This window comes from Actinomycetes bacterium (assembly GCA_024222295.1).
Lineage (GTDB): Bacteria > Actinomycetota > Acidimicrobiia > Acidimicrobiales > Microtrichaceae > JAAEPF01.
Genome location: JAAEPF010000017.1, coordinates 461,374 through 518,330, shown reverse-complemented (window position 1 = coordinate 518,330; position 56,957 = coordinate 461,374). Strand labels below are relative to the sequence as shown.

General features: G+C 68.1%; 57 protein-coding genes (2 of these 57 only partly in view). 28 read left to right on the top strand and 29 right to left on the bottom strand.

Features of this window, described 5'->3' with window-relative positions; translation table 11 throughout:
- The 5 genes from GY812_05230 to GY812_05210 form a co-directional block, all read right to left on the bottom strand.
- A protein-coding gene (locus GY812_05230) for a hypothetical protein (protein MCP4434892.1) crosses the window boundary here: on the bottom strand, positions 1–959 show its 5' portion. Its footprint begins 379 nt before the window's first position; the window shows 959 of its 1,338 coding nt (coding positions 1–959); its start codon is at positions 957–959; the stop codon falls past the left edge of the window.
- A complete protein-coding gene (locus GY812_05225; GenBank protein MCP4434891.1) occupies positions 956–1,705 on the bottom strand; it encodes a DUF3097 family protein in 750 nt (249 codons plus the stop codon). The genes GY812_05230 and GY812_05225 overlap by 4 nt, the downstream gene beginning before the upstream one ends.
- Positions 1,706–1,829: 124 nt before the next feature.
- Entirely contained in the window at positions 1,830–2,687 is an 858-nt protein-coding gene (locus GY812_05220) for a TIGR03619 family F420-dependent LLM class oxidoreductase (protein ID MCP4434890.1), read from the bottom strand.
- On the bottom strand, positions 2,684–4,303 hold the full coding sequence (locus GY812_05215) for an AMP-binding protein (GenBank protein MCP4434889.1): 1,620 nt from the start codon (positions 4,301–4,303) through the stop codon (positions 2,684–2,686). The genes GY812_05220 and GY812_05215 overlap by 4 nt, the downstream gene beginning before the upstream one ends.
- Positions 4,304–4,354: 51 nt before the next feature.
- The gene (locus GY812_05210; GenBank protein MCP4434888.1) at positions 4,355–5,599 is read right to left on the bottom strand and encodes a CoA transferase; all 1,245 of its coding nucleotides are present in this window, start codon (positions 5,597–5,599) and stop codon (positions 4,355–4,357) included.
- A gap of 210 nt (positions 5,600–5,809) precedes the next feature.
- On the opposite strand from GY812_05210, the gene GY812_05205 reads away from it, so the two are divergent.
- From GY812_05205 to GY812_05195, 3 genes are all read left to right on the top strand, one after another.
- Positions 5,810–7,045 carry an NAD(P)/FAD-dependent oxidoreductase gene (locus tag GY812_05205; protein ID MCP4434887.1) on the top strand — a complete coding sequence of 412 codons (1,236 nt, stop codon included), beginning with the start codon at positions 5,810–5,812 and terminating at the stop codon, positions 7,043–7,045.
- A gap of 27 nt (positions 7,046–7,072) precedes the next feature.
- Positions 7,073–7,390: a TusE/DsrC/DsvC family sulfur relay protein gene (locus tag GY812_05200; GenBank protein ID MCP4434886.1), complete on the top strand. Its 318-nt coding sequence runs from the start codon at positions 7,073–7,075 to the stop codon at positions 7,388–7,390.
- A 110-nt stretch (positions 7,391–7,500) separates the two neighbouring features.
- Positions 7,501–7,977, top strand: coding sequence for a hypothetical protein (locus tag GY812_05195; protein ID MCP4434885.1), 477 nt, complete (start codon positions 7,501–7,503; stop codon positions 7,975–7,977).
- 64 nt (positions 7,978–8,041) lie between these two features.
- Here GY812_05195 and GY812_05190 read toward each other — a convergent pair whose 3' ends face one another.
- Both GY812_05190 and GY812_05185 read right to left on the bottom strand, forming a co-directional pair.
- Entirely contained in the window at positions 8,042–8,227 is a 186-nt protein-coding gene (locus GY812_05190) for a hypothetical protein (GenBank protein MCP4434884.1), read from the bottom strand.
- A 34-nt stretch (positions 8,228–8,261) separates the two neighbouring features.
- On the bottom strand, positions 8,262–10,574 hold the full coding sequence (locus tag GY812_05185) for an arylsulfatase (protein ID MCP4434883.1): 2,313 nt from the start codon (positions 10,572–10,574) through the stop codon (positions 8,262–8,264).
- 150 nt (positions 10,575–10,724) lie between these two features.
- Between GY812_05185 and GY812_05180 the strand changes: the two genes are divergently transcribed.
- The 6 genes from GY812_05180 (at position 10,725) to GY812_05155 (ending at position 15,926) form a co-directional block, all read left to right on the top strand.
- Positions 10,725–11,885: a thiolase family protein gene (locus GY812_05180; GenBank protein ID MCP4434882.1), complete on the top strand. Its 1,161-nt coding sequence runs from the start codon at positions 10,725–10,727 to the stop codon at positions 11,883–11,885.
- Positions 11,886–11,952: 67 nt separating this feature from the next.
- Complete coding sequence (locus GY812_05175; GenBank protein ID MCP4434881.1) at positions 11,953–12,864, top strand: hypothetical protein; 912 nt, start codon at positions 11,953–11,955, stop codon at positions 12,862–12,864.
- A gap of 22 nt (positions 12,865–12,886) precedes the next feature.
- On the top strand, positions 12,887–13,885 hold the full coding sequence (locus GY812_05170; GenBank protein MCP4434880.1) for an isopenicillin N synthase family oxygenase: 999 nt from the start codon (positions 12,887–12,889) through the stop codon (positions 13,883–13,885).
- 49 nt (positions 13,886–13,934) lie between these two features.
- On the top strand, positions 13,935–14,726 hold the full coding sequence (locus GY812_05165) for a crotonase/enoyl-CoA hydratase family protein (GenBank protein MCP4434879.1): 792 nt from the start codon (positions 13,935–13,937) through the stop codon (positions 14,724–14,726).
- Between the two features lie 64 nt (positions 14,727–14,790).
- A complete protein-coding gene (locus tag GY812_05160) occupies positions 14,791–15,306 on the top strand; it encodes a DUF4281 domain-containing protein (GenBank protein MCP4434878.1) in 516 nt (171 codons plus the stop codon).
- Entirely contained in the window at positions 15,306–15,926 is a 621-nt protein-coding gene (locus tag GY812_05155; GenBank protein ID MCP4434877.1) for a DNA-3-methyladenine glycosylase I, read from the top strand. The genes GY812_05160 and GY812_05155 overlap by 1 nt, the downstream gene beginning before the upstream one ends.
- A 33-nt stretch (positions 15,927–15,959) precedes the next feature.
- On the opposite strand, the gene GY812_05150 is transcribed toward GY812_05155, so the two are convergent.
- On the bottom strand, positions 15,960–16,562 hold the full coding sequence (locus GY812_05150) for a TetR family transcriptional regulator (protein MCP4434876.1): 603 nt from the start codon (positions 16,560–16,562) through the stop codon (positions 15,960–15,962).
- A 90-nt stretch (positions 16,563–16,652) separates the two neighbouring features.
- The gene (locus tag GY812_05145; protein ID MCP4434875.1) at positions 16,653–17,861 is read right to left on the bottom strand and encodes an LLM class flavin-dependent oxidoreductase; all 1,209 of its coding nucleotides are present in this window, start codon (positions 17,859–17,861) and stop codon (positions 16,653–16,655) included.
- A 178-nt stretch (positions 17,862–18,039) separates the two neighbouring features.
- On the opposite strand from GY812_05145, the gene GY812_05140 reads away from it, so the two are divergent.
- From GY812_05140 to GY812_05120, 5 genes are all read left to right on the top strand, one after another.
- The gene (locus GY812_05140) at positions 18,040–19,698 is read left to right on the top strand and encodes an amidohydrolase family protein (GenBank protein MCP4434874.1); all 1,659 of its coding nucleotides are present in this window, start codon (positions 18,040–18,042) and stop codon (positions 19,696–19,698) included.
- Positions 19,699–19,763: 65 nt separating this feature from the next.
- A complete protein-coding gene (locus tag GY812_05135) occupies positions 19,764–20,258 on the top strand; it encodes a hypothetical protein (protein ID MCP4434873.1) in 495 nt (164 codons plus the stop codon).
- Between the two features lie 52 nt (positions 20,259–20,310).
- Positions 20,311–21,363 (top strand): alpha/beta hydrolase, encoded by a 1,053-nt coding sequence (locus GY812_05130; GenBank protein ID MCP4434872.1) that lies wholly within the window; start codon positions 20,311–20,313, stop codon positions 21,361–21,363.
- Between the two features lie 209 nt (positions 21,364–21,572).
- Positions 21,573–21,914, top strand: coding sequence for a hypothetical protein (locus tag GY812_05125; protein MCP4434871.1), 342 nt, complete (start codon positions 21,573–21,575; stop codon positions 21,912–21,914).
- Between the two features lie 66 nt (positions 21,915–21,980).
- Positions 21,981–22,994: an ATP-dependent DNA ligase gene (locus GY812_05120; GenBank protein ID MCP4434870.1), complete on the top strand. Its 1,014-nt coding sequence runs from the start codon at positions 21,981–21,983 to the stop codon at positions 22,992–22,994.
- A 39-nt stretch (positions 22,995–23,033) separates the two neighbouring features.
- Here GY812_05120 and GY812_05115 read toward each other — a convergent pair whose 3' ends face one another.
- From GY812_05115 to GY812_05105, 3 genes are all read right to left on the bottom strand, one after another.
- Positions 23,034–25,253, bottom strand: coding sequence for a hypothetical protein (locus tag GY812_05115; GenBank protein ID MCP4434869.1), 2,220 nt, complete (start codon positions 25,251–25,253; stop codon positions 23,034–23,036).
- Between the two features lie 44 nt (positions 25,254–25,297).
- Positions 25,298–26,533, bottom strand: a complete 1,236-nt coding sequence (locus tag GY812_05110; protein MCP4434868.1) for an acyl-CoA dehydrogenase — start codon at positions 26,531–26,533, stop codon at positions 25,298–25,300.
- Between the two features lie 62 nt (positions 26,534–26,595).
- Entirely contained in the window at positions 26,596–27,918 is a 1,323-nt protein-coding gene (locus GY812_05105; GenBank protein MCP4434867.1) for a hypothetical protein, read from the bottom strand.
- 208 nt (positions 27,919–28,126) lie between these two features.
- On the opposite strand from GY812_05105, the gene GY812_05100 reads away from it, so the two are divergent.
- Complete coding sequence (locus GY812_05100; protein ID MCP4434866.1) at positions 28,127–28,939, top strand: TIGR03084 family protein; 813 nt, start codon at positions 28,127–28,129, stop codon at positions 28,937–28,939.
- 18 nt (positions 28,940–28,957) lie between these two features.
- Here GY812_05100 and GY812_05095 read toward each other — a convergent pair whose 3' ends face one another.
- Positions 28,958–30,409, bottom strand: a complete 1,452-nt coding sequence (locus GY812_05095) for an NAD(P)/FAD-dependent oxidoreductase (protein MCP4434865.1) — start codon at positions 30,407–30,409, stop codon at positions 28,958–28,960.
- A gap of 37 nt (positions 30,410–30,446) precedes the next feature.
- Positions 30,447–31,283, bottom strand: a complete 837-nt coding sequence (locus GY812_05090) for an LLM class F420-dependent oxidoreductase (protein ID MCP4434864.1) — start codon at positions 31,281–31,283, stop codon at positions 30,447–30,449.
- A 129-nt stretch (positions 31,284–31,412) separates the two neighbouring features.
- On the opposite strand from GY812_05090, the gene GY812_05085 reads away from it, so the two are divergent.
- The 3 genes from GY812_05085 to GY812_05075 all read left to right on the top strand — a co-directional run bounded on the left by GY812_05085 (position 31,413) and on the right by GY812_05075 (position 34,655).
- Positions 31,413–32,108 (top strand): zinc-dependent peptidase, encoded by a 696-nt coding sequence (locus GY812_05085; protein MCP4434863.1) that lies wholly within the window; start codon positions 31,413–31,415, stop codon positions 32,106–32,108.
- Positions 32,109–32,199: 91 nt separating this feature from the next.
- Entirely contained in the window at positions 32,200–33,441 is a 1,242-nt protein-coding gene (locus tag GY812_05080) for a beta-lactamase family protein (GenBank protein ID MCP4434862.1), read from the top strand.
- Between the two features lie 287 nt (positions 33,442–33,728).
- Positions 33,729–34,655, top strand: coding sequence for a LysR family transcriptional regulator (locus GY812_05075; protein MCP4434861.1), 927 nt, complete (start codon positions 33,729–33,731; stop codon positions 34,653–34,655).
- Between the two features lie 9 nt (positions 34,656–34,664).
- Here the strand turns inward: GY812_05075 and GY812_05070 are convergent, their stop codons facing one another.
- Positions 34,665–35,654, bottom strand: a complete 990-nt coding sequence (locus GY812_05070) for an SDR family NAD(P)-dependent oxidoreductase (GenBank protein ID MCP4434860.1) — start codon at positions 35,652–35,654, stop codon at positions 34,665–34,667.
- A gap of 47 nt (positions 35,655–35,701) precedes the next feature.
- Positions 35,702–37,438, bottom strand: a complete 1,737-nt coding sequence (locus tag GY812_05065) for an NAD(P)/FAD-dependent oxidoreductase (protein MCP4434859.1) — start codon at positions 37,436–37,438, stop codon at positions 35,702–35,704.
- Between the two features lie 34 nt (positions 37,439–37,472).
- Between GY812_05065 and GY812_05060 the strand changes: the two genes are divergently transcribed.
- Entirely contained in the window at positions 37,473–38,324 is an 852-nt protein-coding gene (locus tag GY812_05060) for a phytanoyl-CoA dioxygenase family protein (protein ID MCP4434858.1), read from the top strand.
- 9 nt (positions 38,325–38,333) lie between these two features.
- Here the strand turns inward: GY812_05060 and GY812_05055 are convergent, their stop codons facing one another.
- A complete protein-coding gene (locus GY812_05055; GenBank protein MCP4434857.1) occupies positions 38,334–38,894 on the bottom strand; it encodes an MOSC domain-containing protein in 561 nt (186 codons plus the stop codon).
- A gap of 75 nt (positions 38,895–38,969) precedes the next feature.
- On the opposite strand from GY812_05055, the gene GY812_05050 reads away from it, so the two are divergent.
- Positions 38,970–40,007, top strand: a complete 1,038-nt coding sequence (locus tag GY812_05050) for an alpha/beta hydrolase (GenBank protein MCP4434856.1) — start codon at positions 38,970–38,972, stop codon at positions 40,005–40,007.
- Positions 40,008–40,050: 43 nt separating this feature from the next.
- Here the strand turns inward: GY812_05050 and GY812_05045 are convergent, their stop codons facing one another.
- Positions 40,051–41,562 (bottom strand): AarF/ABC1/UbiB kinase family protein, encoded by a 1,512-nt coding sequence (locus tag GY812_05045; GenBank protein ID MCP4434855.1) that lies wholly within the window; start codon positions 41,560–41,562, stop codon positions 40,051–40,053.
- A 162-nt stretch (positions 41,563–41,724) separates the two neighbouring features.
- Here GY812_05045 and GY812_05040 point away from each other — a divergent pair, with 162 nt between their 5' ends.
- Together GY812_05040 and GY812_05035 are read left to right on the top strand one after the other, a co-directional pair.
- Positions 41,725–42,177 carry a flavodoxin family protein gene (locus GY812_05040; GenBank protein ID MCP4434854.1) on the top strand — a complete coding sequence of 151 codons (453 nt, stop codon included), beginning with the start codon at positions 41,725–41,727 and terminating at the stop codon, positions 42,175–42,177.
- Positions 42,178–42,344: 167 nt separating this feature from the next.
- Positions 42,345–42,692, top strand: a complete 348-nt coding sequence (locus GY812_05035) for an SHOCT domain-containing protein (protein MCP4434853.1) — start codon at positions 42,345–42,347, stop codon at positions 42,690–42,692.
- A gap of 140 nt (positions 42,693–42,832) precedes the next feature.
- On the opposite strand, the gene GY812_05030 is transcribed toward GY812_05035, so the two are convergent.
- From GY812_05030 to GY812_05020, 3 genes are all read right to left on the bottom strand, one after another.
- The gene (locus GY812_05030; GenBank protein MCP4434852.1) at positions 42,833–44,863 is read right to left on the bottom strand and encodes an ATP-grasp domain-containing protein; all 2,031 of its coding nucleotides are present in this window, start codon (positions 44,861–44,863) and stop codon (positions 42,833–42,835) included.
- Between the two features lie 87 nt (positions 44,864–44,950).
- Positions 44,951–46,570 carry an acyl-CoA carboxylase subunit beta gene (locus GY812_05025; GenBank protein MCP4434851.1) on the bottom strand — a complete coding sequence of 540 codons (1,620 nt, stop codon included), beginning with the start codon at positions 46,568–46,570 and terminating at the stop codon, positions 44,951–44,953.
- Between the two features lie 19 nt (positions 46,571–46,589).
- Positions 46,590–47,030: a glyoxalase/bleomycin resistance/extradiol dioxygenase family protein gene (locus GY812_05020; GenBank protein MCP4434850.1), complete on the bottom strand. Its 441-nt coding sequence runs from the start codon at positions 47,028–47,030 to the stop codon at positions 46,590–46,592.
- Positions 47,031–47,162: 132 nt separating this feature from the next.
- Here GY812_05020 and GY812_05015 point away from each other — a divergent pair, with 132 nt between their 5' ends.
- The 3 genes from GY812_05015 to GY812_05005 are packed head-to-tail and all read left to right on the top strand — an operon-like array spanning position 47,163 to position 49,322.
- Positions 47,163–47,537, top strand: coding sequence for a helix-turn-helix transcriptional regulator (locus tag GY812_05015; GenBank protein ID MCP4434849.1), 375 nt, complete (start codon positions 47,163–47,165; stop codon positions 47,535–47,537).
- 11 nt (positions 47,538–47,548) lie between these two features.
- A complete protein-coding gene (locus GY812_05010) occupies positions 47,549–48,652 on the top strand; it encodes an ABC transporter permease (GenBank protein MCP4434848.1) in 1,104 nt (367 codons plus the stop codon).
- Between the two features lies 1 nt (position 48,653).
- Positions 48,654–49,322: an ABC transporter ATP-binding protein gene (locus GY812_05005; protein ID MCP4434847.1), complete on the top strand. Its 669-nt coding sequence runs from the start codon at positions 48,654–48,656 to the stop codon at positions 49,320–49,322.
- 31 nt (positions 49,323–49,353) lie between these two features.
- On the opposite strand, the gene GY812_05000 is transcribed toward GY812_05005, so the two are convergent.
- From GY812_05000 to GY812_04970, 7 genes are all read right to left on the bottom strand, one after another.
- Positions 49,354–50,442, bottom strand: coding sequence for an ABC transporter ATP-binding protein (locus GY812_05000; GenBank protein MCP4434846.1), 1,089 nt, complete (start codon positions 50,440–50,442; stop codon positions 49,354–49,356).
- On the bottom strand, positions 50,439–51,179 hold the full coding sequence (gene modB, locus GY812_04995) for a molybdate ABC transporter permease subunit (GenBank protein MCP4434845.1): 741 nt from the start codon (positions 51,177–51,179) through the stop codon (positions 50,439–50,441). The genes GY812_05000 and modB overlap by 4 nt, the downstream gene beginning before the upstream one ends.
- A gap of 59 nt (positions 51,180–51,238) precedes the next feature.
- On the bottom strand, positions 51,239–52,027 hold the full coding sequence (modA, locus tag GY812_04990) for a molybdate ABC transporter substrate-binding protein (protein ID MCP4434844.1): 789 nt from the start codon (positions 52,025–52,027) through the stop codon (positions 51,239–51,241).
- Positions 52,024–52,422 carry an excisionase family DNA-binding protein gene (locus tag GY812_04985; GenBank protein MCP4434843.1) on the bottom strand — a complete coding sequence of 133 codons (399 nt, stop codon included), beginning with the start codon at positions 52,420–52,422 and terminating at the stop codon, positions 52,024–52,026. The genes modA and GY812_04985 overlap by 4 nt, the downstream gene beginning before the upstream one ends.
- Positions 52,423–52,553: 131 nt before the next feature.
- Positions 52,554–53,744, bottom strand: coding sequence for an acyl-CoA desaturase (locus GY812_04980; protein ID MCP4434842.1), 1,191 nt, complete (start codon positions 53,742–53,744; stop codon positions 52,554–52,556).
- A gap of 37 nt (positions 53,745–53,781) precedes the next feature.
- Positions 53,782–54,414, bottom strand: a complete 633-nt coding sequence (locus tag GY812_04975) for an iron-sulfur cluster-binding domain-containing protein (protein ID MCP4434841.1) — start codon at positions 54,412–54,414, stop codon at positions 53,782–53,784.
- Complete coding sequence (locus tag GY812_04970) at positions 54,362–54,856, bottom strand: hypothetical protein (protein ID MCP4434840.1); 495 nt, start codon at positions 54,854–54,856, stop codon at positions 54,362–54,364. Before GY812_04970 ends, GY812_04975 begins: the two co-directional genes overlap by 53 nt.
- Positions 54,857–54,948: 92 nt before the next feature.
- On the opposite strand from GY812_04970, the gene GY812_04965 reads away from it, so the two are divergent.
- Positions 54,949–55,737, top strand: coding sequence for a MerR family transcriptional regulator (locus tag GY812_04965; protein ID MCP4434839.1), 789 nt, complete (start codon positions 54,949–54,951; stop codon positions 55,735–55,737).
- A gap of 61 nt (positions 55,738–55,798) precedes the next feature.
- Here GY812_04965 and GY812_04960 read toward each other — a convergent pair whose 3' ends face one another.
- A complete protein-coding gene (locus GY812_04960) occupies positions 55,799–56,329 on the bottom strand; it encodes a cyclase (protein MCP4434838.1) in 531 nt (176 codons plus the stop codon).
- Between GY812_04960 and GY812_04955 the strand changes: the two genes are divergently transcribed.
- Both GY812_04955 and GY812_04950 read left to right on the top strand, forming a co-directional pair.
- A complete protein-coding gene (locus GY812_04955) occupies positions 56,310–56,750 on the top strand; it encodes a hypothetical protein (protein ID MCP4434837.1) in 441 nt (146 codons plus the stop codon). The two genes, GY812_04960 and GY812_04955, sit on opposite strands and share 20 nt — an antisense overlap.
- A gap of 10 nt (positions 56,751–56,760) precedes the next feature.
- Positions 56,761–56,957, top strand: the 5' end (the start) of a protein-coding gene (locus GY812_04950) for a pirin family protein (GenBank protein ID MCP4434836.1). 868 nt of this gene lie beyond the right edge of the window; only the first 197 of its 1,065 coding nucleotides appear in the window; the start codon lies at positions 56,761–56,763; the stop codon falls past the right edge of the window.

Here is a 56,957-nt window from a genome sequence, read left to right as displayed (position 1 = left end):
ACCCAGAGCCCGGCGGCGCCCGCATCGGCCACCGCCATTGCCCGCTCGGGCAGGGCACCCGACAGGTGAAGCGCCGCACGGGCCGGGCTGAGTGGGGCACCGTCGTCCTCGTACAGGGGCGTGATCACCTCGGCAAGCGCCCCATACAGCGGCGGGCGTTGCGCAGGCGCGTCACCGCCGGTCTCCCAGCGGGCACACAAGGCGCCCAGTTGGCCGGGATGCACGTCCTGCACGACCTTGCCGGCCAAGACACCGGCGCCGAGCTCGTTGTCATCGAGACCGGAGGTGACCACGACGTCGACATCGTCGAGTCCCGCGAGTTCCAGGTCCCGCTGCTGCAGGCCGACGGTGCCGAAGTGCCACGGCGAGTCCCAACGCTCGATTCCCTTGGCACCCCAGGTGTTGAGCACTCCCGCGCCGAGCGACCGGCTGGCGCTTCGAACGCCGTCGAACGCGCCGGTGCGCACCACACCCGTTCCGGCCACCACCATGAAGCGCATCCCTGCCATGGATGGATCGAGGGTGAGCACCGGCTGACGGTCCGCAACGGCGGACGCCGAAGTGTCGACCGGGACTTCAGCGGACAGCTCCAGATCGAGGTGCAGAGCCGTGGTACCCGGCAACACGAGCCCCGCCGGATCCACCAGCGCATCGAGCATCTCCTCGGGCGAACCAACTGTCTGCAGTGGCGCCATGCCACCTGGTTCGCTGGAGAGGTGCAGGATCGGGCCGGGTAGCAGGGCAGCACCGAAGCGCGCCCTGCCGTCGACCTCACCGATGCGACCGTCGGCGTCGGCGAGAAGCACGGCGAGGTCTGCGGAGGACACGGGTACGTGTGCGGGCAGGGCCGGTCCGTGGAATCCGTCAGTGGCATCGGGGCCGACCGGGATACGCTCACCCCAGCAGCGCCTCACACCCAGCTCGGCCAGGCGGCGCGCAAGCAGGTCGGCGACGTTCATTGGTCGCTCCCCGCGGTGTGTTCACCTGCGAAGTGGTCCAGGGCCAGCTCGATCGCGTTGACCAGCGACGTGTCGAGGTCCGCGAACGTGTCGACGGCACCCAGCACGCGTTGCCAGCCCTCAGCAGGGCTCCCCCATCCGAGCGCGTCGCAGATGCCGGTCTTCCAGTCGGTGCCCGGCGGGATGTCAGGCCATGCCGCGATGCCCACCGATCGGGGTCGCACACACTGCCAGATGTCCACGTAGGGGTGACCCACGACGATCACATGCTCCGAGTCGACCGTCGCGGCGATCCGGCTCTCCTTGCTGCCCTCGACCAGGTGGTCGGCCAGCACGACCAGCGATCTGCCGGGCGCCGGGCCGAACCGGGCGACCTCGGCCGCGAGGTCGTCGAGTCCACCGAGGGGCTCCACCACCACCGCCATCTCGCGCAGCTCGTCACCCCATACCCGTTCGATGAGCTTGGCGTCGTGGTCGCCCTCCACCCAGAGCCGCGAGGCCCGGGCGATCTGCGCACGTTGCTGTGCGTCCACAACCGCGCCCGCCGCACTGGTGCGTGTGTCGGCGCTGCCGACAACCTCGGGAGCGACCAGGGTGACCGTCTCGCCGTCGACCGCGAACGCGCCCGGGCGGTTGCGGAAGCTGTGGCAGGCACCGTTGGCGTCGCGCAACTCCACCACGTCGCCCGCGAACCTGCTCAGCTTTCCCCGTTTGCCGCTGGGACGGTGCAGCACACCGAGGTCCATCGCCGCCGCCACGGCCGGATAGCTCTGTGACGGCCTGCTGGCGCCCGCCGTGATCTCGTCGAGGATGTCACCGGTCACCGAAGCGACGGTAGTGCGGCGCCGGCCCCGCCAGGTGCAGCTCGACTCAGGTGAAGTAGCGGTCCGCGTAGCCGCGGAGCATTTCCTCTGCTTCGTCGCCGCTCGGCTTGTCCGACCCGACGGCCCGCCAGGCGGAGGTGAGGATCGTGCCGACGCCTGCACCCTCGAGGTCCTCGAGCAGGCCCGGGCTCGGGGGTGCCAACGGCGAGGCGATGATTTCGAAGGGGCGATCGGCCGTGCCTGCGTCCTGGCGCCGCTGGTCGAGTGTGCGGCAGTGCTCGACCAGCTCCTCGGGCGGGTAGTACATCCCGAGCCATCCGTCGTTTCGGGCGGCCCGGTCGAACGCGATGTCGGAGTGCCCGCCAACGTAGACGGGCACCGGGTCCTCAGGGGCGGGCTTCATCTCCACCGGATCGAAGTCGTAGAACTCGCCGTGGTACTCGGCCATCCCGCCTGCCCAGAGCGCGTGCATCGCCTCGATCATCTCGTCCATGCGCTTGCCGCGACGCTTGAAGGACTGCTCCAGCAGTTCGAATTCCTCGGCCATCCACCCGGCTCCGATGCCGAGGGCCACTCGGCCACCGCTGAGGTAGGCGGCCGTGCCGACCGCCTTGGCGACCACGAAGGGGTTGCGCAGCGGCAGCACGTAGACGTTGGTCATGAACCGCAGCTCGGTCGTGACCGCTGCCATCGATGCAATGGCAATCCATACGTCGGGCCAGTGTTCGTCGGGGGAGAACTGCGGCACACCATCGGGCGTGTACGGGTACTTCGACTCGAGGTAGCTCGGATAGACGACGTGGTCGGACACCGCCACCGAGTCGAAACCGACTTCCTCGGCCACCGCGGCCAGTCGGTTCCAGTCCCGGGGATCGGCCCCGATCATCGCATTGCAGAACTTCACGACTGTGCCCTTTCACGGAGTTCGTATCGCAGCACCTTGCCGCTGGCGTTGAGGGGCAGCTCGGTGAGCACCTCGACGGTCCTCGGCGCCTTGTAGTTGGCCATGTTGTCCTTGGCCCAGGCCACCACGTCGGCGCCGTCGAGCAACACGCCGGCCGCGGGGACCACGAACGCGTGGGCCACTTCGCCCATGCGCTCGTCGGGCACGCCCACGACCGCAGCCTGGGCGATACCGGGGTGGGCGCCGAGCAGCGCCTCGATCTCGGCCGGATAGGCGTTGAATCCGCCGACGATGAACATGTCCTTGAGGCGGTCGGTGATGTCGAGGTAGCCGCGCTCGTCCATCACCCCCACGTCGCCGGTGTGGAGCCAGCCTTCGGCGTCGATGGCCTCGGCGGTCTGCTCGGGGTCCTCGAAATAGCCCTGCATCACGTTGTAGCCGCGCACGACGACCTCACCCGCCTCGCCTGCGGGCTTCTCGTTGCCGTCGCCGTCGACGACCCGCACCTCGATGCCGGGGATCGCCCGGCCCGAGGAGTGCGAGATGGTCTCGTCCGCGTCGTCGGAACGGCAGACCGTCACGACACCGCAGGCTTCAGTGAGGCCGTAGGCGGTGAGGACCGTCTCGAAACCGAGCGTGGCGCGCATGGCCTCCACGAGTGACACCGGCACCGGAGCGGCGCCGGTCACCGCCAGCCTCAGCGTGTCGACCTGTTCCGGAAAGAAGTCAGGGTGGTTGAGCAGGGTCTGGTACAGCGTGGGTGGCCCGGGGATCATCGAGATCCGCTCGAGGTCGATCACCTCCGCCGCGCGGTCGATGTCGAAGCTCGGCAGGGGCACCAGCGTGCAGCCGGTCATGAGCGAGGCGAGGATGCCGGCCTTGTACCCGAACGTGTGGAAGAACGGGTTGATGACCAGGTACCGGTCATCGGCGCGCAGGCCCACGATGTCGGCCCAGTCGGCGAACGCACGCAGGCTGGCGGCGTGGGTCTGGACAACACCCTTCGGCGCACCCGTGGTGCCCGAGGTGAACATCATGTCGCTCATCGACTGCGGCGTCACCGCAGCGGCCCGGGCATCAGCCACGACGGGATCGATCGATTCGCCGGCGGCGATGAACTGCTCGAACTCGACCGTGCCGTCGGGCACTGTGCCCTCGTGGCGCATCACGACCACCTGGTCGAGTGACTGGCGCATCCCCGGAGCCGCTTCGTCGAGCATCCGGACGTACTCGTTGCCGAGGAACCCGGCGACGGTGAACAGCACCCTTGCACCGGAGCGGCGGATGATGTCGGCCGCCTCGACGCCCTTGTAGCGGGTGTTGAGCGGCACCAGGGCGGCGCCTGCCTTGTGCAGGCCCAGCAACGCGACGACCCACTCCCAGGTGTTGGGTGCCCAGATGGCCACCCGGTCGCCCGGCTCGACACCCGCTGCGATCAGCGCGCGGGCCGCGGCGCCGGCCTGGCCGGCGAGCTGGTCATAGCTGATCCGCACCTCCGGTACGACCGACAGGTCGACGATCGCCTCGGCGTCGCCGCGCCGTGCGGCGGCGTCGTCCAGCAGCTCGCCGATGGTTCCCCAGCGCAGGTCGCCGCGAGTGCCCTCGTCTTCACTCAACTTGTCCCCCTTGCCCGGTCGGGTCCGTGTCTGCGCCGGTCGCAGCTCGACTCAGTTGCCCTCACCGAACGCCCCAGCCTCGCGCAACTCCGCGAGGCGGTCTTCGCCGTAGCCGAGCACCTCGCGCACGACCTCGTCGTTGTGCTGGCCCGCGGTCGGAGCAGGAGTCGGGTCGACCGCCTCCTCACCGACGAACTTCACCGGATGGGGAAGCATGTCGGCCCCGTGGGTGTCGTATGGCAGGAAGTCCAGGCGGTCCTTGAACTGCGGGTCGTCGGCGAGGGTCTGAGGAGTGTTGACCGGCGCGATGGTTGTGTTGACCTCGCCGGACCAGACGATCCACTCTGCTGTCGTCCTGGTCTTGAAGATCTCGACAAGTTCGCGACGCATCTCGGTGTTGCCCTTGGCATGGTCCGCGAACTTCGACCCGGGCCAGCGTTCGAACATGTCCATCCGGCCGACTCCTTCGCAGAAGTTCTTCCAGAACTCCTGCTCCGAGGCCATGAACAGGACGTGCCCGTCGGCCGACTCGTAGATCTGGTAGCGAACGCCGTCGCGCATACCGGCCGTGCCAGGGGCGCGGCGCTCGTAGTTGTCGGCCGCGTTGCCGGTGACCTCGTCCTCGGGCCGTTCGTACGCCTTCCAGGTCTCGCTGCGGTACCAGTCCATGTAGGCCGCCGAGTCGGACTGGGCGATCTCGAGGAACGAGCCCTCGCCTGTCTCCCTGGCTCGGATCACGCCTGCGAGAAGACCGAAGGCACCGAACAGCGGGCCGGCGTGTATGCCGGTGGAGGGGTGCTCGGGGATGCAGGGGAACCCGTTCTCGTCGTGGTCCGGATTCACGAGCCCCGCCCACGTGTCATAGGCGATGCCGTGGCTGGGCAACTCGGCGTACGGGCCCGTCATGCCGTAACCCGAGATCGTGCAGAACACGATCCTGGGGTTGATCTCCAGCAGGTCCTCGAACCCGAGGCCACGCTTGGCCAGTGCACCGGGCCGCATGGCCTCGATGACCGCGTCGGCGTCGCGCACGAGGTCGAGGAAGATCTCCTTGCCTTCCTCGGTGCGCAGATCGAGGGTGATCGAGCGCTTGCCGCGGTGGATGTGCCAGTGCAGCAGCGAGGAGTCCTCGATGATCGGCCAGGTCATCTGCCGGATGTAGTCGCCCTTCGGCGGCTCGACCTTGATGACGTCTGCGCCCAGGTCGGCGAGATGCGTGCCGACCGCTCCGGGGCCGAGGAGCGAGACCTCGATGATTCGGAGTCCTGCGAGTGGCGCCTGGGATGGTGCGGGCATTGTCGTTCTCCCCTGGTTCGGGCGGTGAGGTTCAGGCCGTCTGGTTCTGGCTTCGGTTGTTTCTGACGGGTCGTCAGATACTAGGTGGATCACCACCCTCGACAACAACGCAACGGGGTCATACGGCACCGACCGCGAGCGGCGCCGGCGTCGCAACTCGTTGCACGACGAAGCTAGAGTTGGCTCGTCCGGCCTTGTACAGGAGTCGAGTTGGCGCACCGCATTGTCATTCTGGGAGCCGGAACCGGAGGCACCCTCACAGCAAACCGCTTGCGCAAGGAATACAGCCAGGACGAGGCGTCGATCACGGTCGTGGACCAGGACGACCTGCACGTCTACCAACCCGGCCTGTTGTTCCTGCCTTTCGGCCTGACCCGCGCCGAGGACATCACCCGGCCACGGGGCAAGCAGTTGCACCGCGGCATCGAGTTCCGCCAGAGCGGCATCGACCGTGTCGACATCGAGGCCGACACGGTGCATCTCGAAGACGGCGGCGAACTCCCCTACGACCTGCTCGTCATTGCCACCGGAGCGACCCTCCTGCCGGAGGAGACCGAGGGACTCACCGGCCCGGGATGGCACGACAAGGTGCATACCTTCTATGACCTCGAGGGCGCGGCTGCGCTGGAACCGGCACTGGCCGACTTCGACGGCGGCAAGCTCGTGATCAATGTGGTCGACATGCCGATCAAGTGCCCCGTGGCACCGCTCGAGTTCGCGTTCCTGGCCGACTGGTACTTCCACGACGTGAATCTGCGCGACAAGGTCGACATCACCTACGTGACGCCGCTCGACGCGGCCTTCACCAAGCCCGTCGCCGCCGAACGCCTCGGCGGAATGCTCCAGGAGAAGGGCATCCACCTGGAGACCGAGTTCAACACGGGCGAGGTCGACGGCCGGTCCGGCAAGCTCGTCTCATGGGACGAGCGCGAGATCCCCTTCGACATCGCGGTGATGATCCCCGTACACGGCGGCCAGCCGTTCGTGGGGCGATCCGAAGGCCTCGGCGATGCCCTCGACTTCGTGCCGACGGACAACGCCACTCTGCAGTCCAAGGCCAAGCCCAACGTGTTCGCTCTCGGCGACGCCACCAACCTCCCCGCTTCCAAGGCGGGCTCGGTCACGCACTTCGAGGGCGAGGTGTTGGTGGAGAACATCAAGCGTTTCCTCGCGGGCGACGACCTCGATGCCACCTTCGACGGCCACTCCAACTGCTTCATCGAAACCGGCTTCGGCAAGGCGATGCTGATCGACTTCAACTACGAGCAGGAACCGGTGCCCGGGCACTTCCCGGCCCAGATCGGCATGCCGCTGATGAAGGAGTCGAGGATGAACCACCTGGGCAAGTTGATGTTCCAGTGGTTCTACTGGCACGCCCTTCTCCCGGGGCGGGACATCCCCGGGATCGGCCACGACATGCCGATGGCCGGCAAACAGATCAACTGACTCACGACACAGGAGAACGGACAACCCATGCCCACCATCACCGTCGCAGGAACTGAGGTCGACGTGAACGACGAGGGGTTCTTCACCGATCCCTCCCAATGGACCGAGGAGATGGCCCCGGAGCTCGCGGCCGCCGAGGGAATCGACGCCCTCAACGACCAGCACTGGACCGTCATCCGGTTCATGCGCAAGGAGCAGGAGGAGAACGGCACCGGCCCCACGGTCCGGGCGCTCGGCAAGACCTCCGGCGTGACGGTCAAGGAGCTCTACCAGCTGTTCCCCAAGGGTCCGGCGAAGATTGCGGCGAAGGTCGCCGGGATCCCCAAGCCCCGCGGCTGCATCTGAGCACGGCCCTTCCCGAACCGGACCGGACCCCTACCCACCCGACAAGAGACACCGACAGAAGAGGACCGACGACAATGACCACCGTCGAGAATGCCCCCAGCCAGATACCCATGCAAGGCCCCCACGATCCGATCGAGAAGGTGTCGATCATCATCTCGAAGGGCTCCCTCGAGGAGATCTACCCCGGCTTGATCATGGCCAACGGCGCCCGCGCCGAGGGCATGGAGGCCAACCTGTTCTTCACGTTCTTCGGGATGGACGCGATCCACGGCAAGCGCCACGAACACATCAAGGTCGCCACCGTCGGCAACCCGGGCCTGCACGTGGCGACCTGGCTGGGTGGATTCCCGGGCATGAGCTCGGTGATGACCCACGTGATGGAGAAGCAGATCGCCGAACTCGACATCCCTTCGATCCCCGAGTTCGTCGAGATGATCTCCGACACCGGCGCCGGCCTGTACGCCTGCAAGGCGTCCGCCGACCTGTTCAAGATGGACAAGGAGGACTTCATCCCCCAGGTCCATGACATCATCACTGTTGGCGAGTTCTACGAGCTGGCCGCCGGAGGCCAGATCATCTTCACCTAGGCCCGACTCTGCGAAGCGCCGCCCGCGTCACGTCGTTGGAAACGCGGTGCGGCGACGGGCGGGGTCAGGTGATCGCGATCACGGCGATCGCGAGGATCAGCACGCCCACCGCAGCTATCGCGATCGGCCAGCCACCGAAGTCGACCTTGCGCTTCTCGCGCAGCTCGTACTCGCGGTTGGCCTTCGAGCCAACCTTCGGAAGGTGCTTGTGGTCGGTGCCCTTTCGGGGCTTGCTGCCGCTGCGTCCCACTCAACCAACCTACCCCCGGACCCGGCCTGATCCGCTACTGGGCCCGAAAGGCGATGTCGGCCTCGGCATCCACGTCGAGTTCGGCGGCGCCCTCCGCCTCGATCACGACGCTGTGAATCGTGCCCGTGAACGGGAACGGCCCCCGGTATGCGGGCGTGACCGGCAGGCCGAGCTGGTGTCCGCAGCACAGGCCCTCGCCGGTGATGGACCACCGCACCGGCGTGAAGTCGGGGATCTCCACACTCGCCGACCCGCCACCTTCGACCTCGAGGTGGCCGATGCCGCGGTTGTCGCCGGTGCGCTCGAATCGGAACCGCAAGGTGTGCGGTCCCGCGCCTTCGGGCAGCGCAACGGCCACCTCATGGCGGTCGCGCGCCACGAAGTTGTGCACGTAGCGCAGCTCGCCATCTTTCGCGTATAGCGACCAGCCGCCGAAGCCGGAGCCCTGTGCTGCGATCACACCCTCGGTCGTCGCGGCCGCTGCGGAGGCCGCGCCTGCGCTGACCCCTGCCAGCTCCACTTCGGCGGTGATCGTGTGCGAGCGGTTGCGAACCATCGCTGCGACCGCCTCGGGCACGGGTGCGCCACCCGGTCGGTAGACCCAGCGGTTGCGCTCGACGTGGCCGGGCCGGGCTCCATCGCCGAACACCAGGTCGAACGGCGCGTTGTCGAGCGGCAGCACCTGGTGACGGGCCGCCTCCACCCACCAGCGGTCGACCATCTCGCGCAGCCTGGCGGGCTCGGCCGCGGCCAGGTCGTTGGTCTCGGAGGGATCGGCAACCGTGTCGTAGAGCTCCCAACGATCCCTGTCCCAGTCCAGGTTCGGGTCGAAGATCTCGTGGAACGTCACGGCCTTGTAGCCGTCGTGGTAGATGGCCCGGCAGCCGAACATCTCGTAGTACTGGGTGTGGTGGTGTTCAGCCGCGCCTGCGTCAGCCAGCGATTCCGCAAACGACGTGCCCTCCAGTGGCTGCTGCGCGATGCCCCGCAGCTCCTCCGGTGCCTCCACCCCGATCAAGTCGAGCACTGTGGGCAGTACGTCGATCACATGGGTGTACTGCCGCCGCGTGCTGCCCTCTTGCGACGCGTCCATTCCCGCGGGCCAGGAGACGATCATCGGGTCGGCGACGCCGCCTTCATGGGTCTGGCGCTTCCAGCGACGGAACGGGGTGTTGCCGGCGACGGTCCAGCCCCACGGATAGTTGTTGTGGACCCAGGGGCCACCGATGTCGTCGAGCTTGTCGAGCTGCTCGGACTCCTCGGTGCCGGTGATGTTCCACGGCCGGATGTCGTTGACCGACCCGGTGGGCCCGCCCTCGGAGCTGGCGCCGTTGTCGCTCATCGCCACCACGATCGTGTTGTCGACGTCGCCGGTCTCGGCGAGGAAGTCGAGGAGTCGGCCGAGTTCGTGGTCGGTGTGCGCGAGGTAGGCGGCGAATGCCTCCATGTAGCGGGCGTAGATGCGGCGCTGGTCATCGGTGAGCGAGTCCCAGGCCGGCACCCAGTCGGGGCGTTCGGACAGCTCGGTGTGCGCGGGCAGGATCCCCTCGCCCACCTGGCGGGCATGGATCCGCTCGCGCTCCAGGTCCCAACCGTGGTCGAAGGCCCCGCGGAAACGCTGCAGCCACTCCGGCGGCGCCTGGTGCGGACTGTGGCAGGCGCCGGGAGTCACGTAGAGCAGGAACGGCTTGTCGGGCTCCGCGTTGCGCAGGTCGGCCACGTACTCGATGCCGTGGTCGACCATGTCCGTTGTGAAGTGGTAGCCGTCCTCGAAGTCGACGGGCTGGGGCACGTAGTGGTTGTCGTGCACCAGTGTGGGGGCGAACTGGTTGGTCTCGCCCTCCATGAACCCGTAGAAGCGCTCGAATCCCTTGCCCAGCGGCCATCGGGCGCGGCTGGCACCGGCGGAGATCTCATGGTCCGGCGTCAGGTGCCACTTGCCGACCGCGTAGGCGGCGTAACCGGCCTCGGTGAGGATCGCCGGGAGCATTCCAGCGGTGTCGGGAATGTGCGCGTCGTAGCCCGGGAAGCCGGTGGCCAGGTCGATGATGCGACCCATTCCCACTGAGTGGTGATTGCGGCCGGTGAGCAGGCAGGCCCTGGTCGGCGAGCACAGGGCCGTCGTGTGGAAGTTGGTGTAGCGCACGCCGCGCTCTGCCAGGCGGTCGAAGTTGGGGGTCGGGATCGAACTGCCGAAACAGCCGAGCTGGGCGAAGCCGACGTCGTCGAGCAGTACGAGCAACACGTTCGGCGAGCCGGGGGGCGCCACCGGCACCTCGGGCCAGGCCGGCTCGGATTCGCTGCGGTAGCGACCGATGACCCCGCTGAAACCTGCTGTGGTGCCCATGCTCTGTGGTGACTCCCGGTCCGGCGTATTCGGGCCAGCATTCTGACATGTGTGTCAGGTCGGCGACTCCGGCGGCGGTCGGGATTGGGCCGCCACATCATCCCTGCGCCACAATCTGACGAGTCGTCAGATCCTTCAGGGGGACCCCAGATGCCATCCGATGTCGTAATCGTCAGCACGGCCCGCACGCCGATCGCAACCGCGTACAAGGGCTCGCTCGTGGGCATGGACGCCTACGAGATCGCCGAGGTTTCGATCGCCGCGGCGCTCGAGCGCTCCGGCCTCGATGACACCGAGATCGAGGACATCGGGTTCGGTGAGTCGATGCAGGGCGGCGGCAACATCGGCCGCAACGTCGCCATCCGCCTCGGCATGACCAACGTGCCGGGCGTCGCGACACAGCGTTGGTGTGCATCCGCCATGGCCGGCGTGCAATGGGTTGCCGCCAACATCTCCGCCGGGATGCTGGATGTGGGCATCGGCGGCGGCGCAGAGTCCATGTCGACCGCGCCGCAGGGCCAGAAGATGAACGCCCAGGGCGAGGCCGAGTTCTGGCTGCCACCCGCCAACGAGGAAACCGAGCTCGCTCCCCCGTTCAACATGGCGCTCACCGTCGGCGACAACGCCGCGCGCATCGCGGGCGTCACCCGCGAGGAGGCCGACGCCTGGGCATTCGAGTCGCACCGTCGGGCCGTGCAGGCAATCGACGAGGGCCGCTTCAAGAACGAGCTCGCACCGGTCACCCTGCCTGACGGCTCGGTGTTCGAGGTCGACGAGCACCCCCGCCGCAACAGCTCGCTGGAGAAACTCGCTTCGCTGCCGGTCATCAATCCGCTGGTGCAAGGCGCGGTGACCACGGCCGGCAACGCGTCCGGGCTCAACGATGCGTCCGCTGCGATGGTGATGTGCTCACGCGAGTATGCGAAGGCCAACGGCCTCGAGCCGCTCGCGCGGATCATCGGCTGGGGCTCGGCTGCAGTCGCTCCCGAGGAAACGGGACTTGCGCCCATCCAGGCCCTGCCGAAGGCAGTGTCGAAGGCCGGAGTCGAGCTCTCCACGCTCGACTCGATCGAGATCAACGAGGCCTTCGCGTCCATGGCGGTTGCCTGCACCCGCAAACTCGGCCTCGACCACGACAAGGTCAATGTCAACGGCTCCGGCTGCTCGCTCGGCCACCCGATCGGCGCCACAGGCGCCCGCATGATCGTGACCATGGTCCACGAGCTCGAGCGGATCGACGGCCAGTACGGTGCAGTCGCAATGTGCGCCGCCGGAGGAATGGGCTCTGCCACCGTCATCGAACGACTCTGAGGCCGGGGCCCCGCCCGGTCCCGAGCCCGGCACGGATGTGCCGACGCGCCGTCGGCCTTGGCCGCTGGTGCTCGCCGGGGTCATCTCGTTCGTACTCGTCGCGTTCGTCGTGGCGCTGCTGTTGCTGGTGAGCCCGCAGGACTCCGCGCCGTACCCGGAAGGCTTCACCTGGGAGAAGTACAGCACCGACGGACTCGTGCCGCGCCAGTGGTCAGTGGGTGTGCCCGACAACGCGGGCGACGAGCCACTCCCTGCGATCGTGACACTGCACCCGCTGGGTGGGAACCGGTCCGGCTGGGTCGGCGAGACTGACCTGGACGCGTTGGCCCGGCAGCAGGGTTTCGTGTTGGTCGTGCCACAGGGGCTGTGGGGCATGTGGAACACCGGCGAGTGCTGTGGGCCGGCAGCGGCGCTCGGGGTCGACGACGTCGGTTTCCTCGACGAGGTGATGGCCGACACGGCCGCGCGGCCTGACGTGGACCCCGACCGCATCTACATGGCCGGGCTCTCCAACGGCGGCCTCATGACCACGCGGTACCTGTGTGAGGGCGAGCACATGCCGGCCGCTGCCGCTTCGGTTGCGGTGATCCCCTGGAGCCTCGAAGGGTGCGACGGCAGCGTGCCGCTGCTGATGTCGGTGGGCACCGAGGACGAGCTGTTTCCCATGGCCGGCGGTCGCACATTGCTCGGCACGCTCGCCAGTGGCCGCACCTCGCGCTCGTGGAGCGAGGCGACCGACGAACTGGTCGAGATCTGGCAGTGCACGGGCGACCCCGAGGTGGTTTCGTTCGAGCTGTGGAGCCGACCACAGGAACCGACCACGGGGTGGGAGCGGTCGGACCACGAGGACTGCACCAGTCCCCTGCGCCTCACCGTCGTGGACGCCGTGCCGCACACGTGGCTGTGGGGCGGCGACTGGTCACACACCCGCGAAGTGCTCGACTTCTTCGAGCATTCGAAGGTCGAACCACAGGCCTGAGCCGGCCAGTACCGTTCCCGGCATGGACGAGATCCTCGATGTCGACCTGCTCGCCTTCGAGAGCGGCGGCGACTCCCAGCGCAAGGCCGTCATCGACGGAGTGATGCGAAGCCTGCGAACCGGGTTCGTGTACACCAGCCACGACATCGGCGAGGACCTCCTCGACACGACCTACGCGATGCTCGCCGAGTTCTTCGAGGCGGAGCGCGAGGTCAAGGACAGGTTCGTCGCACCCGGCTCACACGGCCAGACCGGGTACACCGGGTTGTTGGTGGAGACGGCAGCTGTGTCGGACGCCCCCGACTGGAAGGAGATGCTCAACTGGGGCCAGTCGCTGCCCGGTGGGCACCCGCTCCGCGACAAGTACGAGCACCGCTACGGCGACCAGATGATCCCGGAGGCCGTAGTGCCCGGCATCGTCGACGTGTTGATGGAGTTCCACCGCCGCACGCTCGACATCCAGCGCAGGTTCCTGCGGATCGTCGCCCTGGGGGTCGGAGCCGCGGAAGACTTCTTCGAGGGAATGCTCACCGATGGCACCACCCTCACACGGGCCATCCGCTACCCACCCATGGCAGAGGCACCCGATGCTTCCGGCACGGACCGCCCACACGTGTGGGCGGCCGAGCACGGCGACATCAACCTCACCACGGCGCTGCCGCGGGCCACGGCTCGCGGCCTTCAGGTCCGCGTCGGCGAGGAAGCGGAGGACGAATGGGTCGATGCATCGCCACCGTCTGACCACGTGATCATCAACACCGGGATCATGCTGGAGCGCCTCACCAACGGGATCATCCCCATCGGCTGGCACCGGGTGGTGGCCGACCCCGACCAGCCCGGTGAGCGGTACTCGGTCGTGCAGTTCTGCCATCCGACCCCCTGGACGATCCTCTCCCCGATCCACTCGTCCGTGACCGCCGACAACCCGCAGCGTTTCGCCGGGATCGAGGCGGGCGACCTGCTCGACCAGGTCATCTACGACATCAACCTCGTCGAGGACTCGCGCCGCGTCGACAACTGAACGGTCTGCACCGCGCGCGACGTTCGGGCGCAGTGGGAGACTCGCTGCCATGAGCGACCCGGATGGCTCCGACAACCTGACCGTGCATCGTGACGACGAGGTGCTCGTCGTCACGATCAACCGCCCCGAAGTCCGCAACGCGGTCGACGGACCGACCGCGGCCCAGCTGGCGACAGCGTTCCGCACTCTGCAAGACGATCCAGATCTTGCGGTGGGCGTGCTCGCCGGCTCCGGTGGCACGTTCTGCGCCGGAGCGGACCTGAAGGGGATCTCCGAAGGCCGCGGCAACCGCGTGGAGCGCGACGTCGCCCTCGACGGCCCCATGGGCCCTACACGAATGAAGCTCTCCAAGCCCGTCGTTGCCGCGATCGAAGGCCACGCCGTTGCCGGAGGGCTGGAACTGGCGATCTGGTGCGACATGCGGGTGGCGGCGAGCGACGCCATCTTCGGCGTCTACTGCCGGCGGTGGGGTGTCCCGCTCATCGACGGTGGCACCGTGCGGCTGCCCCGCCTGATCGGACATTCCCACGCAATGGACCTGATCCTCACCGGCCGCGGTGTGAGCGGTGAGGAGGCCCGCACAATGGGGCTCGCCAACCGACTGGTGGAGCCCGGTACAGCGCTCGACGAAGCGGTGGCACTCGCTCACCACATCGCCGCCTTCCCGCGGCTGTGTTCCACGAACGACCGCCGCTCGACGATCGCGCAATGGGACCTGGGCTTCGACGAAGCGATGGCTTTCGAGGCGGAGGTGGGCCTCGAAACCATCACGTCGGGCGAGACCCGCGAAGGCGCGGCCCGGTTTGCCGCCGGTGAAGGCCGCGGCGGTGCCGGAGTGTGAGGCCCTGCCGGAGTCGTTCCGCTGCCGGCCGACAGATCCAACACCGTGCGCGAGACTGCCCACCATGAATGACCGGACAGCAGTCGAGACCGACGACGCGACCACGACGGCCCCGGATGCCGACGCGATGAGCGAGGGAGACAAGCTGGCGTTCAAGGTGGTGTCGGCCTCCACCCTGCCGGTGTGGGCAGCGATGATCATCGCTCCCAACTCGCGGCTCACCGAGCGACTGGTCCGCCTCGCCACCCCGCTTTATGCAGCCCTCGGTGGCGCCTATGTGGGGTTCCTCGCCAAGGAGATGATCGAGGGCGACGGCGAGATGCCCGGCTTCGATGACCCCGAGGCCATGCGCGAGGCCCTGTCGTCACCAACGGCGTTCCTGGCGGGATGGACCCACTACGTCGTGTTCGACTTGTTCGTCGGACGGTGGATCTGGGCCGACGCACGCGAACGCGGTCGCACCGCGCGCCTGTCACTGCTGCTCACCTGGGTCGCCGGGCCGGCGGGGTTGAGCATGCATCTGGCCCGCAACGCCCTGGGTCGGATCAGGGGCGGATCGGCCAGGGCCCTGGAGGACTGATGGAGGTCCCGGAGGACGGACTGGCCCCAGGACCCGACGGCAGGCCGAGGTGCTTCTGGGGCCTGAGCGCACCGGAGTACGTCGACTACCACGACACCGAGTGGGGCTTCCCCACCACCGACGACCGCGTGCTGTTCGAGAAGATCTGCCTCGAGGGATTCCAGAGCGGGTTGTCGTGGCTCACGATCCTGCGCAAGCGCGAGAACTTCCGCGCCGCCTTCGACGACTTCGATCACACCGTCGTCGCCGGCTACGGCGAGGATGAAGTCGCCCGATTGCTCGACGACGCCGGGATCGTGCGGCACCGCGGGAAGATCGAGGCCACGATCAACAATGCCGGCGCCATGGTCGAGCTCGTCGCGCAGGAGGGCTCGCTGTCGGACTTCGTGTGGCAGTACCGTCCAGACGAAGCGTCCCGCCCAGATCGGCTCACTTGGGACGCGCTGAGCGAGATGTCGACGACGCCCGAGTCGAAAGCGCTCGCGAAGGAGCTCAAGAAGCGCGGCTGGCGCTTCGTGGGCCCCACTACTGCCTATGCGTTCATGCAGGCCATGGGGCTGGTCAACGACCATGTCGTGGGATGCTGCATCCGCGGTGAGGTGCCGGCGGCACCCGGCTGAGCGCCGTGGGGCTCAACGCGGGTACGCCCCGTTTCAGACCTCCAGGACCGCGGTGCACATCTCCACGAGGTTGTCGACGAAATCCGCATGGGCCAGCAGTGGATTCCCGTCGTCATCGAGCACCCGGGCCCGCTCGGCCGCCGAGGCGGTCATCAGCATGATCATTGCCACGAGCCGTTCCCGGCGGATCGCGTCCGGGCCGGTCGGCCGCCGTTCCAGCTCATCGAGGATCTCCGACAGGTGCCGGCTGGTGGCTTCGTCGGACTCGACCCTCCAGGCGGCGAATCGCCCCCGCAGCTGGGCCACTATCTGCAGGTAGGCGCGGGCTCCCTCCGACTCGAGCATCGCCGCATAGGGAACGACGAGGCAGCGCACGAGGTCTGCGGTCGCGGCACCGTCGCCCAGTTCTGAGCGCAGGCGGCCGCGCTCCGTGTCCACGGGTCCGCCCCGGCGCGCCAGGAGTTCCAGCAGCAGGCCCTCGCGGGAGCCGAAGTGATAGCTGACGGCGGACGCATTGCGCTGGCCCGACGCTTCGACGATCTGCCTGGTGGCCGTGCCCTGCACACCGGAGCGGGCGAACAGCAGCTCGGCTTCCTCGATGAGGCGTTCGCGGGTTTCGGCACTACGCGGTGCCATGGGCACCTCCACAACGCCATCCGGAGGCCACAGCGTCCGCGACCCATCGGGAACGCGGACGCCGGCTCTCGGTGATGGGGTGTTCGTCGCTCAGTACGGAAGGGGCTTGATGGCGTTGGTCGGGATGACCTCTGGAAGGTCGAACTCCGGCAGCTCGCTTGCGAACTCGGGATGCTTGCGCTTCGCGGTCGCACGCATCTTGGCCGTGCGGTGCTCCGGGTCCTTGTCGTACTCGGGGATCACGTGCTTGCCGAACAGCTCGATCATCTCGAGCACCTCTTCGTGCTCGAAGCCCTCATTGGGGATGCCGAACACGAGCTGGTCGGTGCCGACCTCCTGGTACTTGGCGATCTGTTCCAGAACCTGCTCAGGGGTGCCGCACATGAGGTAACCCTCTTCGATCGCCCAGTCGAGCTCCGCTTCGTTCTGGAGACCCATCGGCCGCCCGGGCCAGGTGACGGCGCCGGGCATCTTGGGCATGGTCGAGTGGTACAAGGTGACCATCGAGTTGAGGTAGCCCCTGCCGGCGGACAGGGCGATCTCGCGGGCCCGCTGCCCGTCGGACAGGCACACGACGGCGTTGGTCATCATCACGTTGTCGTTGATGAATTCGCCGAGCGGCTCGGTGCAGTTGGCGATGCCCTCCTTGTAGGCGTCGAGGCGGCCCTTCAGGTTCATCACGGGCTCGAAGTTGAACGCAATGGCCCCGATGCCGAGTTCTCCGGCCTTGGTGAATGTGCCGGGGTTGCCACAGCCCACCCACATCGGGGGATGGCCGACTCCGTAGGGCTTTGGCAGGAGGTTGTGCGGCCCGGGCACGCGGAAGAACTGCCCCTCGAACTCGTAGTCGCGCTGTTCCCACATCCGCACGATCTCCGGAGCAACCTCGTCCCACATCTCCTTGGTTTCGGAGGTGTGGAGGTCGAAGGTCTGCATCTCGTGCTCGCCGGCACCCCTGCCGGTGCCGAATTCGAAGCGGCCGTTGGTGACGTGGTCGAGCATCGCGACCCGTTCGGCGTTGCGGGTGGGCTGGTTGACCGGGGGCGAGAGGTTCATGATCGCCGAGCCCAGGTGGATCTGCGCGGTCTGGGCCGCCACGTAAGGGATGACCACCTCGGGAGCGGACATGTGCGAGTACTCCGTGAGCGCGTGGTGCTCGCCGAACCAGGCGTACTTCCAGTTGTACGAGTCGGCGTGCACTGCGTACTGGAGCTCGCGGGTCAGCATCTCGTGCTCCGAGGCTCTGTCGTGAGCCGCCGGACCGGGAAGGTAGCCGTTGAGGAAGAGACCGAATTCCATGGATGAACTCCTGATCGCTTGGGTAGAACAGGTTCTAATGTAGTCCATTAGAACCTGCAACTCCACCCCTCGACACGAGGCACCAAGTTCGCGGGCAGACGTGCGCCAGCGGCGCGAGACTGACCGCCGGAACGCCTGCTGACGACGGGGCAGGGGATCCATCAAGGGGGTGCGAAAGATGGTGGCAGACACAGTCCTCGAGGGAGGCACCGTCATCGACGGAACCGGCGCACCGGCACGCAGGGCCGACGTTGCCATCACCGACGGGGTGATCACCGAGATCGGATCGAACCTCACCGGCCACCGCCACCTGGACGCATCGGGGCAGGTCGTGGCGCCCGGGTTCATCGACGTACACACCCACTACGACGCGCAGGTCTTCTGGGACCCCCACCTGACTCCGTCGAGCCACCACGGAGTCACCACGGTCATCGCGGGCAACTGCGGATTCTCTATTGCACCCAACCGCGCGGAGCAGGTGGACCTGCTCGCCCGCACGCTGCATCACGTGGAGGACATGTCCGTCGACACGCTCGCCGCCGGTGTGCCCTGGCACGAGTTCGAGACATTTCCCCAGTACCTCGACGCGGTGCGACGGCGTGGCACGACACTCAACTACGGCTGCTACATCGGCCACACCGCGCTTCGGATCTGGGCCATGGGCGACGAGGCCTACGAGCGCGAGCCGACCGAGGCGGAACTGAGGGCGATGACCTCCGCAGTGGCCGAAGCACTTGACGCGGGTGCGATCGGGTTCGCCACCAGCCACGCCCCCACCCACAACGGCCAGGGCGGACGCCCAGTGCCGAGTCGGCGCGCCCCACTCGGGGAGGTGCTGGCCCTCGCCGCGCCGCTGCGCGAGGCCGACCGTGGCGTCGTGGCCCTACTGCCCGGCGAAGGCGTGACCCACGACGATGTCTTCACCGTGTGGCACGAGATTCGACGGCCCATCACCTGGACCGCCCTGCTCACCATCAAGGGATTCCCGTGGCACGAGGACGTGATCGCAACACATGACGAGAAGCGCCTGGCCGGTGCACAGGTGTGGCCCCAGGTCTCGTGCCGACCCCTCGTGTTCCAGATGACGATGCAAGACCCGTTCACCTTCAACATGCGCGAGGAGTTCCGCAAGCTGATGGACCGCCCAATCGATGAGCGGATCGCGGCCTACCGTGACCCGGCGTGGCGCGAAGTCGCCTGGGCGGAGCTCTCCGGCCCGGGCGCCCTGCCCATGAACTGGGACGCGCTCTCGGTAGCCGAGAGCGACACACACGCTGACCTCACCGGACGCGGGGTGGCCGACATCGCAGCAGAGCGGGGCGGAACGATGCTGGACGCCATGTGCGACATAGCCCTCGACGACGGGTTGCGCACCAGGTTCAACTCGGTGCTGGCCAACAACGATCCAGACGCAATCGCGTGGCTGCTACCCCGCGACGGCGTCTTGTTGGGCCTCGCCGACTCGGGCGCACACGTGAGTCAGCTCTGTGATGCCTGCTTCGCGACCGACCTGCTCGGCAACTGGGTGCGCGAACAGGACGTCATGCCGCTCGAGCGAGCCGTGCACAAGCTCACCGGTGAGCCGGCAGAGGTCTTCGGGTTGACCGGGCGAGGCCGACTCGAAGTGGGGGCTGCAGCCGACGTGGCCGTGTTCGATCCGGACACCGTGGCACCCGGGCCGCTCCGCAGGGTGACCGACTTCCCTGCCGACGGCGAGCGGCTCACCGCCGACGACCCGGTGGGCATGCACCACGTCCTGGTCGGCGGAATCTCCGTACGCGAGGACGGCAAGGACATGTTCGACCAACTCGAACAGCTCCCCGGCACGGTGCTATGAGCCGTCTGGGCGAACCGACGCACGGGTTGCAGCCCACGCCCCCACGACCCCGGTAGCGTTGGCCCATGGCACGCCGTGCTCTCATCTCGCTCATCGCCCTCACCGCTCTGTGTGCGGTCCCGCTGGCCTGCGGTGACGACGACGGAACCGACGACGTCACGACGGACAGCCAGGCGGTCCAGCAGGAGACCGATTCCACCGAGCCAGGCGGCGAGGGCGAGTCCGGCGGGGACGCGGGCAGCGATGGCTCCTTCCAGCTCACCACGATGGAGTTCCGCCTCACCACCGCAGATGATTCAGTGACCGTGCAGGGCACGGCCAGCGAGTGCGCCGACCCCGGCGAGACCACACTGACGACCGAGTTCTCCGACGGGACCAACACCGTCCTCGTCTCCGCAACCGATGGAACCGGCACTGTGACCATCCCCGGGGTGTTCGAGGGCATGGTCGAGGACATGTCGGTCGGTGACACCGGGATTGTGTCCATCATCGGCCGGGGCTCGATCGCGGACGACTCCGCAACGCCGACCACGTTCGAAGTGATCGGGATCTGCCCCTGACCGGAGTGCCGGCGGGAGACGCCGGTCCCTGCGGGATGCCAAGCTGTGCGCCATGGGGATCACCTACAAGTGGAATCCGATCATCTCGATGGCACGCCGGTCGGCAGGCGTCCCGGATTGGCTCGTACAGCGGCTCGCCGGCGATCCGGTCGAAGTCGACGGACGGGTCCTCAACCGCAGTGTCCAGCTTTTGATCGAGCTGGGCGAGCGCTCCGGGCAGAACGCACTGGAGGGTCAGGACGTGCAGGAGCGGCGCGCCAACATGAGCAGGGTGGCGAGGATCGGCATGCCCGTGGCAACCGACGTGCACGTCTACGAGCGGCTCATGGACGGACCGGAGTCACAGATCCGGCTCCGCATCTTCCGACCCCACGGGTCCGGGCCGACACCGCCGGCGATCGTGTTCTTCCACGGCGGAGGCTGGGTGGTCGGCGATCTCGACACCCACGACGCGTCGTGTCGGGTTCTCGCGTGTGCCAGCGAGTGCGCGGTGATCTCGGTGGACTACCGACTGGCGCCGGAGCACCCGTTCCCCACCCCGGTCGAGGACTGCCTCGCCGCCTATGAGTGGGTCGTCGCCCACGGTGCGGAACTGTCCATCGATCCCGGTGCGATCGGCGTCATGGGAGACAGCGCCGGGGGCAACCTCGCGGCGGTTGTAGCGCTGCTGGCGCGTGACACCGAGACCCCTGCACCGGTCGCCCAGGGCCTGGTCTACCCGGCCACCGACTTCACCACGGACACCCGGTCGGTGGAGCTGTTCGGCGAAGGGTTCTTCCTCACCGAGGAATCGCGCACCTGGTTCCGGGACCACTACGTGCACGACCCCGCCCAGTACTCCGACCCGAAGGCCTCCCCGCTCGTGGCCGAAGACGTTTCCGGTGCTGCTCCCGCCCTGGTGTGGACTGCCGGCTTCGACCCACTCAGGGACGAGGGCTGTGCGTACGCCGAGAAGCTGGAGAAGGCCGGGGTGCCCACGCATTACCGCTGCTACGACGACCTGATCCACGGCTTCTTCGGCATGGGGACACTGCCGGGCATCCTGCAGATCATCGAGGACATGTCAGCCCAGATGGGTGAGCTCGTGCGGTCTGGCGCCCGCTAAACCGAGCACACTCCCGGCCACGGGCGGTCGAGTCGACCTGTTTCGGTTCACGGCCTTCAGTTCCGCACGATGCGGCCGATGGGTATGGCATCGAGAGACGCACTCCCCTGTGGCTGAGCCACCACTACCCCAACGAGTACGACCGATGCATCAAGGTCGGTCGCACGCACCTGTGCCGGCGTTGCGCGGTCTTCTATCCCGCATGCTTCATGGCGATGGGACTGGCCCTGGCTGGTGTGCGCTGGCCGGAATCGCTGGACGCCTGGCTGCTCTGGCTGCTGCCGGTGCCGGTCGTGGTCGAGTGGTGGGTCGAACACCTCGATCTCGCCAGGTACTCGGCGTGGCGCAACGTCGCCTTCTCACTGCTGTGCGCGCCCGCTGTGGGAGTGGGTCTCGCCCGCTACATGCGCGACCCCGGCGACGGCCTCTTCTGGTGGGTCGTGGGCGTCTACGCGCTGGTCTGCCTCGCGCCGGTCGTGATCGGCCACCGGCGTCGCAGCGCGGCGAACCGGGCACCGCGATCCCCCAAGGCGGCGGGTCCGGCAAGCTGATGACCCGCGGGGCGCGGAGTCCGCGTGCCGGGTCCGGTCCGCACCCGCGGTACTAGCGTCCACGCGATGGGCTCGCCCAAGGAAGAGGTCGAAGTGGCGGCGGCTGGCCGCGACGTGCGCGTGAGCAGTCCCGACAAGGTCTTCTTCAGGCGCTTGGGCGCCACCAAGCTCGACCTGGTCGAGTACTACCTGTCTGTCGAAGACGCTGTGATGGACGCCATGGGCGGCAGGCCCGTGCTGATGGAGCGTTACCCCGACGGAGCGGGTGGCAAGTCGTTCTTCCAGAAGCGGGTGCCCAAGTCGCGTCCCGACTGGCTGGCGACGTCGATCGTCTCCACCCCCAACGGCACCACCTCCGAGGTGCTGGTGATCGAAGACATCGCCCATGTGTTGTGGGCGGTGAACCTGGGATGCCTCGGCTTCCACGTGTGGCCGAACCGGGCTGCCGACCCTCTGCATGCCGACGAACTCCGCCTCGACCTCGACCCCATGCCCGGAGTCACCTTTGACGATGTGCGCATCGCCGCGGCGATGGTGCGCGACCTGCTGGCGCAAAAGGGCGTTCGTTCGTGGGTGAAGACCTCGGGCAGCAAGGGACTGCATGTGTACGTGCCGCTCGAGCCCCGCTGGGATTCCTTCGCCGTGCGCTCGGCGGCCGTCGCGCTCGCGCGCGAGCTTGCCCGGCGTCACCCGTCGGAAATCACCGATGCCTGGTGGAAGGAAGAGCGCGGTGAGCGGGTGTTCATCGACTTCAACCAGAACGCCCCACACAAGACGGTGTTCGGGGCATGGTCGGCGAGGCCACGGGTGGGTGGCCAGGTCTCAACGCCGATCGAATGGGACGAACTCGACACGGTGGACGCGAATTCGCTCACGATCGACACCGTGCCCGCCCGGGTGGCAGCGACCGGGGATCCTTGGGCCGACCGCTGGGAGAACGCGCAGTCGCTCGAACCGCTGCTGGAGATGCATGAGGCCGACATGGCCGCCGGCCTCAAGGACGCGCCGTGGCCACCGGTCTACCCGAAGATGCCCGACGAACCCCCGAGGGTGGCCCCGAGCCGCGCCAAGAAGGACTGACGCCCCGCACGAGGAGCGAAAGGACCGAGGTCGCGGGGGTCAGTCGAAGCTGTGCCAGGGGGAGCCGAGCGGGACCTGGCCGGCGCCCGGCTGGGTCCAGTCACAGACGCCTTCCGGGAACAGGGCCTCGAGGCGCGCGACCTGCTCGGTGGTCAGCTCCACTTCGTAGGTGCCGCTGGCGACTGCGTCGGCCACCGGCACGAGGGCGCACTTGGCGATGTTGTTCACCAATGGCGCACCGGCCACGGTGCGGGGTGTGCCGCCGAGCGGGTAGTCGTCACGGCAGGGGCCTTCCTCTTCGTAGATGTCCGGCCCCGAGTCGACCACGTTGCCCTCGACGTCGAAGCAGGTGTTGACGGCCTCTTCGGGACGGGTCGAAGCAAGCCTCTCCGCCATCGGGGCAGCGGAGTCGTCGGCCTTCAGCGCGGTGGCCCACTCATCGAGCAGGCGGGTCACCGAAGCCCCGGTGTCGAGCGCGCCGGCGAGCCGGTCGGTGAGCTCACCATCGGGTGTCGTGGGGCGCGTCCACATCACGTAGTTCGGAGCCTGGGCACCGTCTTCATCCGCCAGTCGCTCGTTCATCGTGAACATGCGGATGCGGTCGTGGATGTCACCTTCGGGATCGGTGTACACGTTGGTCGTGAGGATCGGGATGTCCGCGAGCGGCCCGTCGCCGGTCGTTACGCGGCCGGTCTCGTAGAGCACCCGGAGGGTGTCCGGGTTGGCGACCATGCGCTCCGGGATCGGGTTGGCGTCGAGGTCGAATCCTCCGATCAGCTCGTTGACCGCCACGAACTCCTCGAAGGAGAGCACGCCCTCATTGAAGGCCTGCAGGCCGTACTGGAGCCCGGTGTTGTCAACCGGTCGCTCGCGCAAGCCGGTTGCCTCGTCGATCGGGAACACCTGCGGGTAGCCGTCCTGGAAGGTGCAGCGCAGGCCCTCGGGGTTGGTCTCCGCGTCATACTGCTGGTCCTCCGGGACCGTCGGCAGGCCCTCTTCGAGGCCCGGCAGCGAGGTCACGAACGAGCCGGCGGTGTCGCCGAAGCCACAGCGTGACGGGTCGATGATCGGCACGAACGTCTCCTGCCAGAACGTGCAGGTGAGCCCCGAGATGTGGCCGTTGATGGCCTGGCGCTGTTCGGCGCTGAGCGCAGCTCCTGCTTCGGTGCCGTAGAACTGGTTGAGCAGGGCGCAGTCGACCACGCCGGGCGAGATCGTGACGGCGTCGGGGAACGGGAGCGACGGGGCGATCGCGTCGAGGATCCCGGGGTAGTTCTGGGCGACCAGATACTGCTGGATCGCGCCGCCGGAGCCACCCTCGCCGATGGTCACCTCGGGCACGCCGTAGTTCTTGGCGAAGTACTCCTTGGTCATCATCGCGGCCTCGGCCGACACGATGTCCTGGCACTGCACCTGGAAGGTGTTGAGGGTGTTGGTGGCGAAGGCGTAGCCATCCGCGAGCAGGCTCAGTGAAGGGGCCCCGAAGAAGTTGAAGCCCTGGGAGTAGGTGGTGCCGCAACCCCCACCGAAGCGATAGACGAGACGGCCGTTCCAGTGGTCCTCGTCCCATGTGTCGCCCGTTCCGGCATCGGCTGCGGAGCCGTTGGCGAGCGTCGTGATGGGGTAGACACCGCCGTCGGGGACACCGGGCTCGACCCGCAGCACCGCGGGACGCTCCTCGCCGTCGACCTCGACGGTCTCGGCGCCCTCGGGCACGTCGGCCGGGTCATCGATGTACTTGAGGTCCTCGGTGGCGTCCACGTACGCGAAGCGCACGGTGGGCTCGGCGTCGCACTCAGGAGGCGTGGACTCGCCGAGGCCGTAGCGGTCCGTGGTGCAGGTCACCACCGGTACCCGCTCGCCGGCGAACACCGGCCCCGAGATGGGGTGGTTAGTGACCTCCACCTCGCCGGTCTCTCCGTCGGCCGAGACCTCTATGATTGCCGTGCCCTCGGGGAGTCCCTCCACGAGGCCACGGGAGACGCCATCGCCCGACTCGAACTCGACGTCGGACTCCTCGCCGTCCACGCTCACCGAGTCCACCGATTCGGCAGCCACCTCTATGACCGTGCTGCCTCCCGTCACCATGTCGGGACGCGACGACACCGTCGTGACCAGCTCGGCGCCGGAGGAAACGTCGCCGCCGGAATCCCCGGATCCACCGCCGTCGGCGGCGGCCGAACCCGTATCCGAGCAACTCGCCGCGAGCACCGCACCGACCGCGAGCAGAACGACTGAACCCCAACCCCTGCTGAACATGGCCGAAAAGCTAGTTCCCGCCGGGCCGGGGACCCCAACGGGACTCAGATGGGCAGGTCACCCGTCGCGGCACGGGTGGAGCCGTGGTCCTTCCAGGCTGCGATGGTGCGCTGGGCGATGCGCATCTGGTGGATCTCATCAGCGCCATCGGCGAAACGTGCCCAGCGGGCGTGCTGGTACATGTGCGCCAGCGGCGTATCCGTGGAGTAGCCGAGCGCACCGTGCACCTGGATCGAGCGATCGATCACGCGGTTCAGCATGTTTGCCACGAAGTGCTTGGCCATCGACACCTCGGACTTGAAGTCCTCGCCATTGTCGATCTTGTAGGCCGCGTGCAGGACCATCAGCTTCGCCTGGTACAGCTCCATCGCCGAGTCGGCAATCATCCACTGCACGCCCTGCTTCTCGGCGAGGATCGAACCGTGGCTGAACCGGTCGAGCGAGCGCTCCACCATCATGTCCAGCGCGGTCTCGGCCTGGGCGATCCATCGCATGCAGTGCGCCAGGCGTGCCGGGCCCAGACGGTACTGGCCCAGCAGGTGACCCTGGCCCCGTCCGCCGAGCATCGCCGACTCGTGAACGCGCAGGTCCTCGATGACGATTTCCGAGTGCCCGGTGGAGCCGTGCATGGTCTCGATCTGGCGGACCTCGTTCCAGCCGTCGCTCGGGATGTCGACGATGAAGGCCGAGTTGGCCGCCTGCGGCTTGTCGGGATCTTCCTCGGTGCGGGCGACGAGGATCGCGAAGCTGGCGCGGTGGGCATTGGAGATGAACCACTTGTGGCCGTTGATCACCCATTCCTCACCGTCCTGGTACCCGTTGGTGCGGATGAGCGTGGGGTCCGAACCGGCGACCTCCGGCTCCGTCATCGCGAAACAGGACCACGTCGTACCCTCGCAGAGCGCCTTGAGGTACTTGTCCTTCTGCTCGTCGGTGCCCCAGTGCAGCAGTGTGTGCATGTTGCCTTCGTCGGGCGCCTGGCAGTTGAACACCCACGGGCCGTAGTAGGACTTCGCCGCCTCGGCCTGCACCATTGCCAACTCGACGTGGCCGAGGCCCATGCCGCCCCACTCCTCGGGCATGTGGGGCAGCCAGATCCCCGCCGCATGGGCCTTCTGGCGCAGTGCGATGAGCTCGCCGATGTAGGCGTCGCGATCGTTCTCCTCGAGATGGCCGTCGTTGATCCGCTTCTCGGCGGGGACGATCTCATCCTCCACGAATGTGCGGATCCTCCCCCGGAACTCTTCGAGTTCGGGCGACAGGCTGAAGTCGATGCTCACGGTTTCCCCCCGTTCGGTCTGGGTGGGAAACCTACATGCGTGGCAGCGCGTGGCGCACCCGGTCAGCTCGCGACAGCGACTTCGGCCACGTCATCGCCGGTGTCAGGGACGTCCTTGCCGGCACCATCACGGCGCGTTGGTGACCCGCCGGTGCCGGCCCGCACGGATTCGACGCGCATGCCCACCCGTGCCTCCTCGGCTTCGGCGGCGGCCGCCGCGAGGTCACCTACGAGACCCCCGAGCGGGTGGTCCTCGAGTGCACCCAGGACGGCCTCCAGGGCGCCACGGAGCACTGCCACGTGCTCGGCAGGGATAGCCGCCTGATCGTCGGTCGCCATGAACCACCACCACACGAGGCCCTTGAGCACCTCGTCGGTCGGAGGCCTGCTCGTCAGTCCCCGTCTGATTGCGGTGCGGTCGTCGAGGGTCACCCAGTTGCGCCCGCCGTCGCCGCACGACAGCAGGGCCGCGACCTTGCCGGGGCGGCCGCGCAGGCGTACCTCGGGCGTGAGGTCGCTGAGGCTGGGCGGCGCCTCCGCGGCGGCGACCCATCCGGTGACCCGCTTGCGTTCTGCGCCGCCCGACACCACATAGGCAGCGAACAAGACGCCGGCCAGCGTGCGGTCCATGCCTGGCTCACCCAGCTCCACAAGCGAGCCGCCGGGTAGTTCGACCCGCGCCGCGAACACCGTCGATGGACCGTCGGCCTCGACCGCCGAGATGGCTGCGGGCTGCGCTGAAGGGACGGGTTCGGCCTCGTCGCCCCGGGGCTCACCAGACACCGCGGAGTCCCCGGGCATGGCATCCAGCGATTCGAGCGATGTCACCAGAGTGTCCTCGAAGAACACCTCGGCACCCGTCACAGCCGGAACCGGAACGCTGAGCTCAGATGCCCCCGGCTCGAACTGCTCCGCAGGTGCCATCCGGTGGGCCACGGCAGAGCGAATAGCCGTCCGGGCCCGCGGATCGAACGACTCGGTTCGGGCGACTGCCGGCAGCACCACGACCGGCACTTCCTGCGTGGGTGGCCCGTGCACATCGACCTGGTCCTCACCTGCGTCAACGACCGCCGCTGCAGCCGCGACTTCGTCGATCGAGACAGCGGCCACTGGCTCCGGACCGGCAGGACCGGGCCGCAGAAGCACCATCGGGCCCGGCGTGAGCCGGCGCGCCAGCTCGCGGTCATACCGGGCGCGCAGTTCAGCGGGCTCGATGTCCTCGGACTCCTCTGGGCGCTCCTCGACCCGGCGGGGCATCGACAGCCTGGTAGCCCTCCGACGAGGTGCCGGCGTGTGGGTCTCGAGCAGGGCCGTGGCGAGCACCATGAGCACCATCGACCCCACGACACCGAGGATCACCTGCGGATAGGAGAGCGCGGCACTCACGATCGAAACCATCAGCATGCCTGTCGGGTCAGCGACGCGAGTGTTGAGGGATTGGCGAGAGGAAGAACCATGGCAACCAGTCAGAGTCTGGGCCCAGCGAGGAACATTGTTGCCCAATACGCGGCCAGACGCGGAGCGGCCGGCCGCGGACTACGGTTCGGCGGCCACGGGGTCCCCACGGGTGCGGACCCGCTTGGAGGCATGAAACGTGGACACAGCGGAGGTACTCCGGGACCTGGTCGAGGAGCAGGACGCCCCCGACGAGGTGGTGGGCGCGCTCCAGGACGCGCAGTGGAGTCTGTCGACCCCGAGCCCCGGATGGTCCGTAGCCCATCAGGTCGCCCACCTGACCTACTTCGACCGCACCGCCGCCCTCGCGATCAGCGACCCGCCGGCATTCATGACCTCGCGTGACGAACTGATCACGAAGGGCTTCGAGAACCCCGACTCAGTCGACGACCTCACGCTCGGCGCCTACCTCGCCATGTCCCCCGCCGAGCTGCTCGCCGAGTGGCGGGCGGGCCGAGCGGAACTGGCCGAGACGGCATCCCGCCTTGCTGATGGTGACCGCGTCGAGTGGTACGGACCGTCGATGTCGGCTCGCTCGTTCCTGACTGCACGGCTCATGGAGGTATGGGCTCACGGCCAGGACATCATCGACGCGGTGGTCCGCTCGGGTGGAACCGCTGACAGGCCGACCACGGACCGTCTGCGCCACATAGCGCACCTCGGTTTCGTCACGCGGGGCTGGTCGTATGCGGTCCGCGACGCGCAAGCTCCGGCCGGCGACGTTCGAGTCGAGCTGGTGGCACCATCGGGAGACCAGTGGTCATGGGGTCCGCCGGACGCCGAGGCCTCGGTGCGCGGCCCTGCGCAGGACTTCTGCCTCGTGGTCACCCAGCGACGCCATGTGGACGACACCCGCCTCGACGTGGCCGGCGAGGCTGCATCGGACTGGATGAGGGTGGCCCAGGCTTTCGCGGGCGGCGCCACCACAGGCCCGGCCGCGGGCGGCAACTGACCGCTTCCCCACCGGGATTCAGACACGAGGACGGCCGGAGCCGTGGTCAACGAGCACGCAACGGGCCGCATGCCAGCCACACATGCCGTGCACGCCGGCACCGGGTGGAGTCGAGGCCGAACAGAGGTAGAGCCCTGCCAGTGGTGTCCGCCAGGGGGCGACGACGGTGGGGCGCACCAGCATCCCGCGAAGGTCCGCTATCCCGCCGGTGATGTCGCCACCCGGGTAGTTGGTGTTGTGGCGCTGCATGTCGGTGGCGCTCATCACCCTGGTGGACAGGATTCGGTCGCGGAACCCGGGCGCGGCTTGCTCGACCACCGCTGCGACCGAGTCGGAAACGTCCAGCGTGGAGCCCACGGGGGTGTGTGTGTAGGCCCACACCACCTGTGCCCCGGACACCGCTGCCGAGCGGAGGCGCGTCGGGTCGAAGAGACTCTGCTGGGCCAGCAGTACGTAGGGCCGCTCCGGGTGCCGGCCTGCCCACACCCCTGACTCCGCGGCCGCTATCTGCTCGAGATTGCCACCGAGGTGCACGGTGCCTGCCCGCAGCAGGCGCTCGTCGGCCCATGGCACCTGGCCGTCGAGCAGCCAGTCCACCTTGCACACGCCGGGGCCCTGGCGGACCCTGCCCAGCGAGCGCTCGTAGCCGGCCGGTAGTGCGTGGCCGGCCAGTCGCGCGAACTCCATGACAGACGTGTCCAGCAACACCGCGTCGACATCGCCCAGTTCCGCGAGCGACTCGACCCGGTGCGCCGTGACCACCTCTCCGCCCTCGGCGTGCAGGACGGAAACGAGCGCGTCGGCGATCGCCTGCGACCCGCCTCGGGCGACCGGCCACCCGACCACATGGGCAAGCAACCCGAGCATGAGACCGACACCGCCCGAGGGGGCGCGGTCGAGGCGGAGCACGGAGTGCCCGGCCAGACCTGCCAGCAGTGCACGCGCCCGTTCACCTTCGAAGCGGCCGGCCAGCGCGCTCGCCGAGCGACTGGCCGCCAGTGCGAACCTCCCCGCCGCAGCCAGTGACCGCGGGGAGAACTCGAGGGCGGCCGGCGAGCGGGTCAGCACCGTGTCGACCAGTTGGCCGGCGCTGTCAGCGAGCGGGCCCATCAGGGTCTTCCAGGCAGCGGCGTCGGGACCGAGTCCGTCTGCTGTCGCCTGGATAGACCGTTCGAGCATCACGGCGCGACCGTCGGCCAGAGCGTGACCGAGGGGTGCCTCGGGGTGCACCCACGCCAGGCCGTGCTCCTCGAGCGGAAGCGACCGCATCACGGGTGAGGCAACTGCGAGCGGGTGCACGGCGGAGCACACGTCGCTGAGGGCACCGGGAGCGGTCAGTTCGGCCGAGCGGGTGCCTCCTCCCGGCGTGTCCGACGCCTCGTGGACGGTGACGCGCCAACCAGCGCGCGCGAGCGTGACTGCTGCCACGAGGCCGTTGGGCCCCGAGCCGACGACGACCGCCGACTTCATCTGTGGACACCGGTCGTCGGGCCAGTGCGCGGCCGGCTCACCGGAGGGCTTCTGCCAGCTTCTCGACCTCGGCGGCGTTGTGCACCGTCTCGGGCAGGTACAGCACGACGAGCTCGCAGCCGGCCTCCCCCAACCGGGCCGCGCCTTCGACCGTTGCGCCGATGCCGGCTTCCGGGTTGTGGATCAGCTGGGCCGTGATGGTGATCTCCGAGGGATCCCGGCCCACGTCCGCGCAGTGGCCGTGCAGGGTCTCCACACTGCGTGCCAGTGCCTCTGGCGATGTGAAAGGGGTGTTCCAGTAGTCCGCGTGACGGGCGACGGCACGCAGCGTGCGCTTCGGGCCGTCGCCTCCGATCCAGATGGGTGGCCACGGCTTCTGGATCGGCTTCGGTTCGCAGTTGGCGTCGGTGAGGCTGTAGTGATCGCCCTCGAAGTTGGCGACCTCGTCGCGCAACAGCCTGGTGATCACCTCGAGGCCCTCGTCGAAGCGGTCGAAACGTTCCTTGAGCGGAGGCAGGTCGATGCCGAGCGCGTTGGACTCCTCCTGGTTCCAGCCGGCGCCCAGACCCAGCTCGAGTCGACCGCCCGAGATCACGTCCACCGTTGCGGCCATGTTGGCCAGCACTGAGGGATGGCGGTAGGGCATGCCCGTCACCATGCAGCCAACACGGATGCGCCTGGTCGCCTGTGCCAGAGCAGCGAGGCTCGTCCAGCCCTCGAGGCAGGGCCCTGTGCGCGGCTGGGCGATGATCGGTTCGAAGTGATCGAAGTTCCACGCCGACTCGAACAGCTCGATGTCGTCGGCGGCCTGCCAGACCTCGAGCATCGCGTCGAACGTGGTCATCTGGGGGGCGGTCTTGATTGCGTAGCGCATGGGCCAGATCCTTTCAGACGTACACGTCGCCCGCCGCGGCCGGTCGGCACGGTAGAAAGTGGCATCGGACTCTCACGGTTCTTCCGTCGCAAGCCACCCCGGGAAGCCCTTCCCGAGGGTTGGCGCGAGGTGCTAGAGGACCGCATCCAGCACTGGCGCCACCTCGATGAGGCCGAACAGGAACTGCTTGCCGACTACGCCGGCATGCTGCTCTCGCGCAAGAACTGGGAGGCGGCGAAGGACTTCGAGCTGACCGACGAGATGACGCTGATGATCGCAGCGCAGGCCGCCCTTCTGATTCTCGGGCTCAGCTTCCAGCACTACCGCGAGGTGGGCGCGATCATCGTGCACCCGACCACGGTCGTGCTCAAGGGGCCGCGTGGCGCACCGGTCGCGGGGCTGATGACGGACGCACCGGTGCCGATACTCGGGCAGGCCGCCCACAAGGGGCCGATCATCATCGCCTGGGATGCGGTGAGGCGTGACGCCCGCCATCCGGAGAAGGGTCACAACGTGGTGTTCCACGAGTTCGCCCACAAGCTCGACATGCTCGACGACGTCGTCGACGGCACACCGCCGCTTCCGGCCGACCAGCGCGATCGCTGGGTGGAGGTGTGCACCGCGGAGTACGAGCACCTGCAGGCAGGGCGCGACAAGCTGCTGTCGAGCTACGCCGGGGTAAACGTCGGCGAGTTCTTCGCCGTGGCCACCGAGGTGTTCTTCGACCGGCCGGTGGAGATGCGTGCGCACAAGGCAGACCTCTACGAGGTTCTCTCCGCGTTCTACAACCAGGATCCGGCTTCCAGGGTCCAGATGCGCTCCTGAGGAGCGCTGCGATCCTGGCCGTTCGCGCATCGCCGGAGCCGTTTGCGCGCTATGCCAGCGAACCGCTCACAGAACGCGGCACAATGGATGGGTGGAAGGTTTCGTTCACAAGGATTTCTCGGCGGTCGGCGACGTCTTCAGGCGGCAGCTGAAGCGCACCAACGGCGGCGCGGCGGTGTGCATCTATCACCGCGGCAAACCAGTGGTCGACATCTGGGGTGGCAACCGCACCGATGACGACCCGTGGGAGCAGGACACGGTCGCCATGTGCTTCTCGACCACCAAGGGCGTGTCGTCCACGGCCCTGCACGTGCTGGCCGACCGAGGCGAGGTCGACTACGACGAGCCGGTAGCCACCTACTGGCCGGAGTTCGCCCAGGGGGGCAAGCAGGACGTGACCGTGCGCCACGTGATCACCCACTCCGCCGGCCTGCACCGCATCCGCAGCCTCGTGGACCACGGCTCGCGCATGCACGACTGGGACCACATGGTGGAGGCCCTTGCCGAGGCCGAGCCCGCCTACGAGCCCGGCACGCGCCACGGCTACCACGCGCTCACCTACGGCTGGTTGGTCGGCGAGATCGTGAGGCGGGTGTCCGGCGATGACATCGCGACGTTCGTCGACAAGGAACTGGCCCAGCCGCTCGAGCTGGACGGACTGTTCATCGGCCTTCCCCGATCCGAGCGGCACCGGGTGGCACCGCTGGCAACCATGGGCCTGCCGAGACCGACCAACGCCACGGTCAGGCAGATCGAGAAGCAGATCGGCACCGCGATGGGCAAGGTCGTCTCGGCCGTGCCGGGGCCGCTCAACACGCGGCGCCTGATCAACGCCCTCGCGCCGCGCAACGTGGAGGAGGCGCTCTACGGCCCCGATGCGATGGATTCGGCGATGCCGGCGGCCAACGGGTTCTTCACGGCCCGCTCACTGGGCCGCATGTACGGAATGCTCGCCGGCTGGGGAGAGATCGACGGCACCCGGATCCTGTCCGAGGAGACGGTCGGCACGATCAGCACGGTGCAGCGCCGTGGCCGCGATCACGTGCTCGTGCTGCCGATGGACTGGCGACTCGGCTACCACCGCGTCTACACCAGCCGCGGCGGCGTAGGACCTGCCTTCGGCCACTTCGGCTTCGGCGGGTCGGGTGGCTGGGCCGACCCCTCACGGGATCTGGCGCTCGGATTCGTGTGCAGCCGCGGAAGCGGCACGCCGATCGGCGACCTGCGGATCATGCAGTTGGGTGCCGCCGCCGTTGCAGCCGCCGACAAGACCTCGCGGACGCTTCGTTCCGACAGCCACTCCAACGGCGACCCCGAAGCACAACCGGCCTGACACCTCCCGCCTGGGGGCGCAGTCAGGCCGCCTGACTCGCGCCATCACAGGCGAGGCCGCTGCAGTCGGCCCGCCGACAGACCACGATGCCGTCACGGTGCACCCGTGCACCGCAGGATCCGACCCCTCGTGTGGCCATGGCTGACTGCTCGTACCGGGTGGCTCGGGGGCGGATTCGTGCAGGAGTGTTCGTAGCCATGTGGCCAGCATCACCCGAACTGGTACATCATGTACAGCGATGGTTTCTGCACATATTCATAAGCATTATTGATGTTAAGTGAACGCCGGTGAATGAGATGACCGACCTGCGGGGGCTCGAGCTCCGGCACCTGGTGGCGGCAACAACGGTCGCGCGCACGGGGACATTCGGAAGGGCCGCTGACCAGCTCGGCTACACCCAGTCAGCCATCAGCCAGCAGGTGTCCGCGCTCGAGAACGCACTCGGACAGCAACTCTTCGACCGGCCGGGCGGCCCACGGCCAGTGGTACCGACCGCAGCTGGTCGGCTCCTGGCCCGTCACACCGGAGCGGTCATCGACTCGCTCGGCGTGATGCTTGCAGAGCTCGACCAGGTCCGTGACGGAGAGCGAGGCAAGGTGCGGCTCGGTTCGTTCCAGTCAGTCTCGGTGCACCTTGCGCCACCGCTTCTCGCCCGGCTGCGCGACGAGCTGCCACTGGTGGAAGTCGAGCTGTTCGAAACCGATGATGAAATCGAACTGGAACACATGCTGCTGAGCGGGGAGCTCGACGCCACGTTCCTCGTGATGCAGGAGGAGGGCGACCCGTCGGGCATGCACCTGACCGAACTGCTGCGTGATCCGTACCTGGCCATCACACCGCAGGGGGAACACCGCGGGCCAGTGGCCGTGGAGGAGCTCGCCGATCGGCCCCTCATCGGCAATCCGGCCGGCGTCTGCGAACGAATGGTCGACAAGTCGCTTCGGGCCATGGGCACCACGACCACCTACGGATACCGCACGGCCGACAACGGTGCGGTGCATGCGATGGTGGCCAGCGGCCTGGGAGTGGCGGTCATGCCCCGCCTGTCCATAGATCCCGCACAACACGGCATCGAGGTGCACGAGCTCAGCCCCGAGCTGCCGCCGCGCCGGCTGGCGATCGCCCGCCGCTCCGGTGAGCCCGGTTCGCTCACAACGGCCGTGGTGCAGGCCGCGGTCCGCGTTGCCAACGGAATCGACCCGACGCGCAGCTGAGTGCGGACCTCAGGCGTCGAGGCCGACGACCCGCAACGACAGCTCCCACAACCGCGCTGCTTCTGCGGGGTCACAGGCCCACGACTGCACCCCACCCGATGCCCCGGGCGCGTCAGCCCGAGGGGCGACGTGGCAATCCTCCAGGTACGCGCCACCGTGGTCGTCGAGCTCGGCGGCAGTGGCGGCCCACACCGATGTGGCCGCCCCCTGTTCCACGGTCTTGAACTGGAATGCATCCAGCGCATTGCCGGATTCGTCACCGTCGACATCGTCGCCGCCTTCGGCGCGGGCACGGTCGGCCATCCACTGGATGTCCTCCGCAGTCAGGTGCCGCGACAGTTCGGTCATGATCACGCCCGGGTGCACAGAGAACGCATGCACCCCGTCGCCGGACATCCGGCGATCCAACTCGAGTGCGAACAGCGCGTTGGCGGTCTTGGACTGACCGTACGCAATGAAGTTGTGGTACTCGCCGCGCTCGAAGTCGGGGTCCTCCCAGATGATCGGCGACGTGCGGTGTCCAGCCGATGACAGCACCACGACCCGCGACGGCGCGGCGGCGCGGAGGTTGTCGCGCAACGACAAGGTGAACAGGAAGTGACCGAGGTGGTTGGTGCCTAACTGCAGCTCGTGGCCCTCCACGGTGCGACCCAGCGGGGGCGCCATCACGCCCGCGTTGAGGATCAGCAGGTCGATCGCGGGGTGTCGGCCGGCCAACTCGCCGGCCGCCGCCCGCACCGCGTCGAACGAGGCTAGGTCGAGCACGAGTGTCTCCACGGACCCGGCCACACCGGTGCTCTCGATGCGCTCCTGTGCAGCGGCCAGCTTCTCGGGGTTGCGAGAGGCCAGGACCACGGTCGCACCCTTCGAGGCCAGCGCCCGTGCGGTCTCCTCGCCGAGTCCGCCAGACGCCCCGGTGACAACGGCCACCTTGCCGGTGAGGTCCACGCCCTCGATGACCTCTTCGGTGGTTGTCTCTGCTCCGATGCTGGTGCTCATGTGCGAGACGGTACCCGCGCCATGCGGGTGCGCGGGTTGCAGACCGGTCAGTCCGCCACAGCGGCGCGCGCCGCGCGACCACGCTCGCGCTCGGCACGCAGGGCTGCGCCGCGGCTGAACTCCATCGCGTCGAAGCCGACCGGGTCCGCCGGCACGTCCGCCGGGTCCACCAGCGGCGTGCCGAGCACCATCTCGATGAGAAGCGGCCGCCCAAGCATCTCGCCGGCGCAGTTGACGCCGCCCACCATGGTGCCCGCCACGCCATGGCCTGACGAGGTGTTGGCTCCCACGAGCCAGAGACCGTCGATTTCCGTGCGGTGCTGGGGACGGTTCTCACCGGACTGTTCCGGTGAGTGGATGTAGCCGTAGCTCGTACCCCCCGTGGAGCGCGTGTAGCGCTCCTGGGACAGAGGCGTTGCGGTCTCCACGTGCGCGATGTGGTCACGCAGGCGCTGGCCGCCCAGGTCTTCGGCCAGCGCTCGCTGGGCTGCGTCGATCAATGCGTCGGTGAGTTGGGCCTTGCGGGCCCGGTACTGCTCGCCCCGCCGGTACCGGCCTCCGTCGGCCGGTGACTGCTCCACGCCCCACCACTTCAGGCCTCGGGGAGCCAGGGTCATCACCTGGAGGTTGGTCTGGCCCGCAGAGCAGAGCAACTCGTTGCCCGGGTCCTTGCGCGATGCCATGGCGATGTAGGCGAACATGTCGGGCCCCTCGAGAATCCCGTTGTCGAGCTCGGCGTATAGGCCATCGGTCTCGTAGGTCGGGAACACGAAGTGGTTGGTGTTGGGGCCCGCGACCTCCATGTCGACCACGAGGTACACGCACACCAACCCGAGCGTCATCTGCGCTTCGCGGGTCCACGAGACCGTGCCCGGGTCCCAGTGTTGCTCGCCGACCAGGCCGAACACCGTGCGAGCGTGGTCCGCGTTGGAGATGACCGCCTCCGTGGCGTGGACCGTGCGGCCGTCCTCCATCAGCACGCCGGTGGCGCGACGGTCCTGCACGATGATCCGGTCGACGGGTGCCAGCGTTCGCACCTCGCCGCCGAACGCCTCGATCACCTGGATGAGCCGTGCGGGCATCATCTGCCCCCCACCCTCGGGGTAGTAGGCGCCACGCATGTAGTGGTCGATGATCGCTGCGTGCATCGACACTGCGGTCTGCGACGGGCCACCCGCGTACAGACCCGACCAGTGGTCCAGAACCGCCTGCGCGCGCTGGGAGAGCTCGCCCTCTGCGAACAGCTCGTCGAGGGTGCGAAACGCCCAGTGGTCGAACGTGGGGGTCTCGGCTCCGGGGATGGAACGGGCCCGTGACTCCTCTGCCACTTCCCGCAGCACGCCGACCACCCGTTCGAGGCCGGCTTGTTCGGACGGAAACGCCTCGACCAGACGGTCACGGTAGCGATCCCAGCCGACCGGCACGGAGAAGTCGAGGTCGGGGAAGTGCAGCGTGTCGAACCCATCGGGATCGAGGGGCCGGAAGTCGATCCTGTCGCCGACTCCCAGGGCGGTGAAGATCGACGGGAACAACCCGCCGGGTCCGCAGTCACCGATGTAGTGGATGCCCACGTCGAACTCGTAGGTGGCCATCGAGCCGTCCTCGACCTTGTGGTGGCGTCGGAACACCTGCGTGTTTCCGCCCGCCAGGTCATGCGCTTCGAGCACCAACACCCGTCTGCCCTCCGCGGCCAGGCAGGCTGCGGCGGTCAAGCCGCCGGGCCCGGAGCCGACGACGACCACGTCCCAGGTCTCATCTGATGTCGAGTCTCCGTGATCGGCCATCCATGGTTCGTATCACACATGGCAGGATCTACGAATGGCAGACGCAATCGCGAGGTTCGGCCCCGACTCGAGCGCCCCAGAGGTGGCCGCGGCACTTCGCAGCGATGGCGTGGCCATCGTGGAACGCCTCGCGCCCGAAGAGCTGTGTGACCGCGTCGCAGCAGAGCTGGATCCCATCCTGATGGCCACCGAGGCCGGGGGTGACGACTTCGTGGGTGACCTGACCAAACGGCCCGGAGCGCTACTGGCCAGCTGTCCGTCATCGGTCGAGATGGTGGCCCACGACCTGGTGTTGCAGGTTGCCGATGAGGTGCTGTGGCCACAGAAGTCGAGCTTCCAGCTTCACCTGACACAGGCGATCGCCATCGGCCCGGGGGAATCCGCGCAGCAGCTCCACCGCGACCAGTGGGCATTCGACTTCTTCCAGTTCCCCTCGGACGTGGAGGTGGAGGTGTCGACGATCTGGGCACTGACCGACTTCACCGAGGCCAACGGCGCCACCCGCGTGGCACTGGGAGCCCATGCCTTGGCCGATGCGGATGTGGCCGCGATCGACCCCGCCGACACCGTGGCCGCAGAAATGCCGCGCGGGTCGGTGGTTCTCTACACCGGCCGCGCGGTGCACGGCGGTGGTGCCAACACGAGCGACCGCACGCGCATCGGCATCAACGTCGACTACGTGCTCGGCTGGCTTCGCCAGGAGGAGAACCAGTACCTCTCGGTTCCACGCGAAGTCGCCGCAGCGCTTCCCGAAAAGGTGCAGCGCCTGATGGGCTACCAGATGGGCGCCTACGCACTCGGCTACGTGGGCAACCTGCGCGATCCGATCAGCGTGCTGCGCGAGGCCGCCGACGCCGACACCGAGCGCCCCACCTTCGCGCCCTGATCCGGGGCGTCAGGGCGCCAACTTCCCCACCGTGTCTCCAGGTCGCACGGCCCCCTCAACCACGACCCGGGCATTCAAGCCGCGCAGGCGGAGGCCGTCGCGGTCGCCCGCGTTGACCCACCTGCGTGCATCGGGTCCGTAGCGCTCGGCGAACTTCACGCAGCCCGTGTGTGGCTCGTCGGTCACCTCGATCACGGCACCACCGAGGGCCAGGCGCGTACCTGCGGGCAGATTGGCCTCGCTCACGTCCAGATCCACATGGAGTTGGTCACCCGCCAGCGCGCGATGCTCGAGGTCATCCGCATCCGCCAGGAGTTCGATCACGCGTGAGCTGATCAGGTTGAGCTGCATGTCCGGATGCGAGCTTCCGTCGTCGGTCCGCGATGATCCGCGCACGTTCCAGCAGTCACCCGCCAGGCCTTCGGCAACGTTGAGATGCCCGACCTCGAGGATCTCCCGCTCGTTCTCCGCCGGCCGACGCACCACCATCGTGAGTGTGCCCACATCGGTTGGGGCCTCGAGTACATGGTCGAGTCCTGCGTTCAGTTCGTCTCGAGTCCGGTATCCCATGGCCTCAGTGTCCCATCGGTGGCGCGGACGGTCACCCGGGTTTCCCCGTGTGACGAATCGGTGCAATGGTGGGGCATGGCTACGAAGGCCACGCAGCGGACGAAGCGGGCCTCCCGGGGCGAGCCCGCAGGTGCGGCGGTGCACCACCGTGTCATCCATGGCTATGAGCGCGCCTACCGGGTGGCCGGGGATACGTCGCTCGAATCGGGTGGCACGGCCAACGACGACGGGCGCCCGACCCTCCTGCTCCTGCACGGCATCGGCGATAGCTCGGAGTCCTGGCTGCCGGTCATGGAAGGCCTGGCGAAGGACCACCGGGTCATAGCCCCCGACCTTCTCGGACACGGCGACAGCGAGAAGCCTCGCGCCGACTACAGCGCTGCCGCCTTCGCCAACGGCATGCGAGACCTGCTCGAGGTTCTCGGCATCGAGAGGGCCACGGTCATCGGCCACAGCCTGGGCGGGGGCGTCGCGGCGCAGTTCTCCTACCAGTACCCCGACCGCGTGGAACGACTCGTGCTCGTGTCGGCCGGCGGGGTCGACCGTGATGTCTCGCCGCTGTTGCGGCTCGCGGCGGCACCCTTCACCGAGCTGGCGGTGCCGGTCATCCACACACCTCCGGGCCGCCTCTTCGTGCGCTTCGGCACACGGCTGCTCAAGGTGTTCGGGCACGACCTCGCGATCGATGCCGAGGAACTCCAGCGCGTCCTCGACGGACTGCCCGAGGACGGCGCCTACGACGCGTTCACCCGCACGTTGCGCGCAGTGGTCGACTGGCGCGGCCAGGTCGTCACGATGCGGGACCGCGTCTACCTGGCGTCGATGATCCCGATGGCGGTCATGTGGGGAACCAATGACGGGGTCATACCGCCGGACCACGCAGAGTTGCTGGCCGAGTCCTGTCCTCATGCGACCGTGTCCCTGTACGAGGGGGCCGGTCACTTCCCGCACCACCAGGACCCGCAACGATTCATCGCAGAAGTGACTGACTTCGTCGCCCGCAACGAGCCGGCCCAGTTCGATCCCGAGCTGTTCCGCGAGTACCTCCGCAGCGGTGAGGTGCCCGGCGGAATCGACCTCCGCGACTGCGACGACCGGTCGGTCAGGGCCTGAACCCGGCGCAGAACCACCGGCCGCCGGGCGACGCGCCCCGCCGCTAGCCCTCTGCCGTCACCCCGGGGAGGTCATCGTCGGGATCAACGGGCATGTGCGGCGTCCCAGCGCGTCGCTCTGCCATCAGCCGCTCGGCTTCGGCAGGGAAGATGTTCTTGATGAGGTAGGGGTCATGCACCATCAGGTAGTCAGGTGCGATGCCCTTGACGTAGCGCTCGAAGTAGAGAAACTGCTTGCCGAGAAGGTTCAGCTCCTCCGGCGCGGAGATGTCGCCCATCTGCTCTGAGAGCACAAGCGACTGCTGGAAAAGGTCTGCGAACTGCAGGTCCTCCATGCGCGACGCCATGATCGGGTCGAACACCACCTTGAGCATGGCCCCGAGCTGCTCGTCGTCGCCGAGGTCACCGCGGATCACCCCGAGCTTCTTGTAGCCGCGGATGATCCGGGCGAACTCGTGGTCGACCATGAAGGTGTAGAGGATGTCGCGCACCATGTCGCGCCACTCATCGCTGAACTCCCCCATGATGCCGAAGTCGAGGAAACAGCAACGGCCGTCCTCGAGTGCCCAGATGTTGCCCGCATGGAGGTCGCCGTGGAAGGGGCCATGAAGGACCATCGCCTCGATCCACGCCTTCATGCCACGCCGCAGGTTGGACTGGGCGTCGAAACCCATGGCTTCGTGCGCCGCGAAGTCATCCATCGGCACACCGAAGACCCGTTCCATGCAGATCATCTGCGGACCGCAGTAGTCCCAGACCACCTCGGGTGCGGTGACCATCGCGTTGTCGCCGAAGTCGTGCAGGTGGGAGCGAAACGAGTCCTGGCGGTAGGCCTCGAGGGCAGTGTTGAGCTCCTGGTTGGTGACCCGATGCAGGTCGCGCACCATTCCCACGGCGTTGGCGCGCCGCCCGAGCGTGGTGCGCATCAGGGCCTTCGCAATCACGTTGGCGACCCTGAGGTCCCGGTTCATCCGCTCGAGGATGTGCGGGCGCAGCAGCTTCACGACCGCTTGGCGCCCGTCGGGCAGCACCACGGCGTGCACCTGGCCGACCGACGCCGCGGAAAGCGGCACCTCGTCTATCGACGCGAACAGCTCGCGCGGATCATGACCGAGGTCCTCCACGATCGTCGCCCGCACCAGATCGAACGAGAACGGCGGCACGTCCTGCAGGCACCGTTGGGCTGGGCGCGACATGTGGTCGGGGAACATACCCGGCGAACTCGCGATCATCTGGCCGACCTTCACCCAGGTGGGGCCCATCCTGAAGAAGCCCTCGACCATCCCCTCGCTGGCACACCACAGCCAGGAGCCTCTGCGCCAGTGCAGGAGCTTCGCGAGAAGACCCTTGAGCACGAACACCACGAGCAGCGCTGAGTTCGCCACCAGGGCCCATGCCTCGCGGGGGCCGAACCTGTCGAGGGGCGGGTAGTGCACCTCCAGCGCCTCCGGCGGCGGACCGTCGGAGTACGGGCCACGGAAGGTGGTCCTCACGCCGGTGTTGGCGAACGTGTCGGCGTCGGCATCGGTGCCCGCAGGGCTCACGTGCCGCTTCATTGGATCCATCGACGGGTTCATGGTCGCCTCCCGCAGCCATCCGACACAGCCACCCCACTAGCTCAACCAACCACGGGTGCTCCGCCCCACCTGTTCCACGGAGGCTAACTGCGCCCGAAGCACGTTCAGAAATCGGCTGCGCCGCGGGATAGCGTCGGCAGGATGACCCGCCTGCTGGTCGTGCACCACTCCCCCACGCCCCACCTCAGAGCACTGGCCGGCGCCGTGCTCGAGGGGGCCCGGCACCCAGACATCGCCGGAGTCGAGGTGGTCGAGCGGCCCGCACTCGAAGCCCATGAGCGAGACGTGCTCGACGCCGACGGATACCTGCTCGGTACTCCGGCGAATCTCGGGTACATGTCAGGGGCCCTCAAGCACTTCTTCGACACCGTCTACGACGCATGCATCGACACGACGGCCGGGCGGCCCTGGGGCATGTGGATACACGGCTCCAGCGACACAGCGGGGGCCCGACTGGGCATCGAACGGATCGTCACCGGCCTGCAGTGGCGCGCCGCCAGCGAACCGGTCGAACTCATCGGGGAGGAGCCCGGCGAGCTCGACCGCTGCAATGAACTCGGCTCCGTGTTGGCCGCCACTCTTGGCGCCTTCTGATCGCTGACGTCGTGATGCCCCGCTGGGCCCGACGTGGTGGCGCCCGGCCGAAACTGAACTAGCGTCGGCCGCGTTCCAATCCCTCGATAGGAGAAACAATGCTTCTCGCTGAATCCGGCGGCTACGAGTTCGGGCACCTGCTCTGGGGTCTGCTTTCCATCTTCTTCATGGTCATCTACTTCATGATCCTGTTCAGCATCTTCGGTGACCTGTTCCGCTCGAAGGACCTGAGCGGCCTGGCGAAGGTGCTCTGGGTGCTGGTCATCTTCCTGCTCATCTTCATCGGCCCGCTGATCTACCTGATCGTGCGCGGCAGCGGGATGGCCGACCGGGCAGTCGAAGCCCAGGCCGACGCGCAGAAGCAGATGCAGGCCTATGCATCCCAGGTGGTCGCCCAGTCCGGCGAAGGCCAGGGCCATGCCGCTCAGCAGATCAGCCAGGCCAAGGACCTCCTCGACTCGGGTGCCATCACCCAGGAGGAGTTCGACAAGTTGAAGGCCAAGGCCCTCGACTGAGCCTGGGGCCAACTGGGGCAGCGCCAGGCCGGGTCGGCCCGGGCAGGCTGACTCGACACAGTTGCCCGATGAACGGGGGCGCCTTCGGGCGTCCCCGTTCCGCGCCCGGCCGCCGGCGTCGAGCGCGGCGTCCGGGCCGCTCAGGAGGGCTCGACGAGGGTGACGAGCAGGTCTCCGGCGTCGACCTTGTCGCCCTCGGCCACGAGCACCTCGCCGACCACGGCATCTGAGCGCGCCGTGATGCGGTGTTCCATCTTCATGGCCTCCACCACCACGAGCAGGTCTCCGTCGGACACCGAGTCACCCTCGGAGACATGCACGGAGATGACAGAGCCGGGCAGCGGCGACACAGGGCCCCCGGCAGCACCGGCCGCGTCGTGGTCGGCAAAGGGCGACACAGGCTGCCAGACGGTCCGTCCCGCGGCGCCGGCGACAGTCAGCGTGCCCTCGTCATTGCGACGCACACGCACCTCGGCAGCCACGCCGTCGAGCTCGACCTGCCAACGGTCCGGCGCGACCAGGTGCGCCGCGAGCATGAACGACCGGCGCGCGTCCTGGCCGAGCACACCGTCGCCACCGGGCTCGGGCGGTGCCCCCACCAAGACGTGGCCGCGAACCGACTCGGGATTAGATGCCGACTCCAGTGAGTATTCGAGCTGGATCGGTTCTGCGCCCTCACCGGCTACCAGATCCGAGAAGGCCCGCCGTTGCCCCACGGTTGCGACGTTGCGCCACCCCGACGGGGCGAACGACCAGAGCGAGTCGGCCTCGCGGTCCGCTGCCTGCTGCGCCATGGCGGCCGCGACGAGGTGAACCGTACGGTCCTCCCCGGACGGCCCGGTCGCTTCGGCGACCTCCGGGTGCTCGCTGAGATACGCGGTGGTGGCCTCACCACTGCCGAAGGACTCCTCTGTGAGGATCGCAGCCAGCGCGTCCGCGTTGGTGCGCACGCCCGACAGTTCGGCGGTGCGCAGGGCTCGGGCCAGAGCACCCGCAGCCCTGTCGCGTTCCGGCGCCCAGGCGATCACCTTTGCCAGGAGGGAGTCGTAATCGGCCGAGACGACGGATCCCGCCGCAACACCGGAATCGACCCGCACAGCAAGACCGTCGATCGCGAAGTCGCCGAGGGTGCCTGTGGAGGGCAGCCACCCGGCGGCCGGATCCTCAGCGACAAGGCGGACTTCGATGGCGTGACCGCTGGGGGCCAGGTCGCCTTGGGTGAACGGCAGCGGCCGACCGTCGGCGACCAGCAGCTGGAGCTCCACCAGATCCACGCCCCAGACCGCCTCGGTGACCGGATGCTCGACCTGCAGTCGCGTGTTGACCTCGAGGAAGGCGATCGTGGCGTCGGAGCTGACCAGGAACTCGACGGTGCCGGCACCTCGGTAGCCGACGCGTCGGGCGAGCGCCACCGCTCCCTCGCACAGCTTGGTGCGGACCGCCTCGCCGATGCCGGGCGACGGCGCCTCCTCCACCACCTTCTGGTGGCGCCGCTGGATCGAGCAGTCCCGCTCCCCGAGATGCACGACGTTGCCGTGGGTGTCGCCAAGGACCTGCACCTCGATGTGGCGGCCGTGCTCGATGAGCGGCTCGACGAACACGGTGCCGTCACCGAACGCCGCCTCTGCCTCCCGGCTGGCCGATGCGACCACCTCGGCCATGTCCGCCGAGTCGTGCACCGTGCGCATACCGCGGCCACCACCACCGGCCGCGGCCTTGACCATGGCAGGAACCGGCAGGCCGTCGGGCAGGTCATCGGCTGTGACCACGGTGGCCTCGGTGGTGGGCACACCGGCCTCGATGGCCTCCACCTTGGCCGCGACCTTGTCGCCGAGCAGCTCGATCTGTTCGGGAGTCGGGCCGACCCAGATGAGACCGGCGGACTCGACGTCACGGGCGAACGATGGGTCCTCCGCGAGGAACCCGTAACCAGGGTGAACAGCATCGCAGCCGGTGCTGAGGGCGGCTTCGATCACGGCGTCGCCGCGCAGGTACGACTCGGCCGCGCTGGTGCCACCGAGCGCGACGGCCCTGTCCACGGTGCGGGTGTGAAGCGCCGTGCGGTCGGCCTCGGAGAACACACCGACGGTGTCGATCCCGAGCCGGTGCGCCGTGCGGGCTATGCGCACGGCGATCTCCCCCCGGTTCGCAATCATCAGCCTGCGTATCAAGCGTCCTCCTGGGCGTTCCTGCGTCCGATGGGGCGGTTGGGGCGCCGCCACGGCAGCGATGAGCGCTCGCGCGAAGAGCAGTCCACCTCAGTGCCTCCAGACGCCGTAGGCCTCGGCGCCGGATACGACGTTCGAGTGCGAGGCGGACAGGGCTATGCCCAGCACGGTACGCGTGTCGCGCGGGTGGATGACCCCGTCGTCCCACATGCGGCCGGTGGCGTACAGCGCGCTCGACTGGGACTCGACCAGCATCTCGAGCATGCCGGTCTGCTCGGCGAGGGTGGCCTCATCGATCTCCTGGCCCTTTGCCGCTGCTGCGTTGCGGGCGATGATCCCCATCACTCCGGCCAGCTGCTTGGGACCCATCACGGCGATGCGGTGGTTGGGCCAGGTGAAGATGAAGCGTGGGTCGTAGGCCCGCCCCGACATGCCGTAGTTGCCGGCGCCGTAGCTGGCTCCGACCATCAGCACGAAGTGCGGCACCTCGCTGTTGGAGACGGCGTTGATGAGCTTGGCGCCGTCCTTGATGATGCCGCCCTGCTCGGCGGCGGTGCCCACCATGAAGCCCGTGATGTTCTGCACGAACACCAGCGGGGTGCTGGTGCGGTTGCAAAGCTGGATGAACTGCGCACCCTTCTCGGACTCCTCGGAGAACAGGATCCCGTTGTTGGCGAGCACGCCCACGGGGAAGCCACAGATCGAGCCCCAGCCGCACACGAGCTTGTCGCCGTAGAGCGGCTTGAACTCCTCGAAGCGGCTGCCGTCGAGGGTGCGGGCGAGGATCTCGCGTACCTCGAAGGGCACCTTCACATCCGCCTGGGCACACCCGATCAGCTCACCGGGGTCATGGAGCGGCTCGTCGGCCGGCTCGCTGGGCCCCGGGCCGAGCTTCTGCCAGTTGAGGTGGCGCACGATGTCACGCGTGATGCGGATGGCGTCCATCTCGTCGACGGCGAGGTAGTCGGACAGCCCGGAGGTGCGCGAGTGCATCTCGGCGCCGCCGAGGGTCTCCTCGTCGACGTCCTCGTCGATGGCCATCTTCACCAGCGGTGGACCACCGAGATAGGCGAACGAGCGGTTCTTCACCATCACCACGTAGTCGCTCATCCCCAGCGCATACGCACCGCCGGCAGTGGCCGGGCCGAAGCCGACGGTGATGGTGGGGATGCCTTCCTTGGAGAGCCGGGTGAGGTTGCGGAACTGGGCACCGCCGGGCACGAAGATGTCTGCCTGGCGCGGCAGGTCGGCGCCGGCTGACTCCGACAGCGAGATCATCGGGAGCCGGTTGGCGCGGGCGATCTCGAATGCGCGCATGCCCTTTGCGACGGTGTGTGGGTTGGCGGAGCCACCCCGCACGGTCATGTCGGTGCCCCCGATCATGCACTCGACACCCTCCACGATCCCGATGCCGTTGACGGTGCCTGCGCCGATCGGGTCGTCGGTCTCCGCGGCCGCTAGGGACATCAGCTCGAGGAACGGGGTGTCCGGGTCCACGAGCGCTTCGATGCGCTCGCGCACGAGCATCTTTCCCCTGCGTCGGTGGCGGTCCACCTTCGCCTGACCGCCGATGGCCGGCAGCTCGGCGAGCTTGTCGGCAACCTGCGCCCAGAGAGCCTCCATGGCCTCGACGTTGGCGTTCCACTCGCCGCTGCCGACATCCAGTCGGCTGCGCAGCACCGGGTGGCTGTTGGACGTGGCGGCACTCATTGCCGCCGAACGCTAGTCGTCAGCAGCAGCTTGTGGCTCCGCCGGCGGCGGGTGCGCAACACGACCCGTCATCGGCGAGCACCTCGGCTTCGGTGGCCTCGCTGTCGGCGTTCTTCACGTACCACTCCCAACGGGTGCCGTCGGGTCCGTCGAGCCAGGTCTCGGTCTTCTCGGCGAAGCAACAGGTGGTGTCCTCCACCTCGGTGGTGATGAGGCCCTCGGCCTGCAGCCTGGAGGCGGCCGCGGTGACCTGCGTACCCTCCTCGACCTCCACACCGAGGTGGTTGATCGAGCCTGCATCACCGGCTCCGGCGAAGAGCACGAGCTTGAGTGGCGGCTCGGCGATGGCGAAGTTGGCGTAGCCGGTTCGGATCTTGTCGGGCGTGGTCCCGAACATCTTCGAGTAGAAGTCGACTGCTTCATCGATGTCGTCGACGTTGAGGGCGAGCTGCAGGCGCATGTGGGACCTCCGGGTCTCTGATCCGACCGTACCGGACGGAGCTTGATGTCAGATAGACAATCATCGAATTGATGACTATCGAAGTGTGTCGTACACATCGACGTTTGTCAATATGTATGCCAGAATGGACCCATGGCAACGAAGCAGAGCATCCCCGTGGCCGATCCGGTCGACCCCGACGCACCCGCTTGCTGCACCCCCCTCGACGGTCCCCTGCTGGACGAAGCCGAGGCCGAGGAGATGGCCCTCGTCATGAAGGCGCTTGCCGATCCCGTGCGCCTCCGCCTGCTGTCGCTCATCGCCAACTCCCCCACCGGCGAGACCTGCGCCTGCGACCTCGCCACCCCCCTCGGCCGCTCCCAGCCCACCGTCAGCCACCACCTGACCCTGCTCACCAAGGCGGGCCTGATCGAGCGCGAACAGCGTGGCAAGTGGGCCTGGTTCAGGGCCCGCGCCGACCGACTCGCCGAGGTTTCCGATGCCGTGAGGCTGGGGGCCCGCGACTAGAACGTACCGCCGTGTATCTGGCAAGGAAGGACCTCCGGGCGGCCAGGGGCCGCTTCGCCCTCGTGGGCATCGTGATCGGCCTGATCGCGTTCCTGGCCACGATGCTGGCCGGCCTGGCCAACGGCCTCGTCGACGACGGGATCTCCGGGCTGCGGGAGCTGCCGATCAGCCACATGGCATTCGCGGAGAACTCCCAAGCCGTGTTCTCCCGCTCGATCCTCACCGAGGAAGAACTGGCCGCCTACCAGGAGGTCACCGACGAAGCGACCCCGGTCGGTGCGTCCTTCTTCAACGCCCGCCCCGCCGATGACTCGGGCGACGGCGAGGCGATCGACATCGTGCTGTTCGGCGTGGACGACGACGGCTTCCTGGCCGATGCATCCGAAGCCGGGGCTGCGGTTGACGCAACCCGGTCGCTGGACGGTGGACTCGTGCTCAGCCATGAGTTCAGCGACAAGGCGGCCGTGGGTGACGAGTTCACGATCGTCGGAACCGACATCACCTTGCCGGTGATCGGCTTCACGTTCTCGGGCACATACGGCCACGTCCCGATCGCCTACACATCGCTGTCCACCTGGCAGGACCTGCTCTACGGCGACGACGCGGATGGTCGCTTCTCCGCAGTGGCGATCGGCGAGGGAGACGAAACTGCGCTCGAAGCCGCAGCCGGGCAGAGCGGCACCGAGCTGCTCACCAAGACCGAGGCCTACGCCGGCTCGCCCGGCTACACCGCCGAGTCGGCCACGATGACGCTCATCCGGGGCTTCCTGCTCGTGATCTCGGCGCTCGTCGTCGGCGCGTTCTTCACGGTGTGGACCATCCAGCGAACCCGCCAGATCGGCCTGCTCAAGGCGCTCGGAGCATCGTCGGGCTACATCATCCGCGATGCGCTCGGCCAGCTGCTGGTGGTACTCATCATCGCCGTCACGATCGGCTCCGCCGCCGCTTTCGGGATGGGCGCCATCATCGGCGACGAAGCACCGTTCAACCTCAGCTTCGGCTCCGTGCTCTGGACTGCCGGCATCCTCACCTTCGTGGGCATGGCCGGCAGCCTGGTGGCGCTGCGCCGCATCACCTCGGTCGACCCGGCCATCTCACTCACGGCGGGAGTGTGACGTGCTCGAACTCAACGACATCTGCGTGACGATCCCCGACGGCGAGGAGACGTTGGCGATCCTCGACCACACCGAGCTGCGGGTGGACCAGGGCGAGGTGGTCTCCGTCTCCGGCCGCTCCGGCTCCGGCAAATCGACACTCCTTGCGATCGCCGGGCTGTTGCGCAAGCCGGACTCCGGGACGATCTCCTTTGCTGAGCACGACGCAACCGCCATGTCGAACAAGGCGCGCACGCGGCTGCGCCGCGACGAAGTCGGCATCATCTACCAGTCCGCCGAGCTGTTCCCATCGCTCACCGCCATCGAGCAACTCGAACTCGTGGCCCACATCAGCCACCGGCTCAACGGCGAAGCCCGTGAACGGGCGGCCGCACTGCTCGACGAGGTGGGCCTGCAACGCCGCCAGGACAGCCGCCCCGGCAAGCTGTCCGGTGGTGAACGCCAGCGAGTCGGCATCGCCCGGGCCCTCATGAACGAGCCGTCGGTGCTGCTGGCCGACGAGCCGACATCATCGCTCGACCCTGAGCGGGGCCGCGAGGTCATGGAGCTGATCACCGGCGAGGCGCGCACCCGCAACCTCGCAACGGTGGTCGTGTCGCATGATCCCACCCATGTGGATCTCTTCGACCGCTCGTTCCGCCTCGAGGCCGGCAAGCTGCACACCGTCTAGGCACCACCAGGCCGTTCTGTGACAGAACGAGCTATCGGGGGTAGGCGAACACCTCGGTGGCCTTCGCCGTGGCCCAGACATCGACTCCATTCCCGAGCCCGAGCTCGGCGACCGACTCTGCGGTGAGCTCGGCGGTCAGGTCGAGGTCGCCGCTGAGGGCCACCCGAACGCGCTCCCCCATCGGCTCGGTCGAGGTGACGGTCATGGCCCAGTGGTTGCGGGCCGACCCGGCCGGCGGCTCGCGACCGGGTGACCGCAGCGCCACCGCAACGGCACTCGGGGCGACGGTGGCGAACACCTCACCCGACACCGACTCGGCAACGGCGACCCTCGCCGCCCCCACCGACACCACGTGGCCCTCGCCGGAGCCGACAAGCAGGTTGGTGCCCACGAGGTCCGCCACGTAGCGCGATCGCGGCCGTGCCGTCACATCTCGAAGTGAGCCGGACTGGGTGACACAGCCGGCTTCGAGCACCACCAGGTCATCGGCGAGCGCGTAGGCGTCGAGCGGGTCATGGGTGACCATCAGCGCCGCCCCTTCGAAGTCGGCGAGCCAGTGGCGCAACTCGGCACGCATCGCCGGGCGCAGCCGCGCGTCCAGCGCGGCGAGTGGCTCGTCCAGCAGCAGCACCCCGGGCTCCGCCGCCAGTGCCCGGGCGAGGGCGACCCGCTGGGACTGACCACCGGAGAGCCCGCCCGGTCGACGGTCCCCGAATCCACCGAGACCGACACGATCCAGCACCTCGGCGGCACGCTCACGGGCGGCACGCCTGCCCACGCCGCCGCAGCGCAGCCCGAACGCGACGTTGTCCAGCACGGACATGTGGGCGAACAGCAGGTGGTCCTGGGGCACCAGCGCGACCTGCCGAGCCTCGGGCACCATGAACGTGGCGCCACCATCGTCCAGGGTCCGGCCTGCCAGGCTGAGCGATCCGGCGCCGAGTGGCTCCAGTCCTGCGACCGCCCGCAGCAACGTGGTCTTGCCAGCTCCATTGGGTCCGAGCACGGCAGTGACGGTGCCCGGCTGCACCGCGAGCGACACGTCGAGGCGGAATCCCTCGAGTTCGACGGCCACCCGTCCCGACAGGCCGGCGGCACCCGCAGTGGCCGTTGCGCTCATGGCCGCACCAACCAGCGGTCACGCAGGCCCACGAGCACGACGATCGACACGACCAGCAGCACAATGCTCAGCGACACGGCACCGCCCGGATCGGAGTCGAGCCCGAGATAGACCGCGAGCGGCAGGGTACGGGTCCGACCGGCGATGTTGCCGGCGAAAGTGATGGTGGCGCCGAACTCGCCGAGTGCGCGGGCCCAGGCGAGCACCGCGCCCGCCACGATGGATGGTAAGGCGGCGGGGATCGTGACCCGCCACAGCACCGTCCACGGCCCGGCTCCCAGAGTGGACGCGAGCTCCTCGTGGCGGCGACCGGCTGAGCGCAGAGCCGCCTCCACGGTCAGCACGAAAAAGGGCATCGCCACGAAGGCCTCCGCCAGTACTACGCCCGCACCCGAGAAGGTGAGCTGGATGCCGAAGGTGTCCCACAGCCATCCGCCCAACGCCGAGTCGCGCCCCAGTGCCGAGAGCAGAGCCACACCCCCCACCACCGGGGGCATCACCATCGGCAGCACCACCAATGCGCGGGCGACGCGGCGGCCGGGGAACTCGACTCGCGCCAGCACCCAGGCCAGCGGCAGGCCGAGCACCACCACGACCAACACGGCAGCCAGTGATGCACCGACCGAGAGCCGCAGTGCTGTGAGCGCCTCGGCGCTGGTGATGTCGGACCAGAACGACGACCACTGAGCCGAAGCGAGCAACCCCGCGACCGGACCAACCAGGAACAGGATCGCCATCACCGCGGGCACTGCCGCCCACAGGGGCGGGCGGGACCCTCGGCGGGCACGCACGGCCGTCACTCGAATCCCCAGCGATCGAGCACGCGTCGCCCATCCTCGGAGGCCACGAACCCCACGAAGGCAGACGCCAGGTCACCGTCTGCCTCCCCGTTTGCGAGTGCTGCCACCAGATAGCGGTTGGACCCCTGCCGGCCCTTCAGGCGCACGATCTCCACGGCGTCGCCCGCTGCAAGAGCATCGGAGGCATACACCAGAGCGGCGGCAGCGTCGCCACGGGTGACCGCAGCCAGGGTCGCCCGGGCATTCGCCGCACGGGTCACCCGGTCCTCGGAGAGCACCGCCTCGCCCTGGCCGAGCGCCCGGTCGGCCAGCGTCCCGCACGGCGCCGTGGCGACACATAGAGCGACCACCTCGCCGGACTCGGTCACCTGGGCCAGATCGTCCTGGTCTTCGATGCCGAGCGGATTCCCCGGAGCGGTCACGATCACGAGCCCGTTGCGGGCGAACTCGACCGGCTCACCGACGACGTCGCCGGAGTCGACGACTTCGGCCATGTTGGGTTCGTCCGCGGAGGCGAACACGTCGACAGGCGCACCGCTGGATATCTGCGACGCCAGCGTGGCGGACGAGTCGAGGTTCAGCACCACAGCCACGCCGGGGTTGGCTGCTTCGAAGTCTTCCGTGATCTCGGCGAACGCGTCGGTGAGCGAGGCGGCCACGGAGACGAGCAGTTCCTGGCGGCGTTGGTCGCCCGCCACCGGTTCGGAGTCAGACGCACAGGTGGCTGTGGCGGCCGCGGCCATGGCCACCACCAGTCCGACTGCCGCACGGACCCTCGCGGTCACCGCCCCGGCACCTCGATCACCACGTTGGTGGACTTCACCGCGGCGACTGCGAGTTCGCCCGGCGCCAGGCCCAGGTCGTCGACCGCCTCGGCGGTCATCAGCGACACGATCCGGTGAGGGCCGGCCCGCAGCTCCACAAGTGCCGTGACCTTGTCCCGCTCGACCCTCGTGACGATGCCGGTGAAGCGGTTGCGGGCCGACTGGGCCATCGTCGCTTCCGGCTCCCAGGCCACGTCGGTCGTGGTCAGGTACTCGGCCAGGCCCGCACCCGGGATGAGCCGGTGGCCACCACCGCGGCGGGTGGTGTCCAGTCGGCCGTCGTCGCACCAGCGACGAACCGTGTCGACACTCACCCCCAGCAGATCGGCAACTTCACCAACACTGAACTCGCTCATCCGGTGATTGTCGCTCAGTTGGCTCGGATTTGCGAGGTCGCCGGGCCAATACGTGTATATCTGCGAGTCTTGAGCACGATCGCCTCGAGCGGTTCGAGCAGCGACCCGAACATCCGGGACATCAGGATGGCTCAGCCAGTCGTTGACAAGGCAGTGCGCTTGGAGGCGAGCCGCCAGACCTTGCGGATCACTGTTCCGATCTGGCGCGCGAACGAGGCGGTGTTGTACTCGACACCGTGGCGAGCGCAGATGTCGCGCACCCGCGGTTGCATCTCGGCGTAGCGGTTGGAAGGCACGTCGGGGAACAGGTGGTGCTCGATCTGGTGGTCGAGGTTGCCCGACATCACGTCCATGAGGGGACCGCCGGTGAAGTTGACCGAGCCGAGCACCTGGCGGCGGTACCAGTCTCCGCGGGTCTCACCCTCGATGTCCTCGGGGTCGAAGAAGTCGACCCCGTCGGGGAAGTGACCGCAGAAGATCACCGCGAAGCTCCACAGGTTGCGCACCACATTGGCCGCGGCCGCACCGGTCACCGAGGAGACAACGGAACCGACTCCGAACGGAACGGCAACCGCCGGCCAGGCGACGAAGTCCTTGAGGACCTGCTTGCGGATCTTGGCGAACGTCTCCGCCATGCTCTTGCGCGGCGACTCGCCCTCGGGCAGCTCCGCGTTGTCCGCCTTGGCGCTGTTGCGGGCGTCGTGGAACCCGACCCCGTACTCGAACACCGTGGCCAGCCCCACGAACGACAGCGGCTGCCACCGCGTCGCGGGCGACCACGGCTGTTCGGGGTCGACCCTGAACAGCCCGTAGCCGATGTCGGCATCCACCCCCCGCACGTTGGTCCACTGGTGGTGCATGTGGTTGTGGGTGTGCTTCCACTGCGAGGACGGACACACGTTGTCCCACTCCCAATTGGTGGAGTGGATCGCGGGGTCCTGCATCCAGTCCCACTGGCCGTGCATCACGTTGTGGCCGATCTCCATGTTCTCGAGAATCTTGGAGAGGCTCAGCATCGCCACGCCTGCGAACCACGCGGGCGGGAACACCCCTGCAACCAGCGCCGCCCGGCCTGCCAGCTCGAGGCGACGCTGCAGGCGGATCATGCGGCGGATGTAGTCGGCGTCGCCGGCCCCGATCGTGTCGAGCACCTCGGCGCGCAGGGCGTCGAGTTCGGCGGCGAACGCATCGGCATCGAAGCCGTCGGGGCGGCCGGCCGCGCCGGCCCCGGCCGTGCGGACAACTTCGGGCAGGCCGTTGACGTCGTCGTCGGACGCCGGAAGCAGCGTCTTGTTCTCTGTCGGGGTGAGCGTTGGTGTCATCAGGAGTCCATCGGCAGGTGCGCGGTCGGGAACTTGGTCAGAGGTCGAGGCTGATGTCGGTGGCGGCGGCGGAGATGCAGATCTGCACATGACTGCCGGAGTCGATGACACTGCCGTCGCGCAGGTCACGGGCCCGGCCCGAACACACCGCGGTGGAACAGCTGCGGCAGATGCCCATCCGGCATCCGTGCTTCGGCGCAAGGCCGGCCGACTCCGCCACATCCAGCAGGGTCTCACCGGCGCCGGCGTCGGTGGTGGTGCCTGTGCGCTCGAAGGATGCCCGGAAGCTCGCGACGCCATCGGCGGGAACGGTGAACTCCGGGGCCCCGAACGCCTCCAGTTCCAAGCGGTCGCTGTGGCCGGACCCGGCCCAGTGCGCACGCGCGAACTCGAGCATCCCGTAGGGCCCGCACACGAACGACCGGCGTTGGGCCCAGTCCGGGCACATTGATTCGAGACGTGCGGCGTCAAGGTGGGTGCCGACCAGTCGGCCACCGGATTCGTCGCGGGTGGTCACCTCGTGGACCGTGAGCCACGGCATGGCCGCGTCGAGTGCGCGCACCTCGTCGCGCTGCAGGACGGCGGCGGGAGCCGACGCATGGTGGATCATCACGACGTCAGGGCGCGGCGCGCAGTCGGTCATCGACTCGACGGCGAGCCCCCGCAGCATGGCGAGCATCGGTGTGATACCGCTTCCGCCGCTCACCCGCGGGATCGCCGAGTACGAAGTCCCCGGCCGGCTCGTCGAGTTGGATGACGTCGCCGGGGCGGGCGTCGCCAACCAGGTGCCGCGACACGACTCCGGTGGGAGATGACTGCACGATGACCTCGATGAACCGCTCGCCCGGCAGTGAGGTGACCGTGAAGCTCCGGCTGTGGCGGACCCCGTCGACGTCCACGCCGATGGTGATGAACTGCCCGGGCACGTGCGGGCGCCATCCCCTGGGCGGGCGGATCCGCACTGCTGCGGCGTCGATACCGGTGGCCGTGACCGAGTCGATGGTGCCCTGGCTGCGTCCGCCCGCCAGTCGCCAGCCGAGGCGCGGATGGAGGGCCTGCAGCAGCTCCCCGGGATTGTGCGGCGTGGTGAAGCGCTCCAGAAGTGCTCCCATGCACGACATCCTGATTGTTGACAGTATGCGCTGTCAAGAGATTCTTGGCAGCGCATACTGTCAGGAAGTGCGACATATGGCACGATCGGTGGATGACCGCAACGAGGGATACGCCGAAGCGGGACAAGAAGTCACGAAAGGACGCGCGCGCGAAGGAACCCGGGCCGGCTGACGCGGACGGGATGACGCTCGAGGAGCTGGCCGCGGACACGGGCATTCCCGCCAGGACCATCCGCTACTACCAGGCGGAGAAGCTGCTCCAGAAGCCCAACCGTGACAGCTCAGATGCACGCGTCGCCCGCTACACCGACGAGCACGTGGAACGGCTCCGACTGGTGGCCGAACTGCGCGACCGGGGCCTGAAGCTGCCCGCGATTCGCGGCCTCCTGCAGGAAGGCGATGCTTCGACCAGGGTGGCCGACTGGCTCGGCCTCGACTCGTCATTGCGCGGCTCATGGGGCCACGACGAGCCGCGGATCGTCTCGGCTGCAGAGCTGGCGGAGTTGCTCGCGGGCACACCGCCGGGCACCCAGGGCATCCTCGAGGATGCCGGACTCGTGAGTCGCCAGGGCCACGCCTGGCTCGTGCCGAGCGAGCCACTGCTCAACGTGGCCGCCGGACTGGTGCGCACCGGAGTCGATGTCGACATCGTGATCGATGCCGTGTCGATCCTCGGCGTGCACCTGGGAAAGGCGGCGGACGAGCTCATCGACCTGTTCGTGACTGCAATCCGCCAGGGCCTGGGAACCGGCGTCGACACCGGCGTGCTCGTGGATGCCCTGCGGTCCGCGGCCGGCGAGGGTGCCCGCATCGTGTTCGGCCAGCAGCTGGAGCGCGCCATCGAGGAACTCCTCTCCGACACCAAGCGCCTGCGCCGCTAGAGCCTCTGGAACGCCGGAATCGTTGGAGCCAGGTCGGGCGGCGTAGCTCCCCAGCCGTGCCTCAGGTGATGTCGGTGGTGCTCAGGACCGGGTTGACCGGTGCATAGCAGCTCGAGTTGGCGGTGATGCCGAACAACTGGATCGTGGTCGTCCAGGTGATGCCGGGATCGGAGTAGCCGGTGCCGGACATCTGCGTCTCGATGGTGGAACCGGGAGCGCCGGTTGCCTGCAGGGTCGCCGTCACGGTGGGCAGGTTGGCGGTGGTTCCAGCAGCCAACTGACCGGGCACGGTCAGGACGATCTGGTTGCCCACCTGCGCCACGGTCGGCGTGCCGGCACCCAGGTTGCTGCCACCCGCCACGGTCGCCGAGACAAACGAGCTGTTAGCAGGGATGTCGAAGCGTATCTTCACGTTGGTCAGGTGCAGGATCGTCTGGCCACCGCCCGATGTGGGCACCTCGATCGGGTCGGCCGTCATCTCCACCTGGAAGTTGGACCCTGCAGCCACGCTCGACGGCGCATTGGTGGTGACTCCGTTGTCGAAAGCGTCGATGCTCGCCGAACCAATCGGGTTGGGCGTACGACAGCTCATCGCTATCGGTGTGTACAGCGACGGCGCAACGGTGGTCGTAGTGGTCGTCGACGTGGTGGTCGTGGGCGCCGTGGTGGTCGTGGTGGTCGTGGTGGTCGACGTCGTGGTCGTGGTCGTGGTGGTCGAAGTCGTAGTGGTCGGCGTCGTGGTCGTGGTGGGCGCAGTCGTCGTGGTCGTGGGCGCCGCGGTCGTCGTGGTCGACGTGGGCGAAGGGCCAGGACCCGGAGGTTGCACGCAACTCACCGCCACCACCGCAACGACCGCCGCAAGGCTGGCCGCTGCCCGGCGGGGCGCGCCGGCACCGCGAGCAAACGAGTTCCCATCCATGATTCCCCCTCATGACGCCGACTCGCCACGAACCGGCTACGGGACCGTTCTAGCCGCTCACCACGAAGCCGTCCACCGATCCTGCGCGGCGTAGTCTCTGCGGCATGAACGATTTCGGCCGTGTCGGACAACCCGAGGGGCCGGTTCTGCAGACCGCTTCGCTGCCGGCCAGCGGCCCATGGCCCACGGTCGACCCGTTCCTGTTCTGCGTGCACCACCTCGACACCTACCCGAAGGGCAACGGCCGGCTCGGACCCGACGCCGACCTTTCAGAACGCCAGATCGGCAGTGACTTCTCCGT

Bases quoted from the DNA above. Each gene is read 5' to 3' on its own strand.
- GY812_05225 (MCP4434891.1), bottom strand. From the start codon at position 1,705: ATGGACCTCGGTGTGCTGCACCGTCCCAGCGGCAAACGGGGAAAGCTG.
- GY812_05210 (MCP4434888.1), bottom strand. From the start codon at position 5,599: ATGCCCGCACCATCCCAGGCGCCACTCGCAGGACTCCGAATCATCGAG.
- GY812_05200 (MCP4434886.1), top strand. From the start codon at position 7,073: ATGCCCACCATCACCGTCGCAGGAACTGAGGTCGACGTGAACGACGAG.
- GY812_05195 (MCP4434885.1), top strand. From the start codon at position 7,501: ATGCAAGGCCCCCACGATCCGATCGAGAAGGTGTCGATCATCATCTCG.
- GY812_05185 (MCP4434883.1), bottom strand. From the start codon at position 10,574: ATGGGCACCACAGCAGGTTTCAGCGGGGTCATCGGTCGCTACCGCAGC.
- GY812_05180 (MCP4434882.1), top strand. From the start codon at position 10,725: ATGCCATCCGATGTCGTAATCGTCAGCACGGCCCGCACGCCGATCGCA.
- GY812_05170 (MCP4434880.1), top strand. From the start codon at position 12,887: ATGGACGAGATCCTCGATGTCGACCTGCTCGCCTTCGAGAGCGGCGGC.
- GY812_05165 (MCP4434879.1), top strand. From the start codon at position 13,935: ATGAGCGACCCGGATGGCTCCGACAACCTGACCGTGCATCGTGACGAC.
- GY812_05160 (MCP4434878.1), top strand. From the start codon at position 14,791: ATGAATGACCGGACAGCAGTCGAGACCGACGACGCGACCACGACGGCC.
- GY812_05155 (MCP4434877.1), top strand. From the start codon at position 15,306: ATGGAGGTCCCGGAGGACGGACTGGCCCCAGGACCCGACGGCAGGCCG.
- GY812_05150 (MCP4434876.1), bottom strand. From the start codon at position 16,562: ATGGCACCGCGTAGTGCCGAAACCCGCGAACGCCTCATCGAGGAAGCC.
- GY812_05145 (MCP4434875.1), bottom strand. From the start codon at position 17,861: ATGGAATTCGGTCTCTTCCTCAACGGCTACCTTCCCGGTCCGGCGGCT.
- GY812_05140 (MCP4434874.1), top strand. From the start codon at position 18,040: ATGGTGGCAGACACAGTCCTCGAGGGAGGCACCGTCATCGACGGAACC.
- GY812_05135 (MCP4434873.1), top strand. From the start codon at position 19,764: ATGGCACGCCGTGCTCTCATCTCGCTCATCGCCCTCACCGCTCTGTGT.
- GY812_05130 (MCP4434872.1), top strand. From the start codon at position 20,311: ATGGGGATCACCTACAAGTGGAATCCGATCATCTCGATGGCACGCCGG.
- GY812_05125 (MCP4434871.1), top strand. From the start codon at position 21,573: ATGGCGATGGGACTGGCCCTGGCTGGTGTGCGCTGGCCGGAATCGCTG.
- GY812_05120 (MCP4434870.1), top strand. From the start codon at position 21,981: ATGGGCTCGCCCAAGGAAGAGGTCGAAGTGGCGGCGGCTGGCCGCGAC.
- GY812_05115 (MCP4434869.1), bottom strand. From the start codon at position 25,253: ATGTTCAGCAGGGGTTGGGGTTCAGTCGTTCTGCTCGCGGTCGGTGCG.
- GY812_05095 (MCP4434865.1), bottom strand. From the start codon at position 30,409: ATGAAGTCGGCGGTCGTCGTCGGCTCGGGGCCCAACGGCCTCGTGGCA.
- GY812_05090 (MCP4434864.1), bottom strand. From the start codon at position 31,283: ATGCGCTACGCAATCAAGACCGCCCCCCAGATGACCACGTTCGACGCG.
- GY812_05070 (MCP4434860.1), bottom strand. From the start codon at position 35,654: ATGAGCACCAGCATCGGAGCAGAGACAACCACCGAAGAGGTCATCGAG.
- GY812_05065 (MCP4434859.1), bottom strand. From the start codon at position 37,438: ATGGCCGATCACGGAGACTCGACATCAGATGAGACCTGGGACGTGGTC.
- GY812_05060 (MCP4434858.1), top strand. From the start codon at position 37,473: ATGGCAGACGCAATCGCGAGGTTCGGCCCCGACTCGAGCGCCCCAGAG.
- GY812_05055 (MCP4434857.1), bottom strand. From the start codon at position 38,894: ATGGGATACCGGACTCGAGACGAACTGAACGCAGGACTCGACCATGTA.
- GY812_05050 (MCP4434856.1), top strand. From the start codon at position 38,970: ATGGCTACGAAGGCCACGCAGCGGACGAAGCGGGCCTCCCGGGGCGAG.
- GY812_05045 (MCP4434855.1), bottom strand. From the start codon at position 41,562: ATGAAGCGGCACGTGAGCCCTGCGGGCACCGATGCCGACGCCGACACG.
- GY812_05040 (MCP4434854.1), top strand. From the start codon at position 41,725: ATGACCCGCCTGCTGGTCGTGCACCACTCCCCCACGCCCCACCTCAGA.
- GY812_05035 (MCP4434853.1), top strand. From the start codon at position 42,345: ATGGTCATCTACTTCATGATCCTGTTCAGCATCTTCGGTGACCTGTTC.
- GY812_05025 (MCP4434851.1), bottom strand. From the start codon at position 46,570: ATGAGTGCCGCCACGTCCAACAGCCACCCGGTGCTGCGCAGCCGACTG.
- GY812_05020 (MCP4434850.1), bottom strand. From the start codon at position 47,030: ATGCGCCTGCAGCTCGCCCTCAACGTCGACGACATCGATGAAGCAGTC.
- GY812_05015 (MCP4434849.1), top strand. From the start codon at position 47,163: ATGGCAACGAAGCAGAGCATCCCCGTGGCCGATCCGGTCGACCCCGAC.
- GY812_05000 (MCP4434846.1), bottom strand. From the start codon at position 50,442: ATGAGCGCAACGGCCACTGCGGGTGCCGCCGGCCTGTCGGGACGGGTG.
- modB (MCP4434845.1), bottom strand. From the start codon at position 51,179: ATGGCGATCCTGTTCCTGGTTGGTCCGGTCGCGGGGTTGCTCGCTTCG.
- GY812_04985 (MCP4434843.1), bottom strand. From the start codon at position 52,422: ATGAGCGAGTTCAGTGTTGGTGAAGTTGCCGATCTGCTGGGGGTGAGT.
- GY812_04980 (MCP4434842.1), bottom strand. From the start codon at position 53,744: ATGACACCAACGCTCACCCCGACAGAGAACAAGACGCTGCTTCCGGCG.
- GY812_04975 (MCP4434841.1), bottom strand. From the start codon at position 54,414: ATGCTGCGGGGGCTCGCCGTCGAGTCGATGACCGACTGCGCGCCGCGC.
- GY812_04970 (MCP4434840.1), bottom strand. From the start codon at position 54,856: ATGGGAGCACTTCTGGAGCGCTTCACCACGCCGCACAATCCCGGGGAG.
- GY812_04965 (MCP4434839.1), top strand. From the start codon at position 54,949: ATGACCGCAACGAGGGATACGCCGAAGCGGGACAAGAAGTCACGAAAG.
- GY812_04960 (MCP4434838.1), bottom strand. From the start codon at position 56,329: ATGAGCTGTCGTACGCCCAACCCGATTGGTTCGGCGAGCATCGACGCT.